The organism is Actinomycetospora sp. 2LY8.5, assembly GCF_057180585.1.
This window is the reverse complement of sequence record NZ_JBXUHE010000025.1, coordinates 1-54533: the sequence shown is the minus strand read 5'-3', so window position 1 is coordinate 54533 and position 54533 is coordinate 1. Positions and strand designations below refer to the sequence as shown.

The following is a 54533-nucleotide window of genomic DNA, read 5'->3' as shown; positions in this document are numbered from 1 at the left end:
GGCGGCGGCGATGCGACCCCAGTCGTAGGGGTCGTCGACGACGGGCGTGAAGAAGTCGGTGGTGGCGATCAGCGCGAGCCCGTCGCGGATGCGCACCGCCGCGGCGTCGTCGCCGTCCTCCAGCCCGACGACGAGCTCGCCCTCGCGCGGCGTCGAGGCCGACGGCATGAGCCCGCGCACGACGTCCTCGAGCTCGCCGGGCGGGATCTTGCAGGCGCACCCGCCGCCGTGGGCGTAGCCGGTGAGGCGGTGGGCGGGAGACGGGGCGTCGAGGGGAGCGCGCCGAGCGGGGAGCTCGACCCCGGAATCGGGCGGCGTCGCGGTCATGCCCCCGTTCTACAGCCTGTGCAGACCGTCCAGCACCCGCTGCATGATGTCGCGCGACGGGGCGCCGGTGGACGCGACCGCCCGCGGGTGCACGAGCAGCAGGCCGGCGCCCGCCATGTCGTCGATGATCACCCGAGCGACTCCCAGCGGCACCGACAGCAGGGCCGCGACCTCGGCGACCGAGCGCGGGTCGCCCACGACGTCACCGAGGGCGACGTGCTCGGGGTCCTCCAGCGGCGGGCGCGGCGACGGGATCGACACCAGCGTCTCGACCGCGAGGTCCGCGCGGGCCCGCGTGCGCCCGCGGGTCCGGACGTAGGGGCGCACCCGCGTGCGCGTGCTCTCCGGCGGCGGGGGCGACGTGAGGAACAGGGGCAGCGTCGGCGCGTCGTCGGCCGCGGGCTGCGCACGGGCAGGCGGCGGGGCCTGCACGGGGACGGCGTCGTCCTCGGCCTTGGTCTGCTCGGCCTTCTTGCGGGTCCGCCGTGCGTGCGAGCCGAAGCGCGCGCCGGTGAGCGGGAGCAGCTCCTCCCCCTGGCCGGGCAGGACGATCTCCTCGGGCGCCTCGACGACCTCGGGCGCCTCCTCGGCCTCGTCCTGCTCGAGGACCTCCTCGGTGAGTGCGCGGGGGAAACGGGCCCCGGTACGGCCGACCCGCGAGCGACGGCGCCGGCGGCCACCGACCGTGCCCTCAGGACCCTCAGGGCCCGCATTGCCCTCAGTGCCCTCCCCGTCGCTCACGCTCCGCGTCCTCCCGGTGATCACGATCGGTGGATGTGATCGGTCGGTCCTCTCGCGGAACACCATCGCGCTCACCGGACGAAGGGGACCGATCGCCACGATAGTGCAGGTCTCGGTTTCATCACATGCCGGCGCGTGCCCCGATCGGGGGTGCGTGACGATCGTGACGGACGGTGACATGGTCGTTACCGAGTGACAGTCGTGTCACGTCCTCGGGACGACATCGTTGCGACCCGACCAGAGGCCGTGTCCAGCGACGACGGCCGGTTCCGAGAGGGCTAAGCTCGTGCTCAGCCCCATCTCGGACCTCTCTCCGTGGGGCTGTTTCCACCGAGGCTCGGGGTCGTCGCCGTTCCACCCGGTCCGCCGGGGCGGCGACCCCGGGCTTCGTTGCTTGTACACATCAACTCCTCGGGCCGCGCACCCGGATCCGCTCCCCCGCCAGCGCGACGACGTCACCCGGACCGACCTGGCGGCCCCGCCGGGTCTCGCCTCGGCCGTTGACCGTCACCTCGCCGGCCTCGAGGACGTCCCGGGCCGCGGCGCCGTGCTCGACGAGCCCCGCGAGCTTGAGCAGCTGGCCGAGCCGGATCGTCTCGTCGCGGATCTCCACGTCACGGATCCGGCTCCTGCCCTCGGGCGCGCGGTCCTCCACGGGGCGAGTGTGCATCGCGCCTCGCTGCCGGGCAGGCGGGGCCCGCCGCTGCTGTGATGGCGCGGATGGTCGTGCTGCTCGTCGTCGCCGGGTGCGCCGCCGGGCTGTCGGGCTCGATGGCCGGCCTGGCCTCGCTCTTCTCCTACCCGGCGCTGCTGGCGGTCGGCCTCTCCCCCGTCGCCGCCAACCAGACCAACACGATCGCCCTGGCCGTCGCCAGCGTCGGCTCGGTGGCCGGCTCACGCCCGGAACTGCGCGGGCAGGCCCCGCGCGTGCTGCGCCTGCTGCCGTTGACCCTGGTCGGCGGCGCGGTCGGCGCGGGCCTGGTGCTCGTCACCCCATCCGACGCCTTCGCGCTGATCGTGCCGTTCCTCGTCGCGGGCGCGTCGCTCGTCCTGCTGCTGCCCCGGCGGGCGGACGCCAAGCCGGTGACGTCGCGGGCGGGGCAGGCGACGACGGTCGTGGGCGTGTTCGCCGTCGGCGTCTACAGCGGCTACTTCGGTGCCGCCGCCGGCGTGGTGATGATGGCGCTGCTCGTGCGCTCGCTCGCGGACAGCCTGGTGCGCGTCAACGCCGTGAAGAACGTGCTGCTGGGAGCGTCCAACGCCGTCGCCGCGTTCGGCTTCGCGGTGCTCGGCGAGGTGTCCTGGTCCGCGGCGCTCCCGCTGACCGCCGGCCTGCTCGTCGGCAACTACTGCGGGCCGGCGATCGCCCGCCGCCTCCCGCCGACGGTGCTGCGGGTCGGGATCGCCGTGGCGGGCCTCGTGCTGGCCGGCGTGCTGCTCGACCGAGCCCTCACCGGCGCCTGACCGGCGCGGGGCCGGAGAGAGCGAGGGTCACGCGCGCTGCGTCCCAGGGGCTAGAGGGTCTGCCCTCCGTCGACGACCACCGTCTGGCCGGTCATGGCCCGGCTCTCGACGAGCCCGAGCACGGCGCGGGCGACGTCCTCGGGTGTGGTCTCGCGGTCGATCAGCGCCGACGCCGCGAGCCGGCGGCCACGCTCCTCGTTGCCCGCCCACCAGCGGGTCATGACCAGGCCGGGGGCGACCTCGTTGACCCGGACCGGCGCGAGCGCCCGGGCCAGCGAGCGGGTGAGCCCGTGCAGCGCGGACTTGCTCACCGCGTACGGCAGGGACGACCCGCTGCCCGTGAGCCCGGCGATCGAGCCGATGTTGACCACGACCCCGTCCTCGGCGGCGCGCAGGTCGTCCGCGGCGGCCCGGGCGCAGTACCAGGGCGCCATGAGGTTCACCGCGAGCATCTGCCGCCAGACGTCGTCGGTGGCGCCGTCGAGGTCGTCGAGCGGCAGCGGGATCGTGGCGCCGGCGTTGTTGACGAGCACCTCGATCGGCCCGAGCCGCGCGCGGACGTCGGCGACCATGGCGGTGACCGCGGCGTCGTCGGTGACGTCGGCGGCGACGGCGATCGCGCGCCCGCCGTCGGCCTCGACCTCGGCCACCGTCGCCGCCGCGTCGCCCGAGGAGCGGCGGTAGGAGATCGCGACGGCGTGGCCTGCGCGGTGCAGCGCGAGGCTGCAGGCGCGTCCGATCCCGGTGCCGCCGCCGGTGACCAGGGCCGTCACGAGCTCAGCTGCCGCTTGACCTCGCTCGACACGCGACGCCCGTCGGCGCGCCCGGCGACCTGCGGCTGGACGACCTTCATGACCTGCCCCATCTGCTTGGGCCCCGCGGCGCCGGTCTCGGCGATCGCCGCGGCGACGAGCGAGGTCAGCTCGTCGTCGGGGAGCTGGCTCGGCAGGTAGTCGGTGAGCACGGCCTGCTCGGCGCGCTCGCGCTCGGCGAGCTCGGTGCGCCCGGCGCCGTCGAACGCCTCGGCGGACTCGCGGCGCTTCTTCGACTCGCGGCCCAGCACCGTCACGACCTCGTCGTCGGTGAGCTCGCGGTGGCTCTCGCCGGCGACCTCCTCGGTGTTGATGGCCGAGAGCGCCATGCGGATCGTCGCGACGCGTACCTGGTCGCGCGCCTTCATGGCGGTGGTGAGGTCATGGCGGAGTCGTTCCTTCAGGTCGGACACTCCCCCACCGTAGTCACGTGACGCGACGGAGAATCGGTGTCGGCAACACGCGCAGCACCCGGCCGAGGACGGCCACGGCCACTCGGCACGTCGGCGGGGACGGTGCCTTCTCGATCGCGTCCGCCATCGAACGCGTGCCGGTCGCGGGGTCGACCGACATCGGCCGGCGCATCCCGCCGCCCCGCTCGGTGCGGATGCCGGGCGCGAGCGTGGTGACCTTGATCGGCGTGTCGGCGACGTCGACGCGGATGCCCTCGGCGAGGTGCCCGGCGTTCTGCCCGCGGAAGATCTCCATCGCCGCCTCGCACTGGGCCAGGGGACCGTGCCTCCCAGGTCAGGGGTGGGCGAGCACGTTCACCACCACGCCCTGCGGGGTGCGCACGAAGAACCGGCGCACACCCCAGGGCTCGTCGGTGAGCGGGTGGACGATCTCGTAGCCGGCGGCGACCGCCCGGTCGTGCACCGCGTCGACGTCGTCGACCTCCACGCTCACCCGGCTGTCCTCCGGGGCGCTCGCGTCCCGGCTGATCAGCTGCACCTGCGCGGCGCCGGACCGGTGGTTGACCACCCACTCCATGTCCATCGCGGTCTCGAACCCCAGCAGGCCGGTCCAGAAGGGGGCGTCGGCGCTCGGGTCGTCGACGGCGAGGTTGGCGACGATGCGGCGTATCTCGGTCATGCGGCGAGCCTGGCGTGTCGTGGGTCGGCGGTCTTGCAGGAATCGGAGGCGCGCCACGGATCCCGGCCCTGTGGTGTTCTCCCTGACGTGGCGGACGACGAGCAGCTGCGCACCGCGCTGGTCGAGGACCTCGACGCGGGGTTCGAGGCGGTGGTGCGTACCCACGGCGACGTGGTGCACGCGGTGGCGCGCCGGACCGCGGACCGCCCGGCGGACGCGGAGGACCTCGCCGCCGAGGCGTTCCTGCGCGCGTACCGGGCGTTGCGGGGCTACGACCCGCCGCGGATCGAGCGGCTCGACCTGCGGCCCTGGCTGCTGACGATCCTGCTCAACACCGCCCGCAACGACCGCCGCGACGCCGCCCGCCGGCCCCGGACCGACGGCGTCGCCGACCCGCCGGACCGCGCCAGCCCCGCCCCCGGGCCCGCCGAGCGCGCCGAGGCCACCGACCTGGGCGACCGACTCGCGACCCTGCTCGCCGCGCTGCCCGTCGCGCAGCGCACGGCCGTGGTGCTGCGACACGTCGTGGACCTGCCGGTCGCCGAGGTGGCCGCCGTGCTCGCGTGCAGCGAGGGCACCGCCCGGTCGCACGCCGCCCGTGGGCTCGCCGCGCTGCGGGCCCGCCTGACCTCACAGGAGACCTCATGAGCGACACCCTGCTGGAAGACCTCCGCGACCTCGCCGAGCCCGCCCCCGCGACCCTCGCCGAGCGGGTCGTCGACGGCTGGGTGCGCGCCGAGAGCCCGCTGGGCGAGGTGTACGCCGTCGTCGGTGCCCACGGTGTGCGCCTGCTGCGGACCGCCGCCTACGCCGGCGACCTCGACGCGTTCCTCGAGGACTACCGCGCACGTCACGGCCGTCCGGTGCGCCCGGCGCCGCGCGCGCCCCGGGGTCTGCTGCCCGCACTGCGGGGCACGGGACGGGCACCGACGGTGGACCTGACCCACGTCGGCGCCTTCGCACGGAAGGTTCTCGACGCCACGGCGCGCATCCCCGCGGGCCAGGTCCGTCCCTACAGCTGGGTGGCCCGGGAGGCCGGGCACCCGAAGGCCGTGCGCGCGGTCGGGACCGCGCTCGCGCGCAACCCGGTCCCGCTGCTCGTGCCGTGCCACCGCGTGGTGCGCGGCGACGGCGACCTCGGCCGGTACCTGTCGGGGCGCGCGGACAAGGCGGCCCTGCTCGAGCACGAGGGCGTCGACCTGCCCCGCCTCGCCGAGTTCGCCGCCGCGGGTACGAAGCTGATCGGTAGCGACACCACGGGCGTCGTCTGCCTGCCGACGTGCCACCACGCGCGCCGGATCACCACGGCCCACCGGCACGGGTTCGCGAACCTCGACCGCGCCCGCGCCGCGGGGTACCGCCCCTGCCGGGACTGCCGGCCGTAGCCGACCCCGGCTCTTCTGAGCGAAGGGCCCCCTCGGTCGACTGGCCTCGGGGCCTGCGGAGAGTGCCGCGTCACGGCCGGCGCGCGCCCACCGCCCGGTAGACGGCGCGGGCGCGGTCGAGCACGTCGCGGTGGCCGGCGAGTTGGGCCTCGCGGTGCTGCGGGTCGAACCGCCCCTCGGCGACCACGAGCTCCTCCAGCCGGTCGAGGAGGCCGAGGCACCAGCGCGCGTCGGGCACCCGGCCCACGCGCTCCCCGCCGACCTCGACGTGCACCGGCGAGGTGTGCGCGAACACCGGCCGCTCGGGGTCCTGCGGGTGCGGGCCGCCCCGGGCGACTGCCGCCAGCCACAGCGGCTCGTCGACCTCGACGGACGCGGTGACCGCACCCTCACCGGCCGCGATCTCGCCGTCCGGGCCCACGAGCACGATCTCCCGTGCTCCGAGACCCCGCACCTGGGCCCGCACCTCGAGGACGGAGCCGACCCGCGCCTCGACCACCGACCCCGGCCCGCCGCCGTCGACGGACAGGGTGACGAAGGGCCCGTTGGTCGCCAGCGTCCGCCCGGCGCGGATCGCGTCGCGGACCGCCTCGGCCGTGACCGGCGCACCGCCCAGGTCGGCGTAGGTGCGCAGCCACCCCGGTGGGTTCGACGCCACCCCCGGGCCGTGGGCGAACGACAGGAACACGTCGCTCCCGGCGACCGCGGCCGGCCGCAGCCCGCACCCGAGCAGCCGGTGGTAGAGCTCCGCGCCGGCGTGGTCGTCGAAGCAGGACACGACCTCCATCCCATCGACCAGCCCCAGCGCGACGTCGGCGACGAGTTCCCGCGCCTCGACGGTCCGGTGCGGCGCGAGGAACGGCCCGTAGGGGTCGTCAGAGGAGTCGGAGGTGCCGAAGCCCGCGAGCACCGGGTGCGCGTAGTGCGTCGACGCGTCCGCCGCCCGGAGCTCGGCGCAGGTCGCGGCGTTCGGCGGCCAGTCGTGCGGGTGCTCCGATCCCGGGTGGCCGGTCTGGTAGCGCGTCGGCGGCGCGGTCGGCGCCAGGGCGTGCACGTGGCCGAGCAGGTCGTTGCGGAACTCGACCGACGTGCGCGCCACGCAGCCGCCGGGAAGAGCCCACAGGTCCTCCCCCACCGTCGCCTCGAACAGGGCGCGGTCGTAGACGTGCGCGCCGCCGAGGTTGCCGGCGGTGAGGTTCATCAGCTCCAGACCCTCGCCGCGCTGCATGGCGCGGGCCTGCTCGGGGGTGACGACGAGGTCGCCGGAGTAGTTGAGGTGGACGTGCAGGTCGGCGGAGTGCCATCCCAGCGCCGCCGGGTCGACGAGGCGCTCGGGCTCCAGGTCGACCACGGTGCCGTCGCCGTCGACCGCCACCGTCGTCGTCACCGGGGTGTACTCCGGCCCGCGCGTGCAGGTCACGGTCAGCTCACCGGCCGGGACGGTCAGCGCGGTGTCGCGGGCGTGGAAGTACGGCCGGTGCGCGGCGTCCGTCTTCGGGGGCGTGCCGTCGGGCCACCACCCGCCGCCGGCCGCGTCGACCACCGACCACCGCGACCAGGCGCCGGAGCGCACCCGCACCGTCGCCGCCGGCCGGACCTCGAGCGCGCCCGGGACCTCGAGCACCCGACCGGCGTGCGCCACCGTCAGGGCTTCGTCGACCTCCACCGTCGCCACCGCGGCCCCACCCGCCTCGACCGTGATCGGTGTCCCGCCGACCACCACCGCGGTGGTGACGGCCGCGTCGACCACGACGTCGAGCGTCACGGCGCGCCCGGCCACCGCGAGACGCGGCGCGCCGACCCGCGGCACGACGGTCCCGCCGACGTCGAGCACCACGAGGCCGGGCGGCGGCGTCTCCCCGGCGACGCGCCGGATGGCAGCGGGCCAGTCCCCACCGGTCGCGGCGAGCGCGTCGGTGAGGTCGCCGAGCCGCGAGAAGCGGGCGAGCCGGAAGAACTCGGGCAGGTCCTCGTCCCCCCAGTCCCAGCCGCACTGATCGCGCAGGCGCCGGTAGTGGGCCAGCGCCTCGATGGCCGGGGCGGGCAGGTCGAGGATCTCGTCGTCGTCGCAGCACATCAGCGCGCCGTGAATCCCGCGTCCACCGGCAGCGCCACGCCGGTGACGTAGCGCGCGCCGTCGGAGACGAGCCAGTCGACGGCGGCGGTGATGTCCTCGGGCGCGAGGAGGCCGACGGGGAGCAGGTTGCCGACGTCGGGCGCCTCTCCGTCCGGCGGATCGGTGAACAGCGCGGCGACGGCGTCGTTGAGCACCATCGTCGTGGCGACGCCCGACGGGTGCACCGAGTTGACGCGGATCGAGTGCGGCGCGAGCCAGTGCGCCCAGGCCCGCACGAGTCCGACGACGGCGTGCTTGCTCGCGACGTAGCCGTCGCTCTGCCCGGTGCCGTCGCCGCCCCGGCCGGTGAGGCCCATGGACGAGCTCGTGACGACGATCGCGCCGCCGCGCCCCTGCTCGATCATCGTGGGCGCCGCGGCCTGGACGGTGTTCCAGACGCCGACGGTGTTGACGTCGAGCTGGTCGCGGAACGCCTGCGCCGCGGTCACGTCCGGGGACGCCATCCCGATCCCGGCGTTGGCGAGCACGATGTCGACCCCGCCGAGCTCCCCGATGCCCGCGGCGACCGCCGCACCCAGCCGGGAAGCGTCACGGACATCGGCGACATGAGCACTCACGCGCCCACCGCGCGCGCGGACGCCCTCGGCCGTCTCGTCGAGCTCGTCCGGGCTCGCCATCGGATAGGCGACCCCCGGGTTCGGCGCGCAGACGTCGATCGCGACGACGTCGGCACCCTGCTCGGCGAGCCGCCACGCGTGGCTGCGGCCCTGTCCCCGCGCCGCGCCGGTGATCAGCGCGACCCGTCCGGTGTGTGCGGCCATGCCGCATGACCGTACCGAAGTAGTCCTGAACTGCAACTAATCGGTACCGTCACACGACCATCCGAGGTCAGACCGGCGTCTTCTCCCCCGCCTCGACCGGCACCGTGACCACGTTGCCCGCCGGGGGCAGCGGGCAGGTGGCGAACGCCGTGAACGAGCAGGGCAGGTTCAGCGTCCGGTTGAAGTCGATCCGCACCGACCCGTCGTCCGTCGGGCCGTCGGTGCGCAGGACCCGACCGCCGCCGTAGGTGGCGTCTCCCGAGGTGGCGTCGCGGAAGTGCAGCCGCAGCTCGTCACCGTCGCCGCCCAGGGCGATGAGCTCCTGCTCCTCGCCGCCGAGGGTGAAGCGCACCGTCCCGACGGCGGTCGGGTGGAACCCGAGGCCGTCGACGACCGTGTCGACGTCGATGCGCTTCGGCTCGTCCCACGCGGTGAACTGCCCGGTGACGATCCACGCGCCGTCGACCGGGAACGCCGGCACGCCGGTGAACGCCGCCAGGGTCGGGCCCTGCGGGTCGCGGATGCGCAGGGCGACGTGCTCCTCGCGGCGGATCACCTCGACGCGACGCTCGCCGACGGAGACGAGCACGCCGGGCTTGCCGTCGACCGGATCGACCCGGACGGTGCCGTCGACCGGATCGCCGTCCACGGAGACGTCGTCGCCGGCGGCCGCCGTGACCTCGGCGCCCCCGTCCACGGCCCGCCACGTCCCGGGCAGGTCCGCGTAGGAGCGGGCTTCACCGTCGAGCCAGTGCAGCCCCGTGAGGCTGAGCCACCCGTGCGGCGCGCGGAGCACGTCCTCGCGCTCCGCGTGCCAGGCGGCCCAGGCCGCTCCGAGATCCGAGGTCAGGTCCTCGTCGACCGAATCCGTCATGCCGACGTCGTCTCCTCGCGCTGGGGGAGCACCCAGCCCGGCCGCACGAAGTGGCACGTGTAGCCCCACGGCATCTTCTGCAGGTAGTCCTGGTGCTCCGGCTCGGCCTCCCAGAAGTCGCCGGCCGGCTCCACCTCGGTGACGACCGGGCCGGGCCACAGGCCGGAGGCGTCGACGTCGGCGATGGTGTCGCGGGCGACCCGCTCCTGCTCGGGGGTCGTGTAGTAGATCGCCGAGCGGTAGCTGCGACCGATGTCGTTGCCCTGGCGGTTGCGGGTCGACGGGTCGTGGATCTGGAAGAAGAACTCCAGAATCTGGCGGTAGGAGATCTTCTCGTCGTCGAACACCACCTCGACGGCCTCGGCGTGGTCGCCGTGGCGGCGGTAGGTGGCGTTCGGGGTGTTCGGGTCACCGGAGTATCCGACGCGCGTCGAGAGGATCCCGGGCCGCTGGCGCAGCAGCTCCTGGGCTCCCCAGAAGCATCCACCGGCCAGGATCGCGGTCTGAGTGGCCACCGATTTACCTCCTCGGTCTCGCCTGCACGTGGCACAACGCGTTCGGCAGGACGGCTGTTCCGGCCCCATCCGTCCCCATCCGAGCCGATGATGTGCCACTCGGGGTGACATGCTGCGGGCCGTGAGCGAGCAGCGCATCGAGGTCACCCGATGGATCGCGGCCGACCCGGCGTCGATCTTCGACGTCCTGCGCGACCCGCACGGCCACGTCGCGATCGACAGCTCCGGCATGCTCATGGACGCCGACGGCGAGCCCGTGGAGGGCGTCGGCGACCGGTTCACCGTCCACATGGACCGCGAGGCGCTGGGCGACCGGCCGCTCGGGCGCTACGACGTCGACGTCGTCATCACCGTCTACGAGCCCGACGTCGAGATCGCCTGGACGATCGAGGGGCAGGCGCGCCCGTTCATCGGCCACGTCTACGGCTATCGCCTCGAGCCCGTCGAGGACGGCACCCGGGTCACGTCCTACTACGACTGGTCGACCATCGACCCGGAGTGGGCGGCCCGCGACATCTTCCCGGTGATCCACCCGAACTCGATCAAGGCGACCTTGGGGATCCTGGCCCGGACGGTCCAGAAGGACTGACCGCGAGCGGAACGTCCGCGCCCACCTCCCAGGTCTCGGTCCGCGCCATCAGCGCGACGCGGTCGATGCGGGTGGACAGCGGGAGCCGTGGGGCGATCGCGTCCGCCGCCGCACGGAGGGACGCCTCCGGTGCGGCGCGCCGGAGCCCGACGGTGAGATGCGGGACGAGCTCGCGGTCCTCGGCCGGCAGCTCCGGGAACGCCGCGCGGACGCGGTCGGCGATCTCCCGGAACGGGGAGGCCGCGTCCGGAGCCAGCCACAGCACGCGCCGGCCGAACCACCGCAGCTCACCGAAGGTGCAGTCGAACGCCGGGACCTCCGCGAGGGCGGCACGCAAGGTCGTCACGTCGGCGTGGGTGACCGCGGCGGGCTCGACGAACGGGTACACGAGCGTGAGGTGCGCGCCGAGGCCCCGCCGCGCGGTGGGGTCGAGCTCGTCGCGGAACACGCCGACGAGCGGCTCGGCGTCGGGAACCAGCGCCGCGATCATGGTCCGGCGCGCGGACGGGTCGAGCGGGATCGCGACCACCTCCCGGATCGACGCGCGCCGGGACGTTACGCGCGCGGGCCGATCACCGCGGCCGCGGCGGCCGGGCGATGTCGGGAGCGTTCACCGACCCGGCGCCGGGCGCTACCGTCGGCCGGTGCGCTGGTCCATCGCGATCCCCCAGCTCGGCACGGAGGCGTTCGACGCCTCCCGGGTGAAGGCCCACCTCGCCCGCGCCGAGGAGCTGGGCTTCGCGGGGGCCTGGACCATGGAGCTCACGGTCGGCGAGGCGCCGGTGCTCGCGCCGCTGGAGGTCCTCGCCTACGCCGCCGCGTGCACCGAGCGGCTCCGCCTCGGGGTCGGCGTGATGATCAGCACCCTGCACGACCCGCTCCAGCTCGCGGCCGCGCTGACCGCCGTCGACCGGCTCAGCCACGGCCGCCTCGACGTCGGCGTCGCGCCCGGCGGCGGCTCCCGGGCGTTCGCGGCGTTCGGCGTGGAGCGGGGGACCTTCGTCGCGCGCTTCACCGAGGGCCTCGCGCTGATGAAGGAGGCCTGGTCCGACGCGCCGCGCGTCAGCTTCGACGGCCGGTTCCGGCGCGTCGAGGACCTTCCGATCGCGGCGAAGCCGGTGCAGCGCCCGCACCCGCCGGTGTGGTTCGGGGGCAGTGCGCCCGCGGCGCTGGCCCGCGCCGTCCGCCTCGGCGACGCGTTCCTGGGCGCGGGCTCGGTGACCACGGCGGCGTTCGCGGGCCAGGTCGTCACGCTGCGCCGCGAGCTCGAGCAGCAGGGCCGCGACCCGGCGGAGTTCCCGCTCGCCAAGCGCGTCTACGTCCGCGTCGACGACGATCCGGGACGGGCGCGCGAGCGCATGGTCGCGAGCCTGCACGGGCTCTACGGCCACAAGCCGGGGATCGAGGACGTGCCGGTCACCGGGTCGCCGGGTGCCGTGGCGCGGGGGCTGGCGGAGGTCCGCGACGCGGGCGCGGGGATGATCCTGCTCGACCCGTTGGGCGACGGCGTCGCGGACGACCGTGAGCAGATGGAGCGCCTGGTGGCCGACGTCCTCCCGCGGGTGTCGTCGTCCGATTCGTCGCCGGGCCCCGACGTGGCACGATCCACCGGGTGACCAGCCGGACGTCCCGGGAGGAGCACCTCCGCGACCTCGCGCTGCTGCGCCGGGTCCGTGACCGCATCGACCGCGAGTACGCGCAGCCCCTCGACGTCGAGGCGCTGGCGCGCGGCGTGCACCTGTCGGCCGGTCACCTCGGCCGCGCGTTCCGGCGCGCCTACGGCGAGTCGCCCTACAGCTACCTCATGACCCGCCGCATCGAGCGCGCGATGGCGATGCTGCGGCGCGGCGACCTCAGCGTCACCGAGATCTGCTTCGCGGTCGGCTGCTCCTCGCTGGGGACCTTCAGCACCCGGTTCAGCGAACTGGTCGGGATGTCGCCGAGCGCCTACCGTCGCGACGCCTCCCGCGAGGTCGAGGGCATGGCGCCGTGCGTGGCCAGGAAGGTCACGCGACCGGTCAGGAATCGAGAAGCACCGACCGTCGGTGCCTCCCTAGCGTGAGCGCCATGACCTCCACCGACATCACGATCTACCAGGCGTTCCTCCCCCACGACGACCACGAGGCCTCGCTGGCCTTCTACCGCGACACCCTCGGATTCGAGGTCCGCAACGACGTCGAGTACATGGGGATGCACTGGCTCACCGTCGGCCCCGCCGGCCAGCCGGGCACGTCGATCGTCCTGCACCCGCCGACGGCCGACCCGGGCATCACCGACGACGAGCGGCGCGTGGTCGCGGAGATGATGGCGAAGGGGACGTACGCGGGCATCAACCTCGCCTCGCCCGACGTCGACGCGACCTTCGAGCGGCTGCAGGCCGAGGACGCCGACGTGGTCTCGGAACCGACCGACCAGCCGTGGGGTGTGCGCGACTGCGCGCTGCGCGACCCGGCGGGCAACATGATCCGCATCTTCGAGGTGAAGTGACCGCCGGCAGGGGGACGGAGATCCGATGAGCACGGCCACGAGTCAGGCCGACGGCACGACGGCGCCGGCCGGTCACGACGCCGACAGCCACGACCTGATCCGCGTCCACGGCGCGCGCGAGAACAACCTGCGCGACGTCAGCGTGGAGCTGCCGAAGCGGCGGCTGTCCGTGTTCACCGGGGTCTCCGGGTCCGGCAAGAGCTCGCTCGTGTTCGGCACGATCGCCGCCGAGTCCCAGCGGATGATCAACGAGACCTACAGCGCGTTCGTGCAGGGCTTCATGCCGACGCTGAACCGGCCCGACGTCGACGTCCTCGACGGGCTGACCACGGCGATCGTCGTCGGCCAGGAGCGGATGGGTGGCGACGTCCGCTCCACGGTCGGCACGGCCACCGACACCGGCGCGATGCTGCGCATCCTGTTCAGCAGGCTCGGCACGCCCCACATCGGCGGCCCGCAGGCGTTCTCGTTCAACGTCGCCTCGATCAGCGGGGCCGGTGCGGTGACGTTCTCCAAGGGCGGCCGCGAGATCAAGGAGCGGCGCGACTTCAGCATCACCGGCGGCATGTGCCCGCGCTGCGAGGGCCGCGGCACCGCGTCCGACTTCGACCTCACCGCGCTCTACGACGACTCGAAGTCGATCAACGAGGGCGCGATCACGATCCCGGGCATGAGCATGGACGGCTGGTTCGGCCGCATCCTGCGCGGCTGCGGGTTCTTCGACCCGGACAAGCCGATCGCGCAGTTCACCGAGCGCGAGCTGAACGATCTGCTCTACAAGGAGCCGGTCAAGCTCAAGATCGAGGGCATCAACCTCACCTACACCGGGCTGATCAACCAGATCCAGAAGTCCTTCCTGTCGAAGGACCGGGAGGCGATGCAGCCCTACGTGCGGGCGTTCGTCGACCGCGCGGTGGTGTTCACGAGCTGCCCGGAGTGCCACGGCACACGGCTGAGCGAGGCCGCCCGCTCCTCGCTGATCGACGGCAAGAACATCGGCGACGTCGCCGCGATGCAGATCAGCGACCTCGCCGAGTGGGTGCGCGGGCTCGACGCCCCCGCGGCAGGAGACGGGGCAGAGCGCAGCTCGACCCGTGAAGGAGTGCGACCCTTGCTCGAGTCGCTCTCCGAGACCCTCGACTCGTTCGTCGAGATCGGGCTCGGCTACCTCTCGCTCGATCGCCCGCCAAGCACGCTCTCAGGCGGCGAGGCGCAGCGCACCAAGATGATCCGCCACCTCGGCTCGGCGCTCACCGACGTCACCTACGTCTTCGACGAGCCCACCATCGGGCTGCACCCCCACGACATCGCGCGCATGAACGACCTGCTGCTGCGCCTGCGGGACAAGGGCAACACCGTCCTCGTCGTCGAGCACAAGCCCGAGACCATCGCGATCGCCGACCACGTCGTCGACCTCGGGCCGGGTGCGGGCACGGCCGGCGGCGAGATCGTCTTCGAGGGCACCCTCGACGGCCTGCGCGCCGGCGGCACGCTGACCGGCCGCCACCTCGACGACCGGGCGTCGCTCAAGGACGCGGTGCGGACCCCGTCGGGTGTGCTCGAGGTGCGCGGCGCCGACAGCCACAACCTGCGCGACGTCGACGTCGACATCCCGCTGGGCGTGCTCGTCGCCGTCACGGGCGTGGCGGGCTCGGGCAAGAGCTCGCTGATCCACGGGTCCGTCGCCGGGCGTGACGGCGTCGTGGTGGTCGACCAGGCCCCGATCAAGGGCTCGCGGCGCAGCAACCCGGCCACCTACACCGGGATGCTCGAGCCGATCCGCAAGGCGTTCGCGAAGGCCAACGGCGTGAAGCCCGCACTGTTCAGCGCCAACTCCGAGGGCGCCTGCCCCAACTGCAACGGCGCGGGCGTGATCTACACCGACCTCGGGATCATGGCGGGCATCTCGACGCTCTGCGAGGTGTGCGAGGGCAAGCGCTTCGACGCCTCGGTGCTCGACTACCGGCTCGGGGGGAAGGACATCAGCGAGGTCCTCGCGATGCCCGTGGCCGAGGCCGTCGAGTTCTTCGGCGCGAGCGGCGCGAAGGTCCCGGCCGCCCACAGGATCCTCGTCCGGCTCGCCGACGTCGGTCTCGGCTACCTCACGCTCGGCCAACCGCTGACGACGCTGTCGGGCGGCGAGCGCCAGCGGCTCAAGCTCGCGACGCAGATGGCCGAGCAGGGCACGGTCTACGTCCTCGACGAGCCCACCACCGGCCTGCACCTCGCCGACGTCGAGCAGATGCTGGGCCTGCTCGACCGGCTCGTGGACTCCGGGAAGTCGGTCATCGTCATCGAGCACCACCAGGCCGTCATGGCGCACGCCGACCGGATCATCGACCTCGGCCCGGGTGCCGGGCACGAGGGCGGTCGCGTCGTCTTCGAGGGCACGCCGGCCGAGCTCGTCGCCGCCCGGTCGACGCTGACCGGCCGGCACCTGGCCGAGTACGTCGGCGCCTGATCCGGCGCCGTGACACGCCCCGGAGCACCCCGTGGCGGGCCAGCACCCGCTGGTTGCGCTCCGAGACACAGGCCGCGGCGCGGGGTCGAGCGCGGCCGGGGCCCGGGCGCCGACCTAGACCGTCCGGCCCGTCCCGTTGGCCGCGCGTCCGCCGCGCGGGGCGACGCTCATCACGACCGTGACCTCGTCGCCGTCGCCGAGGCGCTCCGCGGTCCGCACCGCCTTCTTCACCGGCAGCACGTAGCCCCCGTCCCTCGGCAGCAACGAGGTCTCCCACTCCGTCGCCCCGATCCGACAGCGGACCGGGACCGCGCCCCACCCGTACGACGCGTCCTGGGCCTCGACGACGTCGCGGCCGTGCTCGGGCAGCGCCAACCAGTGGAACGGCGCGGGCCCCCGCCACTCGAACAGGGCGGCGGTGAACTCGAGGTCCATGCCCCCAGTTCCTACCGGATCGCTCCGGGCTCGAACACTCGAACACTCGAACACCGTGCACTCGAACACCGTGCACTCGAACACCGTGCACGCCCGCTCCGCCCGCACCCGATCGGCGAGGACGGCGGCTCGGAAGGCTTGACACGGTGAGGGTCCGCACGACCATGACGAGGCGTGGCATCGAGAAGAGGTGCTGTGCCCGACCAGCCCGAGCCGCTCGCGGCGCCGTCGGAGGGACTCGCGTTCCCGTCCGTCGCCCGCCTGGAGCTCGACGAGCTGCTCGACCAGCTCATCGCACGCGCGACCGAGGTCAAGCTGACCCAGGGGCGGCTGCGCCACCTGCTGGACGCGACCCACCGCATCACCGCCGGGCACGACCTCGACGACCTCGTCGAGCGCATCGTCACCAGCGCGCGGACGTTGGTCGGCGCGCGCTCCGCCGCGCTCGCGGTGGTCCGCGACGACCGACTGCTGCGGTTCGTGCAGGCGGGGATGGACGCCGAGACCGCCACGCTCGTCGGCGGGCTCGCGCACGGCGAGATCCACCGCGGCGGCATGCCGGACCTCCCGTCGTTCCTCGGCGTCCCCCTGCGGGCGGGCGACGTCGTCCACGGTGCCCTCTACGTCGGCGGGAGCGAGCACGACGGCGGCTTCGCCACCGACGACGAGCAGCTGCTCACCGCACTCGCCGGTGCGGCCGGGATCGCCGTCGAGAACGCCCTGCTGCTGGACACCGCGCGGCGCCGCGAACACTGGCAGGCGGCGTCCGCCCGGTTGTCGAGCGGCCTGCTCTCCGGCGAGATCGCGCCCGAGGACGAGGTCCAGCACCTCGTCGACACCGCCGTCGACGTGGCGCGCGCCGACGGCGCGGCGGTGACACGGATCCTCGACACCGACCCCGGGACGGCGCACGTCGTCGCCGCGGCCGGGCGACTGCGCGAGTGGGTCGACCGTTCGGCGTGGAGTCCCGGCTCGGTCACGCAGGCGGCGCTCGACGAGGACGGCCCGCTGCTCATCGCCGACGCGCTCGCCGACCCGCGCACCCGCGGCGTCGTCGAGCGCGCCCCCGAGATCCGGTCCGTGCTCGCGGTGCCCCTGATCGGTTGGTCCGAGCGATCGGTCCTGATCCTCGCGCGGACCGGCGGCGACGAAGCCTTCGGTGCGGTCGAGGCCGAGATGCTGCTGGGATTCGCGGCCCACGCGACCACGGCGATCGAGCTCGCCCGGGGACGGCGCGACCGCGAGGCCGTTCACGTGATGGAGGAGCGCGAGCAGCTCGTGCTGTCGATCTCCCAGGCCGTCGTCCGCCGGGTGCAGCGGGTCGGGCTGGCGCTCACGAGCAGCGCCTCGGGCGCCGACGGCGCGCTGCGCGACCAGCTGCTCGCGCAGGTCACCGAGCTCGACGACGTCGTCCGAGCCGTCCGGAACACGGTCCTGCCCGGCTGAGTCACGGAGGCGGTGTCACGGCGTCGCCCCGAGCCCGCGGACGGGCGCGGCAGGACCTCGCCGATCATGGGGCCATGAGCTTCTTCGTGCGGCCCGCGGGCGGCGGCGACACCTACGCGTTCGGCGGTGCGACCTTCACCGTCAAGGCGAGTGGTTCCGACACCGAGGGACGGGTCGGGGTCATGGAGCAGTCGGCGCCGAGCGGGCTCACCGTGCCCGCGCACACCCACGAGGGTGAGGACGAGATGTTCTACGTCCTCACCGGCGAGGTGCGCGGCTTCTGCGGCGACCAGCGGTTCAGCGCCTCGACGGGCGCGTTCATCTTCCTGCCCCGCGACGTGGTGCACGGTCTGGAGGTCGTCGGCGACCGGTCGGCACGGGTGCTGACGATCGTGGGGCCGGCGAAGTTCGACGCCCTCGTCACCAGCCAGGGCACTCCCCTGGCGTGACGAGGAAGCCGGCGGTGGCGTCGTCGGGCCGCAGACGCCTCGGCTCAGACCCGCGGCAGCAGCGTCTCCAGGTAGCTCTGCACGGCCTCACCCTGCTGGTAGTGGCTGCAGTAGTAGTTCGGCAGCGGGAACAACCGCCCCTCGCGTACGGCCCGGACCTGCTGGAACGCCGGCTGGGCGAGCAGCGTCTGCGTGTTCGCGTCGATCCCGCCGGTGGTGTCGGCGAGGTGGAGGACGACGTCGCAGTCGTCGAGCTGCGTGGCCTGCTCGTAGGACAGCCGGCCGCCGGCGCCGGTCTTCCCCTCGGCGAACGCCCCGAACCGGAAGCCCGCGTCGGCGAGCACGACACCGCTCCACGAGGTCGGGTAGTCGGAGAAGAAGACCCCGCCCGCGCCGCCCCGCACGAGCGCCCATCGCGTGCGGGCGAGCGTGGCGGCGTGCTGCTCGCGGATGCGGCCCGCGTGCTGCTCGTAGTTCGTCTGCAGCTGCTCCCCCTGGGCGAGCCGATTGACCGCGTCGGCGGTGCGCAGGGCGCGCTCGCCCCAGCTCCCGGGGTTCGCCGCGGACGGCAGCAGCAGCGTCGGGCCGATACCGGAGAGCTGCGCGCCGAGGTCGGCGGGCAGGTTCGGGACCAGCGTGCCGAGGATCAGGTCCGGACCCTGCGCCGCGATCGCCTCGAAGTTCAGCGCCGTCGGCGTCCCGACCTTCGGGATCGCGTCGTAGGCCTGCTGGTACTCCGGCAGCACCCCGCCGAGCGTCGCCTGCGCCGTCCCGGCGGGGGTGACGCCGACGTCGAGCAGGGCGTAGGTCGTGTAGAAGTCGGTGCACACGATCCGCTGCGGGTTCGCCGGGATCTGGACCGGCCCGTCTGCGCCCTCCACCGTGCGCGTCGCTCCCCCAGCGCCGCCGCCGGAGTCCCCGCCGGAGTCCCGGCCGCCGCACGCGGCGAGCACGAGCGCCGCGCTCGTGCCACCGGTGCCGGCGAGGAAGCGGCGACGGGTGACCCTTCGGCGCGCGGACGGGCGGGGAGGAGCGAAGAGAGCCATGCCGTGATCGTATGGTTAGGCTCACCTACTCACACGGCGAGCCTCCCGGTCGGCCGGGACGATCATGGGCGTGCCGGTCTGCGGGTCGGGGACGACCTCGCAGGTGATGCCGAAGACCGACCCGACCAGCGCGGCGTCGACGATCTCCGTGGGCGGACCCTGCGCGACGATCCGCCCCTCGCGCATCGCGACGAGATGGGTGGCGTAGCGGCAGGCCTGGTTGAGGTCGTGCAGCACCGCGACGAGGGTGCGCTCGCCGCCGGCGTGCAGGTCGGCGCATAGGTCGAGCACGTCGAGCTGGAAGGCGATGTCGAGGAACGTCGTCGGCTCGTCGAGCAGCAGCAGCGGGGTCTGCTGGGCCAGGACCATCGCGATCCACACCCGCTGGCGCTGGCCGCCGGAGAGCTGCCCGACCTCCCGCTCGGCCAGCTCCGAGACACCGGTGGCGGCCATGGCCTCGAGGACGGCCTGCTCGTCGGTCGCCGACCACTGCCGCAGCAGCGACTGGTGGGGGTAGCGGCCGCGCGCGACGAGGTCGAGCACCGTGATGCCGTCGGGCGCGGTGGGGCTCTGCGGGAGCAGGGCGAGCCGCCGGGCGATCTCCTTCGGCCCGTAGGAGGAGACCGGGCGTCCGTCGAGGATGACCGCGCCCGCCGTCGGTTTGATCATCCGAGCCAGACCGCGCAGCAGCGTGGACTTCCCGCACGCGTTGGGTCCGACGACGACGGTGAACGACCCGTCGGGAACCGCGAGGTCGAGCTCGCGGATGACGGTCCGCTGCTCGTAGGCCAGCGTCACGGCCTCCGCGCGCAGCCGGGAACTCATCGTCCTGCCCTCCACTCCCTGGCCAACAGCCACACGAGGTAGAGCCCGCCGACGGCCGCGGTCATGGTGCCCGCCGGGAACTGGGTCGGGGCGGCCAGGCGCTGCCCGAGCACGTCGCCGGCCAGCAGCAGCGCCGCCCCCACCGGCCCCGCCGCGATCACGCCCGGGCCGGTGGTGCCCGTGACCCGGCGGGCGAGCTGGGGCGCCGCGAGGGCGACGAAGGCGACGGGGCCGACCGCGGCGGTGGCGACGCCGACGAGCGCGACGCCGACGAGCAGGACGGCCACGCGGGTCCGTGCGACGTCGACGCCGAGGCCGCGGGCCATGTCGTCGCCCATCCCCAGCAGGTCCAGGCGCCGGCTGCCCGCGACGGCGACCGGGACGAGCAGGACCAGCGCGATCGCCACCGCCACGACCTGGCCCCAGCCGCGACCGTTGAGTGTCCCGACCAGCCAGCTCTGCGCGGCGACCGCGGTCTGCAGGTCGGTGCGCAGGATGAGGAAGTTGTTGAGCGCGGCGAGCACGGCGTTGACGCCGATCCCCACCAGCACGAGGCGGTAGCCGCCCACCGCTCCCCCGAGCAGCGCCTGGACGACGAGCGCCGCGACCAGCGTGCCGACGACCGCGCCGACCGTCGTGCCGACCGGTCCCCCGCCGGCGAGCACGATCGCGACGAGCGCCCCGGTGGCCGCGCCGGTGGTGAAGCCGAGCAGGTCGGGGCTCGCGAGGTCGTTGCGGGCCAGCGACTGGAACACCGCGCCGGCGACCCCGAGCGCCGCGCCCACCACCAGGGCCAGCGCGACGCGGGGCAGACGCAGCCCGACCACGACGTACTGCTGGGCGCGCGAGCCGGTGCCGGTCAGCGCGCCGACGACCTGGCGCAGCGAGAGCGGGAAGTCGCCGAGGGTCAGCGCCACGGCGGCGAGGACGACGGCGACGGCCGCGAGGACGAGGACGCCGGTCACCGCCCGGGGGCGGAACCGCAGGGAGATCCCGCCGGTGCGCAGGACGGTCACGGTCATGCGAGAGGTCACAGGGCCACCACCCGGCGCCGGCGGGCGATCGCCAGGAACACCGGCGCGCCGAGGAACGCCGTCACCACGCCGACCTCCAGCTCGGCCGGGATCGCGACGACGCGGCCGACGACGTCGGCGACGATCACGAGGAGCCCGCCGAGCACCATCGACCAGGGGATCACCCGGCGCTGGGCGGGTCCGGTGACGACGCGGGCGAGGTGCGGGACGGCGAGGCCGACGAACGCGATCGGCCCGCACGCCGCCGTCGCACCGCCGCACAGCAGCACGATCCCGATCCCGGTGAGCGCCCGGATCGCGCCGACCCGGACGCCGAGCCCGCGGGCGGTCTCCTCGCCGAGGGCCAGGGCGTCGAGGGCCCGCGCGAGCCCGAGCGCGAGCAGGATCCCGACGGAGAGGAACGGCAGCACCTGCACCAGCGCCTGCGGGTCGCGCCCGGTCAGCGTCCCGATCCGCCAGACGCGGAACTGGTCGAACGTCGTGGCGTCCACGAGCACGACCGCGTAGATCACACCCTGCAGCGACGCCCCGATCGCCGTGCCGGCCAGGGCGAGGCGGGCCGGTGTGGCACCGCTGCGGCCCGTCGCCCCGAGCACGTAGACGAGCACCGCGACGACCGTCGCGCCGACCAGCGAGAACCAGACGTAGCCGTTCAGCGTCGTGATCCCGAACAGCACGATCCCGGCGACGATCGCGGCCGAGGCGCCCCAGTTGATGCCGAGCACCCCCGGGTCGGCGAGCGGGTTGCGGGTCAGCGCCTGCATCAGCGCCCCTGCCGCCCCGAGCGCCGACCCGACCGCGAGGCCGAGCAGGGTGCGCGGGAGACGCTGGTCGAGCACCACCACCGCGTCGGCGTCGGCCGCGCCCGACGGCCCGTGCAGCAGGGCGTCCAGTACGACGCCCGGCGCGATCCCCCGGCTGCCGACCATGAGGCTCGCGGCCACCGCCACGGCCAGCAGCACCACCGCGACCACGAACCCGGCGCCGCGGACGCCGGCCCGCCGGGTGCGCCCGGCACCGTCGGCCCCGACGTCCGGGGCGACGGGCGGGGGCGGCACGCCGGGTATGGAACCGTGATCAGCCGTCCCCGTGCACTCCGACACGGCCCGGGATGACGGCCGTCACGCCCGTCAGCAGCGCCGGCGCCCACCGGCCCCGCGCCGCGAGACCGGCGACGACCACGTCGGCGAGTGTCCCGGCAGCAGCACACCCGAGACCCCGGTCCCCGCCGGTGACGTGCGCGACGCGCCTCACCCCACCGTCCCGAGGACCTCGTCGCGCAAGGCGTTCTTGAGGATCTTCCCGATCGTGCTGCGGGGCAGCTCCTCGCGCAGGAGGACCCTCTCGGGAACCTTGAACCGCGACAGCCGCTCCGCGCACCAGGCGATCAGGTCGGCGGGTTCGGCGTGGGCCCCGGGCGCCAGGACGACGTGGGCGACGATCGCCTCGTCGTGGACCGGGTCCGGCACCCCGTGGACGGCGGCCTCCAGCACGGCCGGGTGGGCGGCGAGCACCTGCTCGACCTCGCTGGCCGCGACGTTCTCGCCGGACCGCTTCATCATGTCCTTGGCGCGGTCGACGAAGGACGCGCGCCCGAGGTCGTCGAGCCGGACCTGGTCGCCGGTGCGCAGCCAGCCGTCGACGAACAGGGCCGCGGTGGCGTCCGGGCGCCCGTCGTAGCCGGGCGTGACGTCCACCCCGGGCCGCCCGCGGACCTGGAGCTCACCCGGCTCCCCCGATGCCACCGGGGCGCCGTCCTCCCCGACCACCCGCACCTCGACACCGGGCAGCGGCAGACCGATCGCGTCCCAGCGGCGCCGGTCGTCGAGGGGGTTCATGAACGGCGGGACGACGGTCTCGGTCATCCCGTAGAGCTGCAGCAGGGGCGCGCCGAACCGGGTCTCGAACTCCTGGGCCTGCGCCGGGGTGAGGTTCTGGGCGAACAGCACCAGCCGCAGGGCGTTGTCGGCATCGGACGGCGCGGGCGTGGAGCGGGCCAGCACCATGCGGATGGGTGCGGCGAACAGGCTCGCCAGCGTGGGCCGCAGGTCGCGGGCCTGCGCCGGCCAACCGGTCGCGGAGAAGCGGGCCGCGACGGCCACCGAGCCGCCCGACACGAGCGCCGAGGCCAGGCAGTAGTACTGGGCGTTGCCGTGGAAGAGCGGCAGGGTGATCAGCCACCGGTCCTCGGCGGTCACCCGCAGGCGGGCGGCGACGAGCTCGCCGACGCGCCGGTAGTTGGCGTGCGTGACCTGCACGCCCTTCGGGGCGCTGGTGGTCCCGGACGTGAACATGATCGCGGCGAGCTCGGGGTCCTCCGCGACGGGCGGGGGTGTCGCCCCGCCCCGGCGCGCGACCAGCTCCCCGAGCGTGAGCACCCTGCGGCCCCCTGACCCCGCCTCGACCGTCCCGCGCAGGGCGTCGTCGACGACGGAGAGCACCGCGCCGGAGTCGGTGAGCTGGTGGGCCACCTCGTCGGCGGTCGAGAGCGGGTTGACCGGGACCACGACGGCCCCGAGCCGCGCGCAGGCGAACCAGACGTCGAGGAACTCCGGACGGTTGGGCGTCATGAGGTGCACACGCGCGCCGGCCGCCACCCCGAGCTCGGCGAGCAGGCCCGCGGTCTCGTCGGCGCGCCGGACCTGCTCGGCGTAGGACACCGTCTCGGTGCCGTCGTCGCCGGCGAACACCAGGACCGGCGCGTCGGGCCGGTTCGCGGCCGTGCCGGCGAGGAGGCCGTAGACGCTGCTGCTCACAGGACCTCAACTTGTACTCGGGTACACGTTCATGGGGACCCTAGTGCCCCGTGAACGCCTCCGCCAGCCACCAGGACGGACATCGGCGCCTGCGAGACGTCGGGCCCGTCGCGTCCGGTGACCCAGTGGTTCGGGGCGTCGAAGTGGGTGCCGGTGTGCTCGCCGGTGTGGATGTCGTTCCAGTACCAGGCCGGCCCGCGGTCGTCGTAGCGCGAGAGCTCCTCGAGCCGGAACCGCGAGGTGGTGGCGAACGGCGCGGGCAGCTCCAGGATCGGTGTCGAGGACTGCAGCGGTGTCGTGGGGTCGACGACCTCGACGGCACCGGAGCGCAGCGCGGCGGTGAGGGCGGCGAGCACCGACATGGTCGTCTCCCGGGTCGGGACGTCAGGTGACGGTGCTGGGCTGGTCGAGGACGCTCGCCGGGTCGAGCCCGTCCTGCAGGCGGCGCAGCAGCGACTCGAACTGCTCGGCGTCGGGCCCGAGCAGGTCGCGGAACTGCCCGCGCACGTCGGCGGTGGCCTCGTCCCACTCCGCGAGCGCCCGCCGGCCGCGCGCCGAGACGACGATCAGCACGCGGCGCCGGTCCTCGACGTCGCGGCGCCGCAGGACGAGGTTCGCCGACACCATGCGGTCGACGAGCTTGCTGAGCTTGGGCGCGAGGAGCAGCACGTGCTCGGCGACGACGTTCATCGGACACCCGCCGCGCTCGGCGAGCAGACGCAGGATCCGCCACTGGTCCAGGCTGGAACCGACACCCCGCAGCGCCTCCTCCAGGCGCGCGGTGAGGGTGCGCTCGACGAGCGACAGGAGCCGCAGCGACTCCTCCCCGCCCCCGCTGGACCCCCCGGCGTTGGTTGGCACGGCGCTGATGGTAGCCAGAGCGCGCGGCCCGGCGGGGACGAGCACGGCCACGTTGCGTCCGTGGGGCCCGCCGGACGCGGAGCGGCTCGTACGATCGGAGTAGCTACGCGACGGGGTGCGCTCGCTAGCGTCGAGCAATGGCCGAGTCGCTGGTGACCGCACCGGGGACGGCGCGTGCACCGCGCGGCCGCGACGTCCTCGACATGGCCCTGGTGATCCCGTTGCAGGGCCCCGCCGGGATCTTCGGCCCGTCGTGCGAGAGCTGTGCCGAGCTCGCGATGCAGGAGATCAACGCCGACGGCGGGGTCCTCGGTCGCGAACTGAACCTGGTGCCGGTCGACGGCGGCCGCAGCCCCGCGGAAGTGGCCATCGAGGTGGACGCGCTGGTCAGCGCCGGGGCCGTGCGGGCGGTCACCGGATGGCACATCTCGGCGGTCCGCGAGGCCGTCGCGCCCCGCATCCGCGGCCGCGTCCCGTACGCCTACACCGCGCTCTACGAGGGGGGCGAGCAGCGCCCCGGCGTGTTCCTCACCGGCGAGACGCCGGACCTCCAGCTCGCCCCGACCCTGGACTGGTTCGCGAGCACCGCGGGTGTGCGGAGCTGGACGATCGTCGGCGACGACTACGTCTGGCCGCGCCGGTCGGCGACGACGGCGGCGCGCCACCTGCGGCGCATCGGCGGGACGGTCTGCGACGAGATGTTCGTGCCGCTCGGGACGTCCGACTTCTCCGGCGTCCTGCGCCGGGTGGAAGCGAGCGGCTGCGAGGCCGTGCTCATGCTGCTCATCGGTGACGACGCCGTCGCCTTCAACCGGGCGTTCGCCGCGTCCGGACTCGACCGGGACATCCTGCGGTTCAGCTCGCTGATCGAGGAGAACGTCCTGCTCGCCTCCGGGTCCCAGAGCACACGCGGCCTGATGACCTCGGCCGGCTACTTCGAGGACCTCGCGACCAGCTCCGGGCTGGAGTTCGCCGCCGCCTACTTCCGCGAGTTCGGCGACGACGCGCCGGTGCTCAACAGCCTCGGCGAGTCCTGCTACGAAGGCGTCCGGCTGCTCACCGAGCTCATGCGCCGGGCCGGCTCGATGGACGTACCGGCGATGATGTCGGTGGCCGACGGCCTGGCGTACGAGAGCCCGCGCGGCACCGTGGAGCTGCGCGACCGGCACCTCCACCAGCAGGTCTTCCTCGCCGTCGCCGACGGGCTGACCTGGGACGTCGTCCAGCAGTTGTGACCCTGCGTCGCGGAGAGGCCACCACCCGCGACGACCGTTGACACTCCGGACGACCGCTCGCTACTTTCCTAAGAAACCATTTCTAGATTGCTCTATCTCTCCCCGGTCGACGTCCGCGACGAAGGGATCCACCGCATGCCCCTGTACGCGTACCGGTGCGCCGAGGACGGCCCCCTCGACGTCATGCGACCCATGGGCGCCGCGCCGTCCGCGGTCCCCTGCCCGATCTGCGGCGCCGACGCCGGTCGCATGATCACCGCGCCGAGGCTGGGCGGCGCCCGCCGGGCACGGGTCGCCGCCATCGACCGCGCGGAGGCCTCACGGACCGAGCCGACCGTCGTGTCGGCCCCGCCGCCGCGCCCGGTCCGGCCGGGCCCGGCCCCGCACCTCGACCCCCGGACCGCGGCGCTCCCACGCCCCTGACCGACTCCACCCACCGCACCGTCCGACCTCCACGTCGGCCCGGTCGCTCCGACCTGCCCTCTCCTCCGAAGGGATCTCCCATGCCGCATCTCGCAGTGGCGCCGCCCCGTGGCTAGCGTCGGCCTGCTCTTCGTGGGCGCCGTGCTGTTCATCAACGGCATCATGCTGCTGGGCTGGATCGACGCGAAGTCCGCCGCACCGATGAACTTCTTCGTCGGCGGGCTGCAGATCATCACGCCGCTCTATCTGATCTTCACCGCGGACGGCGACGCCGACGTCGTCCTCGCGGCGTCCGGCCTGTTCCTGTTCTCGTTCACCTATCTCTACGTCGCGGTGAACCTGACCTGGGGCCTCGACGGCACCGGGCTCGGCTACTTCTGCCTGTTCGTCGCCATCACGGCCCTGGTGTTCTCGATCCTCAACTTCACCCGCTTCGCCGACCCGGCCTTCGGCGTGATCTGGCTGTACTGGGCGTTCCTCTGGTCGTTGTTCTTCGTGCTCCTGGGACGCCGGCGCGACGGGATCGGGCGCTACACGGGCGCCGTGTGCGCGATCCAGGGCTGGGTGACCGCGTGGATCCCCGCCCTCCTGCTCCTCACGGGCGTCTACACCGCCATCGGCGTCCCGCTCGCGATCGGCCTGGCGATCTTCGGCGTCGTCGTCTTCCTCGCGCTCATCCCGTGGGCGCGCCGTGCACAGACGCCGGCGACACCCGCGCCCACCGGCGAGCACGCCATCGCCTGACCCGACCTCCCCGTCACGTCCACCTAGGAGAGATCCGATGCCGAAGAAGGTCTTCCCGCTCGACAGCAACAAGAAGTTCACCGACCAGGAGATCGTCGGCCACAACCGCTGGCACCCGGACGTGCCCGCCCAGGTCCGCGTCAAGCCCGGCGACGTGTTCCGCGTCGACTGTCGCGAGTGGTTCGACGGCGCGATCGTCAACGACGACTCCGCCGACGACATCCTCAACGCCCCGCTCAACTCGGTGCACGTGCTCTCGGGACCGATCGCGGTCGAGGGCGCGCAGCCGGGCGACCTGCTGATCGTCGACATCCTCGACGTCGGCCCCATCCCCCAGGAGGACTCCGGCCCCCTCGCCGGCCAGGGATGGGGGTACACCGGCGTGTTCGCGACGCGCAACGGCGGCGGGTTCCTCACCGAGCAGTTCCCGGACGCGTACAAGGTGATCTGGGACTTCACCGGCGGGAAGGCCACGTCGCGCCACGTCCCGCACGTCGAGTTCACCGGCATCGTGCACCCCGGCCTCATGGGCACCGCGCCGTCGCACGAGCTGCTGCGCAAGTGGAACGCGCGCGAGCAGGCGCTGATCGACACCGACCCGCAGCGCGTGCCGCCGCTGGCGCTGCCACCGCAGCCGGACTCCGCGATCCTCGGCTCGCTGTCGGGCGACGACTTCGAGCGCGCCCGCCAGGAGGCCGCCCGCACCGCGCCGCCACGCGACAACGGCGGCAACCAGGACATCAAGAACTTCACGAAGGGCAGCCGGGTCTTCTACCCGGTGTTCGTCGACGGGGCGAACCTGTCCATGGGCGACCTGCACTTCTCCCAGGGCGACGGCGAGATCACGTTCTGCGGCGCGATCGAGATGGGCGGGTTCCTGGACCTGCACGTCGACCTGATCAAGGGCGGCATGCAGACCTACGGCGTCTCCGAGAACGCGATCTTCATCCCGGGCAACACCGATCCGCAGTACAGCGAGTGGATCGCCTTCTCCGGGACGTCGGTGACCCTCGACGGCGAGCAGCGCTACCTCGACTCGCACCTGTCGTACCAGCGCGCCTGCCTGCACGCGATCGACTACCTGACGACCTTCGGCTACTCCGACATCCAGGCCTACATGATCCTGGGCGCGGCGCCGATCGAGGGCCGCCTGTCCGGCGTCGTCGACATCCCGAACTCGTGCTCGACGGTCTACATCCCGACCGGGATCTTCGACTTCGACGTCAAGCCCGGCAAGAACGGGCCGGTTCGTGTCGACCCGGGCCAGGGGGTGCCGAAGGCCAGCGCCTGAGGTTCCTCCGGACGGACGGACCCCGTGCCCCCGGGCGTGGTCCGTCCGCCCTGTCGCGCTGTGGCCCGACCGTGACCGCCGCGACGCCGAACGGCCCTACCTCCGGCTTCCGCGCAGGACAAGACTCGTCGGAGGACATCACCGGCCGGACGCCGTCGAGGGAGGGGCCACATGAAGCGGGGGCAGAACGACGTCACCGCACCGGAAGGGCCCTCCCCGGGCGCCGAACGGCGCATTCCGTGGTGGGGCGTCGGCTTCGACGTCGTGCGCCGGGGCTACGACCGGGGCCAGGTCGAGGAGGCGCTCGACCAGGCCCAGGCGGACCTGAACGTCATGACCGCCGACCGCGACGCGATGGTGCGGGCCGAGGAACAGGCGCGGGCGGAGCTCCGCGCGGTCCAGGCCGACGTCGAGCGTCTCGTGACCGCCCCGCTCGCGGTCGACGGGCTCTCCGCGCGCCTGCAGCACCTGCTGCGGCTCGCGCAGGAGGAGGCCACGGCGATCCGGGCGACAGCGGCCACCGACGCCGGCGCCATCGCCGAGCAGGCGCGGGAACGGGCCCGCGCGATCGTCGCCGAGGCCGAGGCCCGCGCCGCGGCGATCACCGGTGAGGCCGGCGGGCGTGCCGAGGCGCGCCTGCGCGAGGCCGCGGAGCGGGCCGCGGCCCTCGTGCTCGGCGCCCAGAAGGACGCCCGAGCCCTGCGGATCGACGCGGAGCGCGCCCGCGACGAGCTCGACCGGCACCGGGTGGAGATCGACGCCGAGCAACGCGAGCTGCTCGAGCGCACGCGCGCCGAGATCGAGCGGCGCGAGCAGGACGCCGCCGACGACCGCCGGCGCCGCGACGAGGAGGCCGAGGCCGCCCGCCTGCAGCGCGCCGAGGCCGTCGAGACCGCGCTCGCCGCGCGGCAGGAGGAGGCGTCCGCGGCCCTCGCCGACGCCGAGGCGCGACGGCGCCGCGCCGAGGAGGCCGCCCACGCCGCGGACGTGTCGGCGCAGGCCCGGCGTGACGCCGCGGAGCGGGCGGTCGCCGAGCTGGAGGAGCGCCGGCGGCGCACGCTCGCCCAGCTCGGCGAGCTGCGCCGGACCCTCGACCTGCCCGTGGTCGGCGAGCTCACCGGTGGCCCCGTGCTCGTCGGGACCAACGGCGACGCACCCGAACCCGGACCGGGACGCGGCGCGGCCTGAGTCCGTGCGGGGTCTCTGGTGGCACCGCCGCTCGAGGTCTGACCCGGCTCAGCGCATCGCCGGGTCGATCGCCACGGGCTCGCGGTGCGCTTCGTGGTGGTTCGCGTTGTACGGGTTGTCCGCGCGATCGGGCCGCGACCATTCCGCTGCGGCGGCGCCTCCGCCTCGGAGAGCTCGGCGACGACCTCCCAGGAGGCGAGCAGGCCGGTGACGGCGGGGTGGTACTCCGCGACCTCGTCGGGCGAGAGGCCGAGCCCGTAGCCGGAGGAGACCGCCACCAGCGCGTCGTGGTCGGGCCCGGGCAGAGACGGCATGGTCGCGCCTCGAGATGTGGCACGGGTCTCATGACCCTAGGAACGCCGGCGCGGTGTCGGTGCGGCTCGACGACGCCCGGCGCGTCCTCGCCGACGCGGGGCTGGCCGATCTCGTGCGCGTCGAGGGCGCCGAGGTCGGCGGCGAGCCGTGGCTCTACGCCGACTACTACATCGGCGTCGACCAGGGCGCGGCGTCGGTGTTCGGGGACACCTCGGTCATCCACGAGCTCGTCCACGACGCGCGCCACTTCCTCGGCTTCCCCTGCCACTGAGTCCCGCGGTCACAGGCGCCGCGACCGGCACGTCGCGCATGATCGACAGCGGTCACATGTCCCTGCCGTCGTCGACCGGCAGGCCGGCGCCGGCGCTGCTGCTCACCCGCCCGGTCTGAGGGGCTCGCGCCCGCGCGGCGGGGGTGCGCCGGGGCGGCGACGGGCGGGCGACGGGCACCCGGGCCACTGCCGACGTCCCGCGGCCGGGTGCGCTGTCGAGCGCGAGGCGGCCACCCCGGTCGGCGAGCACACCGCGCACGAGCAGGAGACCCACGTGCCCCGCGGCGGGAGGCGCGTCCACGTCGAACCCCTCGCCGTCGTCCGCGACCTCGAGCGCGACCCGGCCGTCGGCGCCCGCCGTGACGCAGACCCGGATGCTCGTCGCCCCGGCGTGGCGTACGGCGTTGCGGATCAGCTCGTGGGCCACGCGGTAGAGCGTGAGCTCGAGGTCGTCGGGCAGCGGACCGTCGAGCGAGCTCTCGACGGTGATCGAGCCGGAGGCCGGCGACGCCAGCCGTTCCGCGAGCCCCTCCAACGCGCCGGCGAGCCCACCCGGCGCGAGGCTCGGCGGGACGAGGTCGTCCAGGAGACCCCGGAGCTGCCGCATCTCGTCGGTCAGCAGGGCGTGCGCCTCGTCGAGCACGGTCGCGGACGTCCCCGTGCGCTCCCCGCCCTCGTTGCGGACGACCTCGAGGAGCAGGCCGACGCCGGCCAGGTCCGGGAGCACACCGTCGTGCAGCCGCTGGGCGATCTCGCGGCGGGCGGCCTCGGCGGCCGCGAGCCCGTAGTCGCGGGCCGCCCGCTGCTCGGCGCGGGCGCGCGCGGAGCGTCGCGCGAGCGAGACGGACACGGGCAGCGTCAGGACCGCGAGGAGCAGGAGGCCGCCCGTCGCGGCCGCCGCGACGGGCACGGCGGTGGCACGCACCGCGGCGGCCTCGTCGACGGGGAGGTAGAGCTCGAGCCACGTCTCGGCGCCGCGCGCGTCGCGGAACGTCGAGAAGACCTCGAGCAGCGTGCGGGAGTGGGAGAACTCGTAGCGGTGCTCGGCGTCGTCGGGCACCTCCTGCACCAGCGAGCCCCCGGCGCCGAGAGCGCCCATGGTCGCGGGGTCGTAGCGGGCGGTCTCGCCCTCGACTCGCCGCTCGTCGGAGTAGACGATGCGGGCGACGCCGTGGCGCGGCGACCAGATCTTGACCCGGGACATCATTCCGCCGGCCAGGAACGGCTCGACGGCCGTGTCGATGTCCCGCCGGGTGTCCTCGTCCACGGGCACCGAGAGGTCGTGTCGCGACACCACGTCGCCGACGGCCGTCCCGACCTGGCGCGCGGTGTTCTCGGCCGTGCGGTGGGCGTCCTGGCCCGCGAACAGGGCGACGCCGGACGTGATCGACACGAGGGCGACGAGCAGCACGACGACCGTGACCACGGCGTGCCGGAGCAACGCCCGACGCAGGACACCGCCGTCGGTCGACACGCTCAGTACCGCGAGCCGACGCTGATCAGTCCCCGGCGGTGCGCGGCGACGACGGCCTCGAGCTGGCTGTGGGCGCCCAGCTTGGCCAGCAGGGTCTTCACGTGTCCCCGCACCGTGTGGAGCGACAGCTTCAGCTCGGCGGCGATGCGCGCGGGCTCCTGGCCCTGTCCCAGCAGGCGCAGGACGTCGCACTCCCGTGCCGTGAGCTCGACGTGCCCGGGAGGGGCCGCCGCCTCGACGACCGGGGCACCGGGCGCCCGGGCGCGCAACGCGGCGAGGACGCGGTCGAGCGTGCCCTCCTTGGCCAGGAAGGCGGCGGCGCCGGCCGCGACCGCGCGCTCGGCGAGGTCGAGGCGCGCGTGGGCCGTGAGGACGATCGTCCGGGCCGCGGGCCGGAGCTCCCGGAGCGCCGACACCACCACGAGCCCCGACCCGTCGGGCAGGTCGAGATCGACGATCGCCGCGTCGGGCGCGGTGCGGCGGACGTGCGCGAGGGCCTCGCGGCCCGAGTGCGCGACCACGACCGCGGCGACGTCGCGCTGGCGTTCCAGGCTGGTGCGCAGGGCGTCGGTGAACACGCGGTGGTCGTCGACGACGAGCACGGTCCCCAGCGCGACGGAGCCCTCGACGGCGACCGGGTTCGCGCTGCTCACCCCCTCATTCTAGGGAGATGGGCCTGCTGTTCCGAAGGCTAGCCTCACCTCGGTTGTCCGAATCGGCGCACCCCCCGGAGGCCGGTCGATCACGATGACGAGCCTCGTCCTCCCGCCGGAGCCGCACGACCGGCGCGAGCGGCGGGTCCAGGAGCTGCTGTTCGACATCAAGGACGCCGCGCTCGACCAACTCGCCGAGAGCACGGCGTCCGGGCTCTCGTATCGCGCGATCGCCGCGCGGCTCGGGGTGTCGCGGGCGACGCTGCGCTACCACTTCCCGAGCCGGGACGCCCTGGTCGACGCCCTGGTCGCCGACGGCCTCACCACCCTCGCGCGCACCCTGCGCTCCTCGCTCGACCGGACCCGCAGCGCCGCGTCCGAGCGGCGCTGGAGCGGCCTCGCGCACGCCTACCGTGACTGGGCGCTGCGCCATCCCCGTCATTACCGCCTGCTGCAGGGCGCCCAGGCCGACCAGGTCCTCGCGGTGTTCGCGGAGCTCGCCGGGGCGGCGGCCGCCCGCACGGTCCAGGCCCGCCTCCACGACGCGGTCGTCCGGGCGATGGACGCACCGACCGACACCGAGGGGTTCGACGCCGAGGTCCACGACCTGGCTCGGTTCCTGGACGGCTACACCGGGTAGGCCGTGACCGCGCCGCGCACGGTCACGGTGACGTCGTCGCCGGGCGCGACGGCCGCGTCGCCCGGGAGACGGGCCGTGACGACCTCCGTCCCGGGGATCACGTGGGTTCCGGGCGCCTCGAGGTCCAGCTCCACGGTCGCGTCCGGCCCGCGGAAGTCCCGCCACCGCACCCGCGCGCGGACACCCCCGCCGGCCGGCCCGACGCCGATCTGCTCGGGGCGGAGGAGGACCCGCACCGGCCCCGCGGCGACGTCGGTCCCGGTCCGCCCCGGCCGCACCGCGAGCACCCCGAGCGCACAGGACACCGCGCCCGCGCCGTCGTGCCGGCCGTCGAGCAGCACGGCGTCGCCGACGAGGGCCCCCACGCCCGGGTCGACGGGGTCGCGGTAGATCGCTTCCGGCGGGTCGACCTGCGCGATGACCCCGTCCCGCATCACCGCTACCTGGTGGGCGAGCACGAGCGCCTCGGCGCGGTCGTGGGTGACGAGCAGCGCGGTCGCCCCGGCCGCCGCGAGCGCCTTGACCACGGCGCGCCGGGTGTCGGCACGCAGGCCCGCGTCGAGCGAGGAGAACGGTTCGTCGAGCAGGACCACCGCGGGCTCGGGGGCGAGCGCCCGGGCGAGGGCGACCCGCTGCTGCTGGCCGCCGGAGAGCTCATGGGGATGGCGCCGAGCCAGCGACGGCTCGAGGTCGACGGTCTCGAGGAGCCCGGCGACCCGGGCGTCCCTGCGACGACGGCGCTCGCGCCACGGCAGCCCGAACAGGACGTTCGCGGCCACCGTGAGGTGCGGGAAGAGCGAGCCCTCCTGGGTGAGGTACCCGACGCCGCGCCGCTCGGGCGGGAGCGCCCCGTCCGGGCCCGCAACCGGGCGCCCGTGCAGCACGACGGAGCCGGCGTCGGGGCGGTCGAACCCCGCGACGATCCGCAGCAGGGTCGTCTTGCCGCAGCCCGAGCGGCCCAGCACCGCCGTCAGCGTGCCGGCGGGGGCGGTGAGCGAGACGCCGTGCAGCACGGGGGTGGCGCCGAACGCCTTCGTGACGCCGTCGACGACCACCCCGGTCACCGACGGGCCCCCGCGTGCACCTGGCGGGTCAGCAGGAACGTCGCGGGGACCGAGATCAGGATCATCGTGAGCGCGTACGGGGCGGCGGCGCCGTAGGACACGGCGACGGCCGGGCCCCAGAACTCCGTGGCGAGCGTCGCGGTACCGGTCGGAGCGAGCAGCAGCGTCGCCGTGAGCTCGGTGGAGACCGCGAGGAACACCAGCGCCCCGGCGGCGCCGGCGCCCCGGGCGAGCAGCGGGACGGTGACCCGGGCCAGCACGGCGCCGGGACGTGACCCGAGCCCGTGGGCGACCTCCTCGAGCTCCGGGGGCACCCGCAGCAGTGCGGCCCGGAGGTTCACCAGCGCCAGCGGCATGAACAGGATCGCGTAGGCCGTGATCAGCAGCGGCGTGGTCTGGTACAGCCCGGGCACGAGGCGGATCGCGACGATGACCAGGGCCAGGGCGACGACGATGCCCGGCAGGGCGTTGCCGAGATAGGTGGCGCGCTCGAGCAGGCGGGAGAACCGGCCGGGCCGGCGGACCGCGAGCCAGGCGACGGGCAGTGTCAGAGCCGTCGTCACCGCCGCGGCGAGCAGGCCGAGCCCGATCGAGGTGGCCGTCGCCGTGGCGAGTGCCGCCGGGTCCACGGTCGTGGAGCTCCCGGTGACCATCCAGCGCGCGACGCTCGCCAGCGGCACCCCGAGTGCGGCGACGACGAGCAGGCCCACTGCGAGCAGCGCGGGTGCCCGCCCCCCGCCGAGTGGCGTGCGGTACCGCCGCCGCGCCGCGCCGCCGCCGATCCGCGCCTGGCGCGCCCGCCCGACCAGCGCCACGTCGGCGGTCAGCAGGACCAGGCACAGCACGACCAGCACGCTCGCCAGCATCGCGGCCGCGGGTCCGGCGAAGGTCGACTGGAACTGGTCGTAGATCGCGGTGGTGAAGGTCGGGTAGCGCAGCAGCGCGAGCGCCCCGAACTCGGCGAGCAGGTGCAGCCCGACGAGCAGTGCGCCGCCGACGATCGCCGGACGCAGGGTCGGCAGGACCACGCGCCGCGCCACCGCACGCGCCGAGAGGCCGAGCGCGCGGGCGACGTCCTCCTGGTCACGGTCCAGGCCGCGCAGGACGCCGGCCACCGGGAGGTGCACGAACGGGAAGTACGACATCGTGGTCACCACGAGGGCCCCGACGAACCCGTCCGCGCCGGGCAGGACCGACACCCAGGCGTAGCTGTTGACGAAGGCCGGGACCGCGAGCGGCGCGGCGAACAGGGCGCTCCACACCGGCGCGCCGGGCAGGTCGGTGCGCTCCGTGATCCACGCCGTCGCGGTGCCGAGGACGACACACGCCGACGACGTCGCGAGGACCAGCACCGTCGTGTTGACCAGGAGCTCACCGACCCGCGGGCGCCAGACGAGCTCGACCACACCGGCCGGCCCCACCGCGACCGCCGAGACGACGACGTAGCCGACCGGGACCAGCGCCAGGAGTGCGGCCAGCGAGGCGACGGCCACGCGCAGCGGGGCCGTCGCCGTCACAACAGGCCGGCCTGCTGCATCATCCCGACGACCTTCGGACCGTTGAGGGTGCTGAGGTCGACCGGCGGTGGCCGCAGCTCGGAGAAGGGCTTGAGGGCCGGGTTGGCCGGTACCCCGGCGCCCACCGTGTACTCGAGGTTCTCCGACCGGGCGAGCACCTCCTGTCCGGGGACGCCGGCGAGGAAGGCGAGGAACTGCTGCGCCTCGGCGGGGTGGCTGCTCGAGGCGAGGACGGCGCCGCCCGACACCGACAGGAACCCGCCCGCGTCGCCGTTGGTGTAGAACCTCAGCTCCGTGGCGGCGCTGTTCGCGCCCGCCTCGGCGCGATCCTGGTACCAGTAGTAGTGGTAGATGATCCCGGCCGGGACCTCCCCGCGGTTCACGGCCTGCATCGTCGCGGTGTTGCTCTGGTAGATGCGCCCGTTGGCCTTGAGCCCCGCCAGCCACTGCCGGGTCGCGGCGTCCCCGTTGAGGGCGTCACCGCCGAGACGATGGCCTGGAAGTCGGCGCCGCCGGGCGGGAACGCCACCCGTGCCTGCCACTCGGGCCGGGCGAAGTCCAGGATCGAGTCGGGCAGCTGGTCCTCGGGGACGAGCGCGGGGTTGTAGACGACGACCGTGGTCCGCGCGGCGATCCCCACCCAGTCGCCCCGGGTCGAGGAGTACCGGGCCGGCACCTGGGCACGGGTGGAGCCGTCGGCGGGCGCGAGGAGGTTCGCGCCGGACACCAGCGACATCGCCGGGCTGTTCTCGGTGAGGAACACGTCGGCGGGCGACGCGGCGCCCTCGGCCACGAGCTGGTTGCCGAGCTCGAAGTCGCCGCCGTCGCGGATCTGCACCGGGATGCCGGTCTGCCGGGTGAACTCGTCGACCCACAGACGGCCGAGACCCTCGTGCTGGGCGTTGTACAGCGTCAACGTCCGGTCCTCCGGCGCGGGCGCTCCAGCGCAGGCGGCCAGCAGCACGGCGCTGGCCACGAGGGCCGGCACCATCCGGACCAACCGGACACATCGGCCCCGGACGGGCATCTACGACACCTCTCACCGTCGTCGGCACGCGCCGTGACGAGTCAGGCGCGCCTTACCTCACGAGACCGCGGGAAACCGTCGTGCTCCACCCCCAAAATTGGCCGTGCGCAGCGACTTCTCGCCTGACACCGTGTGATGACGTTCGGCCGAAGGGGCGCAACTCAGTGGAGCCTTCGCTCACCACTGGCGGGGTGATGGGAGACCGGTGGACCTGTTCGTCTTCTCGACGTCCGGGCCCGACGTGGAGCGCCTGGTCTCCGCAGGGGTGACCGGAGTGGTGATCGACTGGGAGCGGCGGGGCAAGGCCCGGCGCCAGGCCGGCGAGGACACCCAGATCAACCGCGACACCGCGCGCGACCTGCGCGCGATCCGGTCGGCCACGGCCGCGACCGTCGTCTGCCGGATCAACCCCGTGGGTCGCTGGACGCCCGGCGAGGTCGACCGGGCGGTCGCCCTCGGCGCCGACGAGCTGCTCGTGCCGATGCTGCGGCGCCCGGCCCAGCTCGACCGCGTGCTGACGCTGGCCGACCGCCGCTGCGGGGTCGCCGCGATGATCGAGACCCAGGACGCGGTCGACGCCGTCGCCGCCTTCGCGCGCCGTCCGCTCTCCCGCGTCTACGTCGGCCTGAACGACCTGCGCATCGACCGGGCGACCCGCACCGGGGTCCCCGCGGGCCTGTTCGCGCCGATGGTCGACGGCACCGTCGAGCACGTCCGCGACCGCGTCGCCGCGGCCGGGCACCGCTGCGGTGTCGCCGGGCTGACCCGCCCCGACGCCGGTCGCCCGATCCCCAGCGCGCTGCTCGCCGCCGAGATGGAACGCCTCGGCATCGACTTCACGTTCCTGCGCCGGTCGTTCCACGCCGACACCGCCGACCGCGATCCCGCCGCCGAGATCCCGCGCATCCACGCCGCCGTGGCCCTCGCGGGCTCCCGCGACGACCGCGCCCGAGCCACCGACCGGGAGGCGTTCGTCCGCGCGGTCACCGCGGCCGTCCCGGCCCCCGTGCTGGTCTGAAGGCCGGCCGGTGCACGCGCTCGTCACGGGCGCCGGCGGCTTCGTCGGGCGTCACCTCCTCGCCCGTCTGCGCGCCGACGGCTGGTCGGTCACGGCGCTGACCCGGGACCGGATCGACCTCGCCGACCCGGCCGCCGCGACCGCCGCGGTGCGCGCCGCCGACCCGGACGTCGTGTTCAGCCTGGCCGCCGCCCGCGACCGGAGCGACGCCGCGGCGCGCGCGGTCACCACGGCGGTCAACACCAGCCCGTGGCTCGTCGACGCGCTCGGCCCTCGGTGCCGGGCGGTCGTGCGGCTCGGATCCTCCACCGAGTACGCGGCGGGCGACCGCCCGCTGGACGAGGACGGTCCGCTGAGCACGCAGAGCTTCTTCGGCGCCACGAAGGCGGCGGGATCGCTGCTGCTGCTCGCGGCCGCCGCGCAGCGCGGGGTGCGCGCGACCGTCCTGCGGGCCTTCCAGGTCTACGGGCCGGGCGACCACCCGACGCGGTTCGTGCCCGTCGTGCTCGACGCCGCCCGTGGCGGTCACCGGGTGCCGCTCACCGCCCCGGGGAGGCGGCGGGACTGGGTGTGGGTCGGCGACGTCGTCGACGCCTGCGTCCGCGCGGCCCGGGCCGACGACCTCCCCCCGGGCACCGTGCTCAACCTCGGCACCGGGGTCCAGACCGCGAACGAGGAGCTCGTCGCCCTCGCCGAGCGGGCGACCGGACGGCGCATCGCCGTCGACGTCGGCGCCCATCCCGGACGCGACTGGGACACGGCGCACTGGGTCGCCGACCCCGCGCGCGCCCGGGAGCTGCTGGACTGGACGGCGTCCGTCGACCTGCTCGACGGCCTGCGCCGGACATGGCGCGCGCGGTGACCGTCGCCGTCGTCGTCCCGGTGCACCGCAACGCCGCCACGCTCGAGGAGGTGGTGCGACGCGTCGCCCGCGCGCTCGTCGGCCGCCCGTGGCGGGTGCGGCTCGTCGTCGACGCCTGCCCGGACGGCAGCGGCGCGGTGGCGCGGGACCTCGCCGCCCGCGACCGCCGGGTCGCGGTCACCGAGCTCGCGGTCAACGTCGGCCAGCACGCCGCCCTGCGCCGCGGGCTCGCCGACGAGCCCGACGCCGCCGTCTGGGTGTGCCTCGACGCCGACCTCCAGGACCCGCCCGAGGCGCTGCCGGCGCTGCTCGGGCGCCTCGACGACCACGACGTCGTGTTCGCGGGGCGGCGCGGGACCTACGAGTCGGCCGGCCGGCGGGTCACCGGGCGCGGGCACCGCCTGCTCGTCACCGCGCTCACCGGCCTGCCACCCGACGCGGGTGCGTTCGTCGCCCTCGGGCCGCGAGGACGGGCGGCCGTCCTCTCCCCCACCGGCGCGACCGCCCCCAGCGTGGTCGTCGCGCTCGGCCCGCGGACCGCGGCGGGGGCGGGCCTGCGGGTGGCGTCGCGTCCCGTCGCCCGCGCGACCCGGCCCGTCGGGACCTCCGCGTGGTCGTCGCGGGCGCGGCTGCGCCAGTCGGTGCGGACTCTGGGGTGGTGCGCGCGTCAGCGCACCCACCGCTGAACGACCAGCGAGGTCCACGTCGCCCGCAGGAACCACTGCCCCTCGACCCGCCGCCCCGCGCTCGCGAGCAGCACGTCGCCGTCCACCGGGCCGGTCTCCCCGTGGATGATCCGGACCCGGACGTACCAGACGACCGCCGCGTCCGGGGCCTCGTCGATCGGCGGAACGCGCAGGTCGGGGGCCATCTGCGGGTAGCGGGTGCGAACGTAGTGCTCCAGCGCGAGCGCCGACTGGCGGTCGCCGGCCATGACGACGTCGCCCGGGCGGTGGACGGCCGCGATCATCTCCGCGACTTCGTCGGAGCGCTCGCGGGGCGGCGCCCACAGCAGCCCGACCGAGACGACCAGCGAGGGCACGAGAAGCACCGCGCCGAGCACCGGCGCGGGCCCCCACCGGAGCGTGCGCCCGCGCCACGGCCAGCACGCCACGCCGGCCGCCGTGAGCACACCGAGGCCCAGCAGCGCCGGCAGCACGTAGCGCGGCTCGTAGACCGCCCGGTACTCGGTCTCGGCGATCAGCAGCGCCACCACGGGCAGCGCCAGCCAGCCCGTCACGACGACGAGCAGCCGCGGCGGAGCGCGCCACACCCCGAGCGCCGCCGCGACCGTCACCACCCCGGCCAACGCGACGTCCTGGCCCGACCACCGCCACGCCGCGAACAGCGGCAGGCGCCCGGCGGTGTCGTAGAGCAGGGCGGCGTTGCGGTCCCCGACGGTCGCGAGGTTCAGCGCGACGAGCCCGAGCGCGGGCGTGGCCGCGACCACCGCGACGAGCGCGAGCCACACCGCGCGCCGCGGGGCGAGCACGATCCCGGCGACGGTCAGGCCGGCCACCGGCAGCAGCGCGTACCAGTGCGCGAGCCCGGCGCCGGCCGCGCACAGACCGAAGACGAGCAGCCCCCACCGCGCGCGGTCCAACCAGCGCGCGAGGCCGTACGCCGTCCCCGCGGTCGCCAGGAGCGCGAGCCCGTACGAGCGCGCCTCGACGCTCCACTCGAGGACCAGGGGGTTCAGCGCGGTGGCCAACCCGGCCACGAGCCCCACCCGCCGGTCGCCCGCGAGGCGCGCCACCGCCGCGCCCAGCACACCCGACGCGGCCGCCCCGGCCAGCAGCGCGAACAGCCGCAGCGCCAGGTCGTTGTCCGTGCCCGGCAGCAGCAGCACCACGTGCGCCACGACGTACCAGGGCAGGTTGTAGGAGGGCGGGATGTCGCGCAGGTACCAGGTGGTCCCGCGCCCCTCCCACGCCGCGCGGAGGATCTCCGCCAGCGGCAGGCGCGCCACCTCGGTGGAGAAGAGCTCGTCGTACCAGAGCCCGGTGCCGCGGGTGAGGATCACCGCACCCATCGCGAGCGCCACCGCGGGCGGGACGAGCGCGACGACGCGCGACGACAGCGCCGGGCGCCGCACCGGCGTGTCGATCGCCGCGCGGCCGCCGTCCACGGTCGCATCCTTCCAGCTCGCGCGGCCCTGCCACGCCGAGCGCCGGCACGGCACGATGGCGAGCGTGACGGTGGAGACCCGCGCTCGCGGCCTGGTGGCGGCCGGCACGCGGTACCTCACCGCGGGCCTGATCGTCCTGCCGCTGAGCCTGGGCCTGCACCTCGCGCTGGTGCGCGTCGGCGGCGACGTCCACCTCGCCCGCGTCCTGAGCTTCGTCGCCGGCACGGCGCTGATCTCGGTGCTCCACCGGCGGTGGACGTTCCGCTCGGCGACCGTGCGCGGGGCGACGGGGTGGATGGTGCTGCTGGCGGCCACGACCTTCGCCGTCGTGGTGCTCACGCACGGGCTGGCGCTCGCCGCGCTCCCGGCGGTCCTGGGCGAGGGGTGGGTCCTCCCGGCGGCGTGGTTCGTCTCGCAGGGGCTGGGGACGACGGTCAGCTTCCTCGTCCTGCGCGGCGTCGTCCTGCGCGGCGTCGTCCTGCCTGCCACCCACGTCGGCGCCCGCGGCGGACCCGTCGCTCTCAGCTCTCCTCGAGCAGCGTGGCCGCGTGGTCGGGGACCGCGCGGGCGACCTCGCGGGGCGGGCGGACGTACCCGTCTCCCGGCGGGCGCTCCGGGATCTCCAGGGTCGGCAGCTCGATCGGCGTCCACGGCACCGTGTGGAGCAGGTGCGCGATCATGTTCAACCGCGACCGGCGCTTGTCCTCGGACTCCACGATCGTCCAGGGGGCGATGTCGGTGTCGGTGGCGGCGAGCATGTCGTCCTTCGCCTTGGAGTACTCGTCCCAGCGACTGATCGACTCCAGGTCCATCGGCGAGAGCTTCCAGCGCTTGAGGGGGTTCTCCAGGCGCTCGCGGAACCGCCGCTCCTGCTCGTCGGGGCTGACCGAGAACCAGTACTTCCGCAGCAGGATCCCGTCCTCGATCAGCATGTCCTCGAAGGTCGGGCACTGGCGCAGGAAGCGGTCGTACTCCTGCTCGGTGCAGAAGCCCATGACCCGCTCGACGCCGGCGCGGTTGTACCAGGAGCGATCCAGCAGCACGATCTCGCCGGCCGCGGGCAGGTGCGCGATGTAGCGCTGGAAGTACCACTGGGTGCGCTCGCGCTCGGTGGGCGCGGGCAGGGCGACGATGCGCGCGACGCGGGGGTTGAGGTTCTCCACGACCCGCTGGATGGCGCTGCCCTTCCCGGCGGCGTCGCGTCCCTCGAAGATCACGACGAGTCGGGTCCCGGTCGCCTTCACCCACTCCTGCATCTGCACCAGCTCGCCCTGCAGCCGCAGCAGCTCGGCCTCGTACAGATCCTTGGGGAAGCGCTTCGGCTTCTTGGCCCTCTTCGGCTTCTTCGCCTTCTCCTGCTTCTCCGCGGCCCTCGTCATCGCCGTGACCCCCTGTTCTCCGACACCGGCCACCAGCATGTCGCGCCGAGCGGCGCTCGCCCACTCCCCGGCCTCGTCACCATCTCGAACCGGTGACGACGAAGCGCCGAGGATCGTCCCGGAGACGGTCGAGGAGTTCCGGAGGCGCCATGCTCGTGGCGTACAGCTTCACCACGGTCGCCGTCACCGTGCGGCGGTGGTTCGAGATCGCGGCAGCGATTCACGGACGGCGGGCTGGACCCGGCCGGGACGGAGCCCGACGCGGACGACCTGCGCGCGGCGGCCGGGGAGATCGTCGAGACGGCCCGCCGGTTCGGGCCCGACCGCCCGCTCACCCGCGACGACGACGCCCGGCTGACCAAGGACGCCACACGCCGCATCGCCCTGATGCTCGACATCGTCGAGAACCCGGGGGCGCTCGACCGCGAGCACCTGCGGCCGTGGCTCGATCGGGTCGGCGAGGACGCCAAGCTCGCCGGCCGACAGCGGGCCCTTCGTACCGTCGCCCGGCGGCCCGGTGCCGTCGTCGAGGTCGGCGACGCGCCCCGTGCGGCCCCGGGGGCCGCGGAGGTCCGCACTCACCCGAGACCTCCGGGACCTCACCGCCTCGTCTCCCCCTCGCCCGCGTCCGGAGGCAGCTCGTCGACGTCGACCTCCGCCGGCACCGGGCCGTCCCCGCGGATCGGCTCGAGGGACACGATCTGGAAGCGCAGGATCTCCCGCTGCGGCCCCGGGCCGTCGAGGCGCCAGCCGAGGACGCCCGTGGCGGGCACCGTGAGACCGCCGAAGGTGCGGTGCTCGAGGATCTCCGCACCGAACGGCTCGTGGCGGAAGAAGCCGGTGTGGTCGGGGTCCCCCCAGCGCGTGGTGGTCACCCGCCGAGGCAGCCCGCCCCGGTGCAGTTCCAGGCGCAGCGTCACGGGCAAGCCGGCGACCGAGAACGCGACCGTGGCGGTGTCGCGATCCTCGGCCGCCCATCGCACCGTGTCGCAGGGCGCCAGCACCGGCGGCACGAACATCGCGGTCATCGCCGCGTGGGCGAGGTCGGCGCGCGCGAGGTCGGGGCCCACGAGGGCCGGGTGCCGGTGCCGGCCGAGGATCGTCGTCTCCCGACGCGCGGTCCCGGCGACCCACGAGTCGACGACCCGCACGACCCCGGCGACCCGAAGCTCGCGGTAGTAGCCGTGCCGCGGCCGCGTCACCTCGTGCGCCCGGTAGGGCCACCACCACCGGCCGAGCCGGATCTCCCCGCGGCTGTCCATCCGGGCGCCCGTGACGTCCCGGGCGGCGGGTGCCACCGACCGCTCCGCGTACCGGATCGCGAGCCGGGGCGGTGCCGTCTCCGTCACGTCGGTGCTCATCGGACCGTCCCTCCTCGTCCGGGGCCCACGACGGGCCACCACCGCCGATGACGCTGCCGGGTGGGGACGACCGGCGGCAGGGCCCGACAGTCCCCGCGCGGCACCGGCCGTCCCGGGTCGTCCGGGGCCCTGGGACCCTGCTGCGTCGGTCACGGGTGGAGGCGGACCGCCGCGTGACCGACACCGTGCTCGTGCTCGGCCGCGGGGAGTACCGCAGAGCGGACCGCGTCGTCGTCGAAGACCCCGGTGAGCACCTCCGCGCCCAGCCCCTGCAGCGCGGCCTCGACCGTGGCCCGCTCGGCCACGACCCCCGCGACGACGGCCTCCCGCACGCCGTCGTCCCGGGTGCACACGGCCAGGACGGGGTGGCGGCGCCACGACACGTCGAGCCCGAGCGTGTCGGTCGGGACCGTGCCGGGCGTGTGCCAGGCGGGCACGCCGTGTCGGGTGGGGCCGTTGAGCAGGTGCAACCATGCACCACGCTGGCCCGCCGCATGGGCGATGTCCACCACCCGCGCCCTGTCGGCCGTGCCGGCGTAGCGGGGGGACAGGGTGTCCCCCGGTCCCCGGGCCACCCGACGGCGGGCCAGATCCGTCGGTGTCGCCGGACGGCGGTGTGCCGCCGAGATCGTGGCGAGCGGCCGCGCCGTGCCGCTCACCGCGAACACGGTGCGCGGCGCCCAGCCGAGCGCACGCACGGCGTTCTCGATCGCGCCGACGAGCCGCCCCGCGTGCACGAGGGTGCGGTGGGCGACCGGGCCGGCCGCGGGAGCGAGGGTGAGCTCGACGCGCCGCTCGCGGACCGACACCGCGCACGTCGGCGCCTCCGGCCCGCCGAGGGGCTCGAGGGCCTGGAGGAGGCCGGCGATCTCGATCGGCGTCCAGCGCTGCGCCGGCGTCGACGGAGTGTGGGTCGTGCTCATGGTCGGTCGCCCGGGCCGGTCGGGAGGGGGCCGGCCACCGACGGCGCGGCGTCCTCGGTTCCGGCGTCGTCGCCCGCGCGGACCGACGGCACCACCGTCACCGGACACGGGGCGTGGAGCACCACCGACAGCCCCACCGATCCGAGCACGGCGCTGCGCAGCGCGCCACGGCCCCGGTGCCCCACCACCAGCAGAGCAGCGCCGGCGCCCTCCTGGGCCAGGACCCACCCCGCCGGACCGGTCACGGCTCGCACGTCCACGGGTACCGCACGCTCGGCGGCGTCGAGCCGGCCGCGGACCTCCTCGACGCGGGCGCGCGCCGAGTCCTGCACCGACGCGCGGAGCTCCCCGCTGTCCGCGAGCAGCGGCAAGCCGTACGGCGACATCCAGGCGTCGGGTGGCTCGTGGGCGACCACCACCCGCACCGGGCGACCCCGGCGTGCGCCCTCGGTGATCGCGTAGCACAGGGCGGTCTCGGCGTGGTCGGAACCGTCGATCCCGACGACGACCGGTGCCGACCCGTTCTCGGTGGCGTTCATGTGCCGACTCCTCCGGCTCAGGCGCTCTCCTCCGAGGGACAGCCTCGTGGCGGACCGGCACGCGACACCGGAGCCGGACGGTCCCCTTCGGCCGGGTCGTCGGTCCCCGGTCCGGTCCACCGCTGCGCCCGGGACGGCCGAGGGTCCCGACCGGACATCACCCCGGCGGCCCCGCGAGCGGGACCCACCACGCGAGACGCGTCCCGGACCCGTCGGGACGGGATCCCACGTGCACGTGGCCGCCGAGTGCGCGCGCTCGTGCGGCGAGGTTCGCCAGCCCGCTGCGGGCGACGGTCTCGGGGATGCCCACGCCGTCGTCGGTGACGTCGACGGCGAGGACGTCGTCCACCGAGACGGTGACGACCACCGAGTGGGCGCCCGCGTGACGGATCGCGTTGGACACGCCCTCGCGAACGACCGCCTCGACCTGCACCGCGAGCTCCTCGGGCACGACGTCGACGGGCCCGGACAGGCGCACCACCGGCTCGGTCGCCACGTGCGCCGACATCTCGGCCACCGCGGCGCGCAACCGTCCGCCGAGCCCGGGCGTGCTGCCGACCGCGTGCAGGTCGAAGATGCTGGTGCGGATGTCCCGGACGATGCCGTCGACCTGGTCCACCGCCTCGTTGACCCGTCCCGCGGCCTCCGGGTACGACCGGAGCCGGGCCTGGGTGGCCTGAAGTCCGAGGCCGAGCGCGAACAGGCGCTGCAGGACGTGGTCGTGCAGGTCGGCGGCGATCCGCTCCCGGTCGGCGGCCACGTCGAGCTGGCGCCGAGCGCGCTGGGACTCGGCCAGGCGCAGCACCAGCGCGGCCTGGTCGGCGAACGAGCCCACCGCGGAGAGCCCCTCCGCGTCGAGGCTTCCCGAGCACGGCCGCTGGACGACGACGAGCATCCCGGACACCACCGCGGCGCCGTCGAGGGGGACGAGCAGGGCGGGACCCAGGTGACGTTCCCGCCCGTCGACCTCGAGCACGAGGTCGTCCTCGGCGCGTGGCAGGCGGGTCTGCGCCACCAGGGCGATCGGCGAGGCCGCGAAACCGACGCGCGCGCCCACCGGGAGCACGGTCTCCAGCCCCACGCTCACCGTCACCCGCACCGGGGGCGCGTCGTCGAGGTCCGTGACCGGTGGCGAGGTGATCACGGCCCCGACCCCCTCGGCGAGCTCGACGGCCCGCTCGGCCACCAGGACCAGGACCTCCTCGGCGTCGGCGCCCGCGAGGACCTGCGTCGTGATCTCGCTCGACGCCTCCAGCCAGCGCTGGCGCCGCTGCCCCTCGGCCACCAGCCGACGGGTGTCCTGGTGCAGACGGGCGTTCTCGACGGCCACCGCGGCGGCCGCGGCCAGGGCGACGGTCACGTCCTCGTCGTCGGCGGTGAACTCTCCGTCCCGCTTGTCGGTCAGGTACAGGTTGCCGAAGACCTCGCCCCGCACCCGGATCGGCACCCCGAGGAAGGTCCGCATCGGCGGGTGGTGGGGCGGGACGCCGACCGAGGCCGAGTGCGCGTGCAGGTCGTCGAGTCGGAGCGGAACGGGGTGACGGATCAGCTCCCCCAGCAGCCCGCGGCCCCGGGGCAGCTCGCCGATGCGGGCCCGTGCCGCGTCGTCGAGCCCGGTGTGGACGAACCGGGCGAGCCCGCGCCCTGTCGCGTCGAGCACGCCGAGGGCGCCGTAGCGGGCGTCCACGAGCTCGGTCGCGACCTCGACGAGACGTCGCAGGGTGGTGTCGAGGTCGAGACCTTCGGAGACGGCCACCATCGACGAGAAGAGGGCGGCCGCCCTCTCGGGGCGCGCCACACCGCCGAGCGGGTTCGACGCCCCGTCCTCGGCCTCCACCACGATGTCCTTCTCCCCCGCCGGCCACCGGTCCCGTGGCCCCATGGTCGTGCGACCGGGACCCGGCGACCAGGGCCGGAGGTCCCCGTGAGCGCCCGGGCCGGCGGCTCCCCGGCGTGGGACGCGTCGGCGGTGAGCGCCAACGGCACGACGACCACCGGACACGGCGACCACCCGCACACCCGCCGCCGATCCCTCCCAGCGGTCGACGCCGACCACCACGGACCCGGGGACGAAGGTCCCGATCGCGGCCACTGGCGGCCCACCACGTGCGCGGCCGCCTCGACACCCTCGGGTCCGGGGACCTGCTCTCAGGGCACGAGCACAGCGGCTCCGGTGATGCGGTCGGCGGCGAGGTCGGCCAGCGCCTCGCCGGCCCTCTCCAGGGGGTAGGGCATCGTCGTCACCTCGAGACGGTGCTCACCGGCGACCCGCAGGAAGGCCCGTGCGTCGGCCCGGGTGTTGGCGGTGACGCTGCGCAGCGTGCGCTCCTGGAACAGGTGCCGCTGGTAGTCGAGGACCGGGACGTCGCTGAGGTGGATGCCGGCCACCGCCAGGGTGCCTCCGCGGTCGAGGGCCTCCAGCGCCGGGGGCACGAGCTCCCCGGCGGGGGCGAACAGGATCGCGGCGTCCAGCGGCTCCGGCGGGGCGTCCGCCGCGCCCTGGGCCGAGGCCGCTCCGAGGGCGAGCGCCAGCTGCCGCGCCGCGGGACTGCGCGTCATCACGTGCACGGTCGCCCCCTCGGCCAGGGCGACCTGGGTGGCCAGGTGGGCGCTGCCGCCGAAGCCGTACACACCCAGCCGTGCGCCGGCGGGCAGCTCGGCACGGCGCAGCGCGCGGAAGCCGATGATCCCCGCGCACAGCAGGGGCGCGAGCTCGACGTCGTGGTAGCCGTCCGGGAGGCGGTGGGCGTAGTCCGCCGGCACCGTCGCGTACTCGGCGTAACCGCCGTCGGAGTCCCATCCGGTGTAGCGCGAGGCCGGGCACAGGTTCTCCGACCCGCGCAGGCAGAACCGGCAGGCCCCACAGGTGCGGCGCAGCCACGCGATGCCGACGCGGTCGCCCTCGGCGAACCCGACCACGTCGGGACCCGCCCGTTCCACCCGACCGACGACCTCGTGGCCGGGGACCACCCCGGGGCGGCGGACCGGCAGGTCGCCCTCGGCCACGTGCAGGTCGGTGCGGCAGACCCCGCACGCGAGCACCGCGACGAGCAGCTCGTCGGCGGCGGGCTCGGGGACGGGCTCCTCGACCGGGTCCAGCGGGCCCTCGGCCGCCGGTCCCGGTCGCGTGACACGGAAGGCGCGCATGCGGCTCATCGTCCTCCGGGGTGAGGGGCCTCCCGCGCCGGCTGCGAGACTCATGACAATCCGGCGGCCGCTGCCCCTCGGGCGCGAGTCGAACGCCCGAGGCGGTGAGACCGAACAGCTGCGTGGCGCCCGACCCCAGGATCGAGCCCAGGACGGCGGCCATCGCGACGGCGACCGCCGACCCGAAGAGCGTCACCGCGGGCCCCGCACGGCCTCGAAGCGCCGACATCGTCAACCCCCGCCTGGCCAGCACCACCCCAACGCTGCCCCAACGCCGCCTTAGGTCCGCGCGCGTTCGGCGGGTCGACCGAGGGTGAGCCCGGCGATGACCGCGCCGACCGCGGCGCACCCGGCGGCGACCAGCATGGTGCTCGATTGCGCGGCCAGGAACGCCTCGGCGCCGGCGCCGGCGGTCTGTGGGCTGCCGCGCTGCAGCGTGAGGGCCAGCGCGCTGTCCTCGACGCCGGTGCGGTCGTGCAGCTCGCTGCGATACACGCCGGTCAGGATCGCGCCGATCGCGGCCACCCCGACGGCGATCCCCAGTTGCTGGTGAGTGTCGTGCAGCGCGGAGCCCATGCCGGCGCGATGGCCGGGAACGGCTCCGAGCACGACGCTGGTCACAGCCGGGCTGGAGAACCCGGCGCCCAGACCGAGCAACGCGAGCCCGGCCCCGACGTGCACGTACACGCTGTCCGTCGCGAGCTGGGCGAGCAGCACGAATCCGAGGGTGACCGCCCCGAAGCCGGCGACCACGCACGCGCGGGCTCCCACTCGGCCCGTCACGCGCCCGCCGGCAGTGGATCCGGCGACGACACCGACAGCGAGCGGGGCGAGAGCGACACCGGCGGCCAGCGCGCTCTGGCCGCGGACCAGTTGCAGATACTGGGTCAGCACGAACAACGCGCTGCCGGTGCCGAGCGTGAGTACCGCCGCGGCCGCGCTGCCCCCAGCGAATCGAGGGTCACGGTAGAGGGCGAGGTCGACCATCGGGGCCGGTGAGCGCAGCTGACGTCGGACGAACCCGCCCAGCCCGGTCGCGGCGACCAGACCGGCACCGACGATCGCGGCGGTCGGGCCACCCTCACCCGAGACCAGCACGGTCAGGATCAGCCCGCTCATCCCGACGGTGACCAGGACCGCGGAGACGACATCCAGGCGCCCGGCGGCGGGATCCCGGGATTCCGGAGCGAGCGTGGCAACGACGCCCACCGCGGCGAGAGCGAGCGGCACGTTGATCCAGAACACCCCGGCCCAGGACCACCACTCGACCAGCAGGCCCCCGAGAACCGGTCCCCCCGCCATCGCGACGGCCGCCACCGCCGCCCACGCCGCGAAGGCGCGCGGTCGTTCGGTCTCGGGGAACACGTTCACCAGGATCGCCAGAGTGGCGGGCATGACCAGCGCCGCGCCGACCCCCATCACCGCCCGCGCGGCGATGAGCACCGCCGCCGACCCGGCCAGGCCCGCCACCGCCGACGCGGCCGCGAACACCATCAACCCGCACAACAGGACCCGGCGCCGTCCGTACCGATCGCCCGCCACGCCGGCCGCCACCAGCAGCCCGGCGAACACCACCACGTAGGCGTCCACGACGGCCTGCAAGACCGCGGTGCCGGCCTCGAACGCCTCAGCGATCGCGGGTAGCGCGACCGAGAGCACCGTGTTGTCGACGACGATGATCAGCAGCGACGCGCAGATCGCGACGAGAATCCACCACCGCCGAGGGTGCCCGTCCGTGGCCGCCTCCGCGCCCGCCTCCCTGGCCTGACCCATACCCAACCTCCTTAGACCTACTCCGTAGGACTACCACACTTAGTCCTATGCTGTAGGGGTGAGCCCGAAGAAGGCTGACCCCGGACCGCCCATGCCCGGGGCCATCTGGTTCCGCGAGCGGCCGCCGACCCGCGTCCGCGGCAGTCTCGACCGCGACGCGATCGCCCGGTCGGCGGTCGCGCTGCTCGACGAGGGCGGCCCCGCGGCCCTGACCCTGCGCGCCCTGGCGCAGCGACTCGGGGTGCACGTGACGTCGCTGTACTGGCACGTCAGCACCCGAGACGACGTGCTCGACCTCGCCCTGGACACCGTGTTCGGCGAGCTCGCCGAACCCGCCGAACCCGCTGGCCACTGGACCGTCGCGGTCGCTGGGTTCATGGCCGGCCTGCGCGAAGCGTTGCTGCGCCACCCCTGGTCCGGCGCACTGGCCGCCTCACGCCCGCTGCTGGGACCACAGGCCCTGCACCGGTCCGAGGCCGTCTACACCGCCCTGGCCCGGGCCGGGTTCACCGACGCCGCCCTGACCGCCGCCGCCGCGGCAGTCAGCAACCTCGTCATCGGCAGCGTCACCAGCCAGACCGCCATGCAGGGAACAGGAGAAGATGCCACCCGCCGGGCCATGCACGACCACCTACGCGCACACGCCGACCGCTATCCGACCCTCGCCGCGCTCCCCGACACGACAACCAGCGGCTGGACCGACCAGTTCCAGCGAGCCGCGGACGCGCTGCTGCGCGGCCTGGCCGCGCAACTCGCCGACCCTTCGTGATCCGAAGAACGCGACGCCTGCCCAGCGTGCGTTGCCCCGACCCTCGCACCGAGGCATCACGGGCACCCCGGAGCGAGACCAGTGACAGCTCAGTCGGGCCCCGGGCGGCCACGCGACGTGAAAGTCGCCGCACGCCGTGGTTCGACCGCGCCGGGTCGCCCTGGACTTCGGCGAACGGCCTCCCTGTTGGTTGATCTCAACCCGGGTCGAGGTCCTACCGCCTCACCGTCGGCCCGTTGAAGCTCCCGAAGCGACTGGCCACCGATCCCGAAGTCGCGATGGTCATCGACACCTGCGACCTCGATACCGGCGCCGTACGGCACGTCATCGCCACCGGCCCCGCCCATGTCGTTCCCATGGACGCCGAGCGCGCGACCCGCAAGCTCACCCGCTACCTCGGGCCCGACCTCGACTCGTGGCCCGAACGGTTCCGCGCCGCCCTCACCGACCCGGACGCTCGCCTCGCCCGACTGGCCCCACGACGCGACCCCACGATCGTCGACCAGAGCTTCCGCTGAACCATGGGGTCGATCGGCCCCAGCCTGCGTGATCGTCGGATGCCGCCCGGCCCAGCCATCCGACTCCCGCGGACGGTCCGCGAACCCGACGCTGCCTGACACGGCCCCACGAGAGATGCTGTTCGGTCGCGTCCGCCCCCGCGGGCCCCGCCGCCACGAGGCGCACCGAGAAGGCGTCCCGGCCGGATCGGTGGAAGTCGGGTGACCAGCGAAGATCGATCCGAGGTCGGGGCGCGGCCGCGCCCGGGCGTCGTCCTGCTCCCGTCCCTCGAGCAGCGGGCCGACGAACCGGAACCGGTCGTCGACGGTGTCGCCCGCCGGCTGGGAAGCCCGCGGCACGGACACCAGGTTCGGCGACTCGGTGACGTCCGTGGTCCGCGTCGACATCGAGCTCCACGGCGTGCTCGGTGGCGAAGGCAGCGAGGCTGTGGTGGACCTGCTGGTGGTAGCCGGTGACCGCGACCACCGACCGGCGTTGCAGCTCGGCGAGGGTCAGCGCCGCAGACCCGCGGGAATCGACACCCTCCACGATCGGCCAGTCGCCCACCTGCGGATCTCCCTCAGGGCTCGGGTCCTCGGTTCCTCACCGCCCAGGGATCAGGCAGAGCTGCGCAGGCGCTGGCGGGCGAGGCGCTCGACCAGCTCCGGCATCGCCCCGGGGGGAGAACCGTCGAGATCGCGGCGGCACGAGCTCACCGTGGCCGCGACGCGGGCCACCGACCGCCGCGGGAACTCGACGCTCAGACGGGCGACGGTCTCGCCGTCGCTGTCGACGTCGTCGAACCAGGGATGTACCGGGAGCTGCGCCGTCATGGGTTCCCGTTCACCTCGGGGACTGCGGGGTGCGACCGGGCCACCGTGTGCACGGCCGTTCCGGCGCGGGAGGGCCGAAGGTCCCGAGCACGGCGCTGGATCGACCCCGTCCGGCGGTGGGTGGTGCCCGGTCTCGACCTCCCCCCGGGGGGAGACGTCGATCTGCGCTGTCATTCGGTCCCCGCCGCGGACGTGCCGGTGGTGTGCGCGGGGGTTTCCTCGGCCGCGGCCCAGGCGATCGCGGCGTCGAGGTCAGCGGACGGGAAGTGCTTCACCGTCGGGTGCAGGGCCGCGCCCGCGACGACCGCGCCGGCCGCCGGGACCGTCCCGTCGACGGCCAGGGCGAGGCGGCGGACGCGGCGCTGGTGACCGGCCACGAAGCCGACGTGGCGCCACAGCGCGGGCAGGTTCTCCCAGCCCGGGATGCCGGGAGCGTGCAGCACCAGGCCGCGCAGCTCCGGCGCCGTGCGCAGCTCGTCGTCGACGGCCGCCGCGAGAGCCTCGATGTCGGCGGTCCGCAACGGACGGTCGACCTCCACCACGACGACGCCGGTGTCGGGGTGGGTTCTCGTATGGATGCGCGGCCCGTCCTCGAGAGCCACCAGCCACGCCACGGCGTCGTCCCGGTCGTCGAGCTCGAACACCCGCACCGGGCACGGCAGGGCGAAGGACGCGAGACGACTCGCGGTCCGGATCCAGGCGATGTCGGTGACGACCGCGCACGCGGCGAAGCGGCCGATGGCGTGCACGCCCAGACGCAGGTCCTCCCACAACGCCCGCGGGGTGAGCCCGCGGTAGTGGTCATCGACCTGACAGAGGACACGGAGGCGCCGGCCCGTCCGCTCGGCCTCCTCCAGCAGGGGCAGCACGACCGTGTCGTACTCGCCCCGGGTCAGTACACCGCCGGCACGGACACCGTCGATCCCGGGCGGGGTGTCGGTCATCTTCTCGAGCACGGTTCCTCCTCGCCCCTCAGGACCCCACCGGGTTCCGCGCTCGCACCGACCACGGGGTGGGGTGTCCCGCTCGGTTGCGGCTCCCAGTGCCGGAAGGCCGCGTATCCGCACCCGGCCGCCACCGCGATCGGCCAGCTCACGAGACCAGTCACCGCGAGCGCACCGAGACCGAGGTAGATCGGCACAGGGTTCGCCGGCAGCCGCGACCGGATGTCGTCGACGGCGACCGCCCCGCGCCGGAGCCCGGCGTCGAGGACCTGACCGACACGGTCGACGCCGTCGACCCCGTGTTCCGTGTGCTCCTGTGCGAGATCCCGTGCTTCCGCCATGCGACCGATCGTCACGCCGCGCCCGCCGCAGCGTGAGGGCCGATGGTCCCGCGCCGGCGCGTCCATGGGTACCGCGGTTCGGCCTGGGTCGGGGGCGCTCACCGCTCAGGACAGCGCCGCACCGTCACCGGGTCTCGTCGGAACGGACCTTGTTGGCGAGGACGGCGGCCTGCACACGGCGCTGCATGCCCAGCTTCGCCAACAGCGCCGACACGTAGTTCTTCACCGTCTTCTCGGCCAGGAACATGCGCTGCCCGATCTCGCGGTTGGTGAGGCCCTCGCCGATGTAGCCGAGCACCTCGCGTTCCTTGGCCGTGAGCTCGGCGAGCGGATCCGGGGTCTCGTCCCGGGTGCGCAACCGGTTCATGAGTGCGCTCGCGGCGCGCCCGTCGAGCAGCGATCTACCCGAGCCGACCTCGCGCACGGCGTTCACGATGTCGTTGCCGCGCACGTCCTTGATCACATAGCCGGCGGCTCCGGCGAGCACGGCGTCGAACATCGCCTGCTCGTCGGTGTACGAGGTCAGCATCAGGCACATGAGCTCGGGCATCCGCGACCGCAGCTCGCGGCACAGCTCGATGCCCGAGCCGTCGGCGAGTCGCACGTCGAGCACGGCGACCCGAGGACGCACCGCGGGGATGCGCGCCAACGCCTCGGCGACCGAGCTCGCACCCCCGACGACCTCCAGGTCATCCTCCGCGTCCAGCAGAGCTGCAACCCCCTGGCGCACCACCTCGTGGTCATCCACCAGGAACACCGTGATCACGGCGCGCTCCTCTCCGGAGGTCCGATGGGCGGCAACGAACCCGGGCTCGCCGCAGGAGGACCTCCGGTTGCTCAGCATTCGGATCGCCGGGCGGCCGGACCAGGGCCGAACGTCCCCGTGATCAGGGGACGCAGGGGTCGGTCCGGTGTGCTGCGGTTCGCGCGGTGAGCGTTTCGCCGACGCCTGCCGGGCGAGCTGCGCCCTCCGCAGGCGCACTCGAAAGGGCGGACTGCTCCGCTCTCCGGTGTCGAGTCCACCGCGGCAGGGCAACCATGTCCCGTATCGTCGGACCATGGGTCGGGTGACCCTCGCTGCGGTTCCATCTCGGGGGTCGGCCGTGACGTCGCGCATCTCCATCCCGTTGCCGCGGTTGCTGGCCTGGGGGCAGCCGCGTGCTGGTGAGCAGGGGGTCGAGGGACTCGGCGCAGCGGTTGCGCGAGAGCGCTACCACCGCGCGCTGTTCTTGCTGATCGGGCTCTGGGCGCTCGTGACGTGCGTGGCGGCCGTCATCTACCCCCTGGCCGCGCTGGCGGTCGCAGTGGCAGGCCTCACCCACATCGTCGCCGGCTACCGTGTCGAGCAGAAGCGGCGGGCCGATGAACGAAACACGGCCTCACGACCGGATGTGAGTTCTCGAAGGCATCGCTCGCTCCGGTGCTGACGCTGCTCCCGGACGAGACCGGAAAGAGCACGCCGGTCATGGTCGTCGAGGTCTGAGAGGTGTCAGCGGCGTGGCGTCGCAGACACTGAGTGTCCGTAACGCCACGCGCTCGCATGCTCGTGGGCCCGGTCAGACCGGGCAGCCGCTCGCGCGTGCCGCGGCCTGGTCGTCGAGGCGGAACATCGGGCCGGTGTCGGTGGGCGCGTCGTAGTACCGGTGGAACACCGGGGTGAGGCCACCGGAGATCGGCGG

General features: G+C 74.5%; 60 protein-coding genes and 3 pseudogenes (1 of these 63 running past the window's edge). 24 read left to right on the top strand and 39 right to left on the bottom strand.

Features of this window, described 5'->3' with window-relative positions:
- The 3 genes from selD to AC2A1K_RS23165 all read right to left on the bottom strand — a co-directional run.
- Positions 1-327 carry the 5' portion of a selenide, water dikinase SelD gene (gene selD / locus AC2A1K_RS23175; protein ID WP_483898696.1) on the bottom strand. 735 nt of this gene lie to the left of the window's left edge, so the window shows 327 of its 1062 coding nt (coding positions 1-327); it begins with the start codon at positions 325-327; its stop codon lies beyond the left edge, outside the window.
- Positions 328-336: 9 nt separating this feature from the next.
- On the bottom strand, positions 337-1068 hold the full coding sequence (locus AC2A1K_RS23170) for a DUF742 domain-containing protein (protein ID WP_483898695.1): 732 nt from the start codon (positions 1066-1068) through the stop codon (positions 337-339).
- 403 nt (positions 1069-1471) lie between these two features.
- Positions 1472-1723, bottom strand: coding sequence for an RNA-binding S4 domain-containing protein (locus tag AC2A1K_RS23165; RefSeq protein WP_483898694.1), 252 nt, complete (start codon positions 1721-1723; stop codon positions 1472-1474).
- Between the two features lie 65 nt (positions 1724-1788).
- On the opposite strand from AC2A1K_RS23165, the gene AC2A1K_RS23160 reads away from it, so the two are divergent.
- Positions 1789-2532, top strand: a complete 744-nt coding sequence (locus tag AC2A1K_RS23160; RefSeq protein WP_483898693.1) for a sulfite exporter TauE/SafE family protein — start codon at positions 1789-1791, stop codon at positions 2530-2532.
- Positions 2533-2582: 50 nt separating this feature from the next.
- Here AC2A1K_RS23160 and AC2A1K_RS23155 read toward each other — a convergent pair whose 3' ends face one another.
- The 4 genes from AC2A1K_RS23155 to AC2A1K_RS23140 are packed head-to-tail and all read right to left on the bottom strand — an operon-like array spanning position 2583 to position 4436.
- A complete protein-coding gene (locus tag AC2A1K_RS23155; protein WP_483898692.1) occupies positions 2583-3305 on the bottom strand; it encodes an SDR family NAD(P)-dependent oxidoreductase in 723 nt (240 codons plus the stop codon).
- Positions 3302-3757 (bottom strand): GatB/YqeY domain-containing protein, encoded by a 456-nt coding sequence (locus AC2A1K_RS23150; RefSeq protein ID WP_483898691.1) that lies wholly within the window; start codon positions 3755-3757, stop codon positions 3302-3304. The genes AC2A1K_RS23155 and AC2A1K_RS23150 overlap by 4 nt, the downstream gene beginning before the upstream one ends.
- Positions 3758-3770: 13 nt before the next feature.
- Positions 3771-4052, bottom strand: a complete 282-nt coding sequence (locus AC2A1K_RS23145) for an SDR family oxidoreductase (RefSeq protein ID WP_483898690.1) — start codon at positions 4050-4052, stop codon at positions 3771-3773.
- 39 nt (positions 4053-4091) lie between these two features.
- Entirely contained in the window at positions 4092-4436 is a 345-nt protein-coding gene (locus AC2A1K_RS23140; RefSeq protein ID WP_483898689.1) for a VOC family protein, read from the bottom strand.
- A gap of 87 nt (positions 4437-4523) precedes the next feature.
- Here AC2A1K_RS23140 and AC2A1K_RS23135 point away from each other — a divergent pair, with 87 nt between their 5' ends.
- Both AC2A1K_RS23135 and AC2A1K_RS23130 read left to right on the top strand, forming a co-directional pair.
- On the top strand, positions 4524-5084 hold the full coding sequence (locus AC2A1K_RS23135) for an RNA polymerase sigma factor (protein WP_483898688.1): 561 nt from the start codon (positions 4524-4526) through the stop codon (positions 5082-5084).
- Positions 5081-5821, top strand: a complete 741-nt coding sequence (locus tag AC2A1K_RS23130) for a methylated-DNA--[protein]-cysteine S-methyltransferase (protein WP_483898687.1) — start codon at positions 5081-5083, stop codon at positions 5819-5821. The genes AC2A1K_RS23135 and AC2A1K_RS23130 overlap by 4 nt, the downstream gene beginning before the upstream one ends.
- A 70-nt stretch (positions 5822-5891) precedes the next feature.
- Here AC2A1K_RS23130 and AC2A1K_RS23125 read toward each other — a convergent pair whose 3' ends face one another.
- The 4 genes from AC2A1K_RS23125 to msrA form a co-directional block, all read right to left on the bottom strand.
- On the bottom strand, positions 5892-7898 hold the full coding sequence (locus AC2A1K_RS23125; RefSeq protein ID WP_483898686.1) for a CehA/McbA family metallohydrolase: 2007 nt from the start codon (positions 7896-7898) through the stop codon (positions 5892-5894).
- The gene (locus AC2A1K_RS23120; protein WP_483898685.1) at positions 7898-8719 is read right to left on the bottom strand and encodes a mycofactocin-coupled SDR family oxidoreductase; all 822 of its coding nucleotides are present in this window, start codon (positions 8717-8719) and stop codon (positions 7898-7900) included. Before AC2A1K_RS23120 ends, AC2A1K_RS23125 begins: the two co-directional genes overlap by 1 nt.
- Before the next feature lie 67 nt (positions 8720-8786).
- Positions 8787-9593 (bottom strand): DUF1684 domain-containing protein, encoded by an 807-nt coding sequence (locus AC2A1K_RS23115; protein WP_483898684.1) that lies wholly within the window; start codon positions 9591-9593, stop codon positions 8787-8789.
- Positions 9590-10108, bottom strand: a complete 519-nt coding sequence (gene msrA / locus AC2A1K_RS23110; RefSeq protein ID WP_483898683.1) for a peptide-methionine (S)-S-oxide reductase MsrA — start codon at positions 10106-10108, stop codon at positions 9590-9592. Before msrA ends, AC2A1K_RS23115 begins: the two co-directional genes overlap by 4 nt.
- Positions 10109-10229: 121 nt before the next feature.
- Between msrA and AC2A1K_RS23105 the strand changes: the two genes are divergently transcribed.
- Entirely contained in the window at positions 10230-10697 is a 468-nt protein-coding gene (locus AC2A1K_RS23105; protein WP_483898682.1) for an SRPBCC family protein, read from the top strand.
- Here the strand turns inward: AC2A1K_RS23105 and AC2A1K_RS23100 are convergent.
- Entirely contained in the window at positions 10651-11226 is a 576-nt protein-coding gene (locus AC2A1K_RS23100) for a 2'-5' RNA ligase family protein (protein ID WP_483898681.1), read from the bottom strand. The two genes, AC2A1K_RS23105 and AC2A1K_RS23100, sit on opposite strands and share 47 nt — an antisense overlap.
- Before the next feature lie 115 nt (positions 11227-11341).
- On the opposite strand from AC2A1K_RS23100, the gene AC2A1K_RS23095 reads away from it, so the two are divergent.
- From AC2A1K_RS23095 to AC2A1K_RS23080, 4 genes are read left to right on the top strand one after another with little or no spacing between them, the layout of a single operon-like run.
- The gene (locus AC2A1K_RS23095) at positions 11342-12313 is read left to right on the top strand and encodes an LLM class flavin-dependent oxidoreductase (protein ID WP_483898680.1); all 972 of its coding nucleotides are present in this window, start codon (positions 11342-11344) and stop codon (positions 12311-12313) included.
- Positions 12310-12759, top strand: coding sequence for a helix-turn-helix transcriptional regulator (locus AC2A1K_RS23090; protein WP_483898679.1), 450 nt, complete (start codon positions 12310-12312; stop codon positions 12757-12759). Before AC2A1K_RS23095 ends, AC2A1K_RS23090 begins: the two co-directional genes overlap by 4 nt.
- A 5-nt stretch (positions 12760-12764) precedes the next feature.
- Positions 12765-13184 carry a VOC family protein gene (locus AC2A1K_RS23085; RefSeq protein ID WP_483898678.1) on the top strand — a complete coding sequence of 140 codons (420 nt, stop codon included), beginning with the start codon at positions 12765-12767 and terminating at the stop codon, positions 13182-13184.
- Between the two features lie 25 nt (positions 13185-13209).
- Positions 13210-15645: an ATP-binding cassette domain-containing protein gene (locus AC2A1K_RS23080; RefSeq protein WP_483898677.1), complete on the top strand. Its 2436-nt coding sequence runs from the start codon at positions 13210-13212 to the stop codon at positions 15643-15645.
- Positions 15646-15759: 114 nt separating this feature from the next.
- On the opposite strand, the gene AC2A1K_RS23075 is transcribed toward AC2A1K_RS23080, so the two are convergent.
- Positions 15760-16080 carry a DUF1905 domain-containing protein gene (locus AC2A1K_RS23075; RefSeq protein ID WP_483898676.1) on the bottom strand — a complete coding sequence of 107 codons (321 nt, stop codon included), beginning with the start codon at positions 16078-16080 and terminating at the stop codon, positions 15760-15762.
- Positions 16081-16275: 195 nt separating this feature from the next.
- Here AC2A1K_RS23075 and AC2A1K_RS23070 point away from each other — a divergent pair, with 195 nt between their 5' ends.
- Positions 16276-17526, top strand: coding sequence for a GAF domain-containing protein (locus tag AC2A1K_RS23070; RefSeq protein WP_483898675.1), 1251 nt, complete (start codon positions 16276-16278; stop codon positions 17524-17526).
- A gap of 74 nt (positions 17527-17600) precedes the next feature.
- On the top strand, positions 17601-17975 hold the full coding sequence (locus AC2A1K_RS23065; RefSeq protein WP_483898674.1) for a cupin domain-containing protein: 375 nt from the start codon (positions 17601-17603) through the stop codon (positions 17973-17975).
- Between the two features lie 44 nt (positions 17976-18019).
- On the opposite strand, the gene AC2A1K_RS23060 is transcribed toward AC2A1K_RS23065, so the two are convergent.
- From AC2A1K_RS23060 to AC2A1K_RS23025, 8 genes and pseudogenes are all read right to left on the bottom strand, one after another.
- Positions 18020-19021 carry an ABC transporter substrate-binding protein gene (locus AC2A1K_RS23060; protein WP_483898673.1) on the bottom strand — a complete coding sequence of 334 codons (1002 nt, stop codon included), beginning with the start codon at positions 19019-19021 and terminating at the stop codon, positions 18020-18022.
- 21 nt (positions 19022-19042) lie between these two features.
- Entirely contained in the window at positions 19043-19846 is an 804-nt protein-coding gene (locus AC2A1K_RS23055; protein ID WP_483898672.1) for an ABC transporter ATP-binding protein, read from the bottom strand.
- Positions 19843-20868, bottom strand: a complete 1026-nt coding sequence (locus AC2A1K_RS23050) for a FecCD family ABC transporter permease (protein WP_483898671.1) — start codon at positions 20866-20868, stop codon at positions 19843-19845. Before AC2A1K_RS23050 ends, AC2A1K_RS23055 begins: the two co-directional genes overlap by 4 nt.
- Positions 20869-20876: 8 nt before the next feature.
- Positions 20877-21938, bottom strand: coding sequence for a FecCD family ABC transporter permease (locus tag AC2A1K_RS23045; protein ID WP_483898670.1), 1062 nt, complete (start codon positions 21936-21938; stop codon positions 20877-20879).
- A 19-nt stretch (positions 21939-21957) separates the two neighbouring features.
- Entirely contained in the window at positions 21958-22134 is a 177-nt protein-coding gene (locus AC2A1K_RS23040; protein WP_483898669.1) for a hypothetical protein, read from the bottom strand.
- Positions 22131-23636, bottom strand: coding sequence for a class I adenylate-forming enzyme family protein (locus AC2A1K_RS23035; RefSeq protein WP_483898668.1), 1506 nt, complete (start codon positions 23634-23636; stop codon positions 22131-22133). The genes AC2A1K_RS23040 and AC2A1K_RS23035 overlap by 4 nt, the downstream gene beginning before the upstream one ends.
- 65 nt (positions 23637-23701) lie before the next feature.
- Positions 23702-23998: pseudogene (locus AC2A1K_RS23030) on the bottom strand (cyclase family protein); the annotation flags it as partial.
- 22 nt (positions 23999-24020) lie between these two features.
- Positions 24021-24497 carry a MarR family winged helix-turn-helix transcriptional regulator gene (locus AC2A1K_RS23025; protein ID WP_483898667.1) on the bottom strand — a complete coding sequence of 159 codons (477 nt, stop codon included), beginning with the start codon at positions 24495-24497 and terminating at the stop codon, positions 24021-24023.
- A 137-nt stretch (positions 24498-24634) separates the two neighbouring features.
- On the opposite strand from AC2A1K_RS23025, the gene AC2A1K_RS23020 reads away from it, so the two are divergent.
- The 6 genes from AC2A1K_RS23020 (at position 24635) to AC2A1K_RS22995 (ending at position 29964) form a co-directional block, all read left to right on the top strand.
- A complete protein-coding gene (locus AC2A1K_RS23020) occupies positions 24635-25732 on the top strand; it encodes a substrate-binding domain-containing protein (protein ID WP_483898666.1) in 1098 nt (365 codons plus the stop codon).
- A 135-nt stretch (positions 25733-25867) separates the two neighbouring features.
- The gene (locus AC2A1K_RS23015) at positions 25868-26155 is read left to right on the top strand and encodes an FmdB family zinc ribbon protein (RefSeq protein ID WP_483898665.1); all 288 of its coding nucleotides are present in this window, start codon (positions 25868-25870) and stop codon (positions 26153-26155) included.
- A gap of 108 nt (positions 26156-26263) precedes the next feature.
- On the top strand, positions 26264-26899 hold the full coding sequence (locus tag AC2A1K_RS23010) for an AmiS/UreI family transporter (RefSeq protein WP_483898664.1): 636 nt from the start codon (positions 26264-26266) through the stop codon (positions 26897-26899).
- A 37-nt stretch (positions 26900-26936) separates the two neighbouring features.
- A complete protein-coding gene (gene fmdA / locus AC2A1K_RS23005; protein WP_483898663.1) occupies positions 26937-28190 on the top strand; it encodes a formamidase in 1254 nt (417 codons plus the stop codon).
- 171 nt (positions 28191-28361) lie between these two features.
- A complete protein-coding gene (locus AC2A1K_RS23000) occupies positions 28362-29378 on the top strand; it encodes a hypothetical protein (protein ID WP_483898662.1) in 1017 nt (338 codons plus the stop codon).
- A gap of 367 nt (positions 29379-29745) precedes the next feature.
- Positions 29746-29964, top strand: a complete 219-nt coding sequence (locus AC2A1K_RS22995) for a CbtB domain-containing protein (RefSeq protein ID WP_483898661.1) — start codon at positions 29746-29748, stop codon at positions 29962-29964.
- Positions 29965-30016: 52 nt separating this feature from the next.
- On the opposite strand, the gene AC2A1K_RS22990 is transcribed toward AC2A1K_RS22995, so the two are convergent.
- On the bottom strand, positions 30017-31438 hold the full coding sequence (locus AC2A1K_RS22990; RefSeq protein ID WP_483898660.1) for a sensor histidine kinase: 1422 nt from the start codon (positions 31436-31438) through the stop codon (positions 30017-30019).
- A gap of 2 nt (positions 31439-31440) precedes the next feature.
- Positions 31441-32091: a response regulator transcription factor gene (locus tag AC2A1K_RS22985; RefSeq protein WP_483898659.1), complete on the bottom strand. Its 651-nt coding sequence runs from the start codon at positions 32089-32091 to the stop codon at positions 31441-31443.
- Between the two features lie 94 nt (positions 32092-32185).
- Here AC2A1K_RS22985 and AC2A1K_RS22980 point away from each other — a divergent pair, with 94 nt between their 5' ends.
- Complete coding sequence (locus AC2A1K_RS22980; protein ID WP_483898658.1) at positions 32186-32731, top strand: TetR/AcrR family transcriptional regulator; 546 nt, start codon at positions 32186-32188, stop codon at positions 32729-32731.
- On the opposite strand, the gene AC2A1K_RS22975 is transcribed toward AC2A1K_RS22980, so the two are convergent.
- The 3 genes and pseudogenes from AC2A1K_RS22975 to AC2A1K_RS22965 form a co-directional block, all read right to left on the bottom strand.
- The gene (locus AC2A1K_RS22975; protein ID WP_483898657.1) at positions 32719-33795 is read right to left on the bottom strand and encodes an ABC transporter ATP-binding protein; all 1077 of its coding nucleotides are present in this window, start codon (positions 33793-33795) and stop codon (positions 32719-32721) included. The two genes, AC2A1K_RS22980 and AC2A1K_RS22975, sit on opposite strands and share 13 nt — an antisense overlap.
- On the bottom strand, positions 33792-35312 hold the full coding sequence (locus tag AC2A1K_RS22970; protein WP_483898656.1) for an ABC transporter permease: 1521 nt from the start codon (positions 35310-35312) through the stop codon (positions 33792-33794). The genes AC2A1K_RS22975 and AC2A1K_RS22970 overlap by 4 nt, the downstream gene beginning before the upstream one ends.
- Positions 35309-36303, bottom strand: a pseudogene (locus AC2A1K_RS22965) (iron ABC transporter substrate-binding protein). Before AC2A1K_RS22965 ends, AC2A1K_RS22970 begins: the two are co-directional and overlap by 4 nt.
- 241 nt (positions 36304-36544) lie before the next feature.
- Between AC2A1K_RS22965 and AC2A1K_RS22960 the strand changes: the two are divergent.
- The 3 genes from AC2A1K_RS22960 to AC2A1K_RS22950 are packed head-to-tail and all read left to right on the top strand — an operon-like array spanning position 36545 to position 38905.
- Positions 36545-37357, top strand: coding sequence for an aldolase/citrate lyase family protein (locus tag AC2A1K_RS22960; RefSeq protein WP_483898655.1), 813 nt, complete (start codon positions 36545-36547; stop codon positions 37355-37357).
- 10 nt (positions 37358-37367) lie between these two features.
- Positions 37368-38219, top strand: a complete 852-nt coding sequence (locus AC2A1K_RS22955; protein ID WP_483898654.1) for an NAD-dependent epimerase/dehydratase family protein — start codon at positions 37368-37370, stop codon at positions 38217-38219.
- On the top strand, positions 38204-38905 hold the full coding sequence (locus AC2A1K_RS22950; protein WP_483898653.1) for a glycosyltransferase: 702 nt from the start codon (positions 38204-38206) through the stop codon (positions 38903-38905). Before AC2A1K_RS22955 ends, AC2A1K_RS22950 begins: the two co-directional genes overlap by 16 nt.
- On the opposite strand, the gene AC2A1K_RS22945 is transcribed toward AC2A1K_RS22950, so the two are convergent.
- Positions 38887-40347, bottom strand: coding sequence for an ArnT family glycosyltransferase (locus AC2A1K_RS22945; RefSeq protein WP_483898652.1), 1461 nt, complete (start codon positions 40345-40347; stop codon positions 38887-38889). The genes AC2A1K_RS22950 and AC2A1K_RS22945 overlap by 19 nt on opposite strands.
- Before the next feature lie 55 nt (positions 40348-40402).
- Between AC2A1K_RS22945 and AC2A1K_RS22940 the strand changes: the two are divergent.
- Positions 40403-40789: pseudogene (locus tag AC2A1K_RS22940) on the top strand (GtrA family protein); the annotation flags it as partial.
- A gap of 79 nt (positions 40790-40868) precedes the next feature.
- Here the strand turns inward: AC2A1K_RS22940 and ppk2 are convergent.
- The 8 genes from ppk2 to AC2A1K_RS22900 all read right to left on the bottom strand — a co-directional run bounded on the left by ppk2 (position 40869) and on the right by AC2A1K_RS22900 (position 49469).
- Complete coding sequence (ppk2, locus tag AC2A1K_RS22935; protein ID WP_483898651.1) at positions 40869-41726, bottom strand: polyphosphate kinase 2; 858 nt, start codon at positions 41724-41726, stop codon at positions 40869-40871.
- A 183-nt stretch (positions 41727-41909) separates the two neighbouring features.
- Entirely contained in the window at positions 41910-42308 is a 399-nt protein-coding gene (locus tag AC2A1K_RS22930; protein ID WP_483898650.1) for a hypothetical protein, read from the bottom strand.
- Between the two features lie 17 nt (positions 42309-42325).
- Positions 42326-43087 (bottom strand): DUF6544 family protein, encoded by a 762-nt coding sequence (locus AC2A1K_RS22925; protein ID WP_483898649.1) that lies wholly within the window; start codon positions 43085-43087, stop codon positions 42326-42328.
- 149 nt (positions 43088-43236) lie between these two features.
- Complete coding sequence (locus AC2A1K_RS22920; RefSeq protein WP_483898648.1) at positions 43237-44010, bottom strand: hypothetical protein; 774 nt, start codon at positions 44008-44010, stop codon at positions 43237-43239.
- The gene (locus AC2A1K_RS22915) at positions 44007-44549 is read right to left on the bottom strand and encodes a universal stress protein (RefSeq protein WP_483898647.1); all 543 of its coding nucleotides are present in this window, start codon (positions 44547-44549) and stop codon (positions 44007-44009) included. Before AC2A1K_RS22915 ends, AC2A1K_RS22920 begins: the two co-directional genes overlap by 4 nt.
- 157 nt (positions 44550-44706) lie before the next feature.
- Positions 44707-46386 carry a GAF domain-containing sensor histidine kinase gene (locus AC2A1K_RS22910; RefSeq protein ID WP_483898646.1) on the bottom strand — a complete coding sequence of 560 codons (1680 nt, stop codon included), beginning with the start codon at positions 46384-46386 and terminating at the stop codon, positions 44707-44709.
- Positions 46387-46697: 311 nt separating this feature from the next.
- A complete protein-coding gene (locus tag AC2A1K_RS22905; RefSeq protein ID WP_483898645.1) occupies positions 46698-47696 on the bottom strand; it encodes a zinc-binding alcohol dehydrogenase family protein in 999 nt (332 codons plus the stop codon).
- 279 nt (positions 47697-47975) lie between these two features.
- Complete coding sequence (locus AC2A1K_RS22900; RefSeq protein WP_483898644.1) at positions 47976-49469, bottom strand: MFS transporter; 1494 nt, start codon at positions 49467-49469, stop codon at positions 47976-47978.
- A 58-nt stretch (positions 49470-49527) separates the two neighbouring features.
- On the opposite strand from AC2A1K_RS22900, the gene AC2A1K_RS22895 reads away from it, so the two are divergent.
- Both AC2A1K_RS22895 and AC2A1K_RS22890 read left to right on the top strand, forming a co-directional pair.
- Positions 49528-50238 (top strand): TetR/AcrR family transcriptional regulator, encoded by a 711-nt coding sequence (locus tag AC2A1K_RS22895; RefSeq protein WP_483898643.1) that lies wholly within the window; start codon positions 49528-49530, stop codon positions 50236-50238.
- Between the two features lie 236 nt (positions 50239-50474).
- A complete protein-coding gene (locus tag AC2A1K_RS22890) occupies positions 50475-50756 on the top strand; it encodes a hypothetical protein (protein WP_483898642.1) in 282 nt (93 codons plus the stop codon).
- A gap of 597 nt (positions 50757-51353) precedes the next feature.
- On the opposite strand, the gene AC2A1K_RS22885 is transcribed toward AC2A1K_RS22890, so the two are convergent.
- The 4 genes from AC2A1K_RS22885 to AC2A1K_RS22870 all read right to left on the bottom strand — a co-directional run bounded on the left by AC2A1K_RS22885 (position 51354) and on the right by AC2A1K_RS22870 (position 53620).
- The gene (locus tag AC2A1K_RS22885; protein ID WP_483898641.1) at positions 51354-51569 is read right to left on the bottom strand and encodes a hypothetical protein; all 216 of its coding nucleotides are present in this window, start codon (positions 51567-51569) and stop codon (positions 51354-51356) included.
- 170 nt (positions 51570-51739) lie between these two features.
- On the bottom strand, positions 51740-52525 hold the full coding sequence (locus tag AC2A1K_RS22880; protein ID WP_483898640.1) for a SpoIIAA family protein: 786 nt from the start codon (positions 52523-52525) through the stop codon (positions 51740-51742).
- Positions 52510-52854 carry a hypothetical protein gene (locus tag AC2A1K_RS22875; RefSeq protein ID WP_483898639.1) on the bottom strand — a complete coding sequence of 115 codons (345 nt, stop codon included), beginning with the start codon at positions 52852-52854 and terminating at the stop codon, positions 52510-52512. The genes AC2A1K_RS22880 and AC2A1K_RS22875 overlap by 16 nt, the downstream gene beginning before the upstream one ends.
- 124 nt (positions 52855-52978) lie before the next feature.
- The gene (locus AC2A1K_RS22870) at positions 52979-53620 is read right to left on the bottom strand and encodes a response regulator (RefSeq protein ID WP_483898638.1); all 642 of its coding nucleotides are present in this window, start codon (positions 53618-53620) and stop codon (positions 52979-52981) included.
- Between the two features lie 337 nt (positions 53621-53957).
- Between AC2A1K_RS22870 and AC2A1K_RS22865 the strand changes: the two genes are divergently transcribed.
- On the top strand, positions 53958-54281 hold the full coding sequence (locus tag AC2A1K_RS22865; RefSeq protein ID WP_483898637.1) for a hypothetical protein: 324 nt from the start codon (positions 53958-53960) through the stop codon (positions 54279-54281).
- Positions 54282-54533: the final 252 nt, after the last annotated feature.

Bases quoted from the DNA above. Each gene is read 5' to 3' on its own strand.
- AC2A1K_RS23085 (WP_483898678.1), top strand. From the start codon at position 12,765: ATGACCTCCACCGACATCACGATCTACCAGGCGTTCCTCCCCCACGAC.
- fmdA (WP_483898663.1), top strand. From the start codon at position 26,937: ATGCCGAAGAAGGTCTTCCCGCTCGACAGCAACAAGAAGTTCACCGAC.
- AC2A1K_RS23160 (WP_483898693.1), top strand. From the start codon at position 1,789: ATGGTCGTGCTGCTCGTCGTCGCCGGGTGCGCCGCCGGGCTGTCGGGC.
- AC2A1K_RS23015 (WP_483898665.1), top strand. From the start codon at position 25,868: ATGCCCCTGTACGCGTACCGGTGCGCCGAGGACGGCCCCCTCGACGTC.
- AC2A1K_RS23115 (WP_483898684.1), bottom strand. From the start codon at position 9,593: ATGACGGATTCGGTCGACGAGGACCTGACCTCGGATCTCGGAGCGGCC.
- AC2A1K_RS23120 (WP_483898685.1), bottom strand. From the start codon at position 8,719: ATGGCCGCACACACCGGACGGGTCGCGCTGATCACCGGCGCGGCGCGG.
- AC2A1K_RS23125 (WP_483898686.1), bottom strand. From the start codon at position 7,898: ATGTGCTGCGACGACGACGAGATCCTCGACCTGCCCGCCCCGGCCATC.
- AC2A1K_RS22980 (WP_483898658.1), top strand. From the start codon at position 32,186: ATGACGAGCCTCGTCCTCCCGCCGGAGCCGCACGACCGGCGCGAGCGG.
- ppk2 (WP_483898651.1), bottom strand. From the start codon at position 41,726: ATGACGAGGGCCGCGGAGAAGCAGGAGAAGGCGAAGAAGCCGAAGAGG.
- AC2A1K_RS23075 (WP_483898676.1), bottom strand. From the start codon at position 16,080: ATGGACCTCGAGTTCACCGCCGCCCTGTTCGAGTGGCGGGGGCCCGCG.
- AC2A1K_RS23145 (WP_483898690.1), bottom strand. From the start codon at position 4,052: ATGGAGATCTTCCGCGGGCAGAACGCCGGGCACCTCGCCGAGGGCATC.
- AC2A1K_RS22875 (WP_483898639.1), bottom strand. From the start codon at position 52,854: ATGGCGGAAGCACGGGATCTCGCACAGGAGCACACGGAACACGGGGTC.
- AC2A1K_RS23065 (WP_483898674.1), top strand. From the start codon at position 17,601: ATGAGCTTCTTCGTGCGGCCCGCGGGCGGCGGCGACACCTACGCGTTC.
- AC2A1K_RS22905 (WP_483898645.1), bottom strand. From the start codon at position 47,696: ATGCGCGCCTTCCGTGTCACGCGACCGGGACCGGCGGCCGAGGGCCCG.
- AC2A1K_RS23140 (WP_483898689.1), bottom strand. From the start codon at position 4,436: ATGACCGAGATACGCCGCATCGTCGCCAACCTCGCCGTCGACGACCCG.
- AC2A1K_RS23050 (WP_483898671.1), bottom strand. From the start codon at position 20,868: ATGACCGTGACCGTCCTGCGCACCGGCGGGATCTCCCTGCGGTTCCGC.
- AC2A1K_RS22900 (WP_483898644.1), bottom strand. From the start codon at position 49,469: ATGGGTCAGGCCAGGGAGGCGGGCGCGGAGGCGGCCACGGACGGGCAC.
- AC2A1K_RS22920 (WP_483898648.1), bottom strand. From the start codon at position 44,010: ATGAGCACGACCCACACTCCGTCGACGCCGGCGCAGCGCTGGACGCCG.
- AC2A1K_RS23060 (WP_483898673.1), bottom strand. From the start codon at position 19,021: ATGGCTCTCTTCGCTCCTCCCCGCCCGTCCGCGCGCCGAAGGGTCACC.
- AC2A1K_RS22925 (WP_483898649.1), bottom strand. From the start codon at position 43,087: ATGAGCACCGACGTGACGGAGACGGCACCGCCCCGGCTCGCGATCCGG.
- AC2A1K_RS22950 (WP_483898653.1), top strand. From the start codon at position 38,204: ATGGCGCGCGCGGTGACCGTCGCCGTCGTCGTCCCGGTGCACCGCAAC.
- AC2A1K_RS23055 (WP_483898672.1), bottom strand. From the start codon at position 19,846: ATGAGTTCCCGGCTGCGCGCGGAGGCCGTGACGCTGGCCTACGAGCAG.
- AC2A1K_RS22915 (WP_483898647.1), bottom strand. From the start codon at position 44,549: ATGAACGCCACCGAGAACGGGTCGGCACCGGTCGTCGTCGGGATCGAC.
- AC2A1K_RS23000 (WP_483898662.1), top strand. From the start codon at position 28,362: ATGAAGCGGGGGCAGAACGACGTCACCGCACCGGAAGGGCCCTCCCCG.
- AC2A1K_RS23080 (WP_483898677.1), top strand. From the start codon at position 13,210: ATGAGCACGGCCACGAGTCAGGCCGACGGCACGACGGCGCCGGCCGGT.
- AC2A1K_RS22885 (WP_483898641.1), bottom strand. From the start codon at position 51,569: ATGACGGCGCAGCTCCCGGTACATCCCTGGTTCGACGACGTCGACAGC.
- AC2A1K_RS23020 (WP_483898666.1), top strand. From the start codon at position 24,635: ATGGCCGAGTCGCTGGTGACCGCACCGGGGACGGCGCGTGCACCGCGC.
- AC2A1K_RS23130 (WP_483898687.1), top strand. From the start codon at position 5,081: ATGAGCGACACCCTGCTGGAAGACCTCCGCGACCTCGCCGAGCCCGCC.